Origin of the sequence: Sphingomonas carotinifaciens (assembly GCF_009789535.1) — a bacterium.
In the GTDB taxonomy this organism is placed as follows: Bacteria; Pseudomonadota; Alphaproteobacteria; order Sphingomonadales; family Sphingomonadaceae; genus Sphingomonas; species Sphingomonas carotinifaciens.
Genome location: NZ_WSUT01000005.1, coordinates 1233287 through 1290493, shown reverse-complemented (window position 1 = coordinate 1290493; position 57207 = coordinate 1233287). Strand labels below are relative to the sequence as shown.

The window sequence follows — 57207 nt, the reverse complement described above, 5'->3', positions numbered from 1 at the left end:
GTCATCTCGGGCGGCACCGGCTCGGGCAAGACGACGATGCTCAACGCCCTGTCCAAGATGATCGACCCGGGCGAGCGCGTGCTGACCATCGAGGACGCGGCCGAGCTTCGCCTGCAACAGCCGCATTGGCTGCCGCTCGAAACCCGCCCCGCAAACCTTGAAGGTCAGGGCGAAATCTCGATCCGCGACCTCGTCAAGAACGCGCTGCGCATGCGTCCCGACCGCATCATCCTGGGCGAAATTCGCGGCGCGGAATGTTTCGACATGCTCGCCGCGATGAACACCGGTCACGACGGGTCGATGTGCACGCTCCACTCCAACTCCCCGCGCGAGGCGCTGGCGCGTATGGAGAACATGGTGATGATGTCCGACATCAAGGTGCCCAAGGAGGCGATCAGCCGCCAGATCGCCGATTCGGTCGACCTCATCATCCAGGTGAAGCGCCTTCGCGACGGCAGCCGCCGCGTCACCAACATCACCGAGGTGATCGGCATGGAAGGCCCGGTGATCGTCACGCAGGAGCTGTTCAAGTTCGAATATCTGGACGAGTCGGCCGAAGGAAAGATCATCGGCGAATATCGCTCCATGGGCCTGCGCCCCTATACGCTCGACAAGGCCAAGCAGTTCGGCTTCGACCAGGCGTTCCTAGAGGCGTGTCTCTAAAGGGCACGGCGGCGCCACTGGCGCGTCGCCGGCGCTTGCTCTAGGGCCGGCGGCACGATGCGCCGCCTGCTGGTCCTGGCTCCCCTGTTGATCGCCCCGTTGGTGGTGGCGACGACCCATGCCGGGCAACAGGCGTCCCCGCCCAGCGTCGTGGCCGAGGCCACGCGCGATCCCGGCACGGGCCGGCTGGCGGACGACACCGAAAATCGCTGGGTGCCCTTCACCCTGACGCCGGGCAACCAGATCCACTTCACAATGACCCTGGACGGGCGACCGGTGTCGGCGATCCTCGACACCGGGGTCAGCTTCACCGTGCTGGCGCGCACCTCCAAGGCGGTGGTGCAGAAACGCCTGCGCAGCGGTGGCAGCGCGACCGCGATCGGCGGCGCGGTGGCGGTCGGCTGGATGCCGACGCGTCGCGTCGAACTGGGCGGCCTGACCCGCACCGGCGGCGGCGTCACCGTGGCGGACCTGCCCGCTATCGCGACGGGCGATGCCGAACCCGTCGACCTGCTGGTCGGGCGCGACCTGACCGCGCTTTACGCGCTCGACATCGATTATGCGGGCAAGCGCTTCCGCCTCCTCCCTTCCGGACGAATGCCTTTCGCCGGCGCGGTCGCCCCACTCACCATCTCGGCGCAGCGGCGCGTGTATGAAAGCGCGATCCGGCTGGGTGCTGGCCGGCTGGCGCCGGTCATCGTCGACACCGGCGACGGATCGTCGGTCACCGTCACCCGCGCCGGCTGGACCGCGGCCAGGCTCGATCGCCTGCCCGCCACCAGCACGATCGGTTTCGGGCTGGGCGGCGCCAGCGTCAACGATCTGGCGATCGTCCCGCACCTGACGCTGGGCACGCTCGACGCGCAGAATGTGGAGGTGCGGATCGAGCCGCCGGGCGGCTTCAGCCAGTCGATCGGCGTCGCCGGGCGCATCGGCTCGGGCTTTCTCGGGCGGTACCGCGTGCTGCTCGATCCCTATGCCGGGCGCATGGTGCTGAAGGGTGACGGCACGCAGACCACCCCGCTGCGCTCGACCAGTGGCCTGCTCGTCGGCGTCGCGCCGGATCGCCTGCGTGTGCTGCACGTCATGCGCGGCAGCCCGGCCGAGGCCGCCGGCTGGCGCACCGACGACCTGATCTGCGCGATCGACGGCCAGCCGGTGACGCGGGATTATGCGACCAGCCCGCTTGCCCGATGGTCGGTGGCGGCGCCCGGCACGGTGGTGCGCCTGTCCGACTGCGAGGGGCGCACCCGCGCCCTCACCCTGCGCCGCTTCTACTGAGGCGTCTCCCGGTGAAGCGCGCCCGCGACCTCCTGTTGTTGTTGCTCGCCGCCGTCGCGCTGCGCGGCTGGGACATCGGCAACCCGGTAATCCATGTCGACGAGCAATATTATCTGCTGGTCGGGACTCGGCTGCTGAACGGTGCGGTGCCCTATCTCGACATCTGGGATCGCAAGCCGATCGGGCTGTTCCTGCTCTATGCGCTGTTCGCCGCCGCCCTCGGCAAGGGGATCGTCGCCTATCAACTGGCCGCACTCGTCGCCGCCTGGGGAACCGCGGCGCTGGTGTATCTGGCGGCGGGCCGGATCGGGGTGCGGCGGCGCGGTGCGCTGGCGGCGGGCGCAGTCTATCTGATCGCGCTGATGCTGCTCGGCGGGCGCGGTGGCCAGTCGCCCGTCTTCTACAACCTGCCCATGGCCGCCGCCGGCTGGCTGACGCTGGGCCTGCCCGCGCTCGCCGCGCAAGGGCAACGCACCCGCATCCTGTGGAACGGCGCCATCGCCTGCCTGCTGGCGGGCATCGCGATCCAGATGAAATACACCCCCGCGATCGAAGGTGCGTTGTTCGGCATCGCGCATCTCTGGTTCCTCCGCCGCGCACAGGCCCGCTGGCCCGCTATCGCCGCCGCCGCGCTGTTCTGGGCGCTGATTGGTCTTCTCCCCAGCCTCGCCGCGCTCGGCTGGTATTGGGCGCATGGCTGGCTTCAGCCTTTCTGGTTCGCCAACATCACCTCGATTGCGCTCCGCGCGCCCTATCCACCCGACCAGCTGGCGATGCGGCTGCTCGGCATCGCCGCGCAGCTCGCCCCGGTCATCGTCTCCGCCGCGATCGCCTGGCGCCGCCGCCCGCGGGAGGGCGTCCGGGCGAGCGCGAACCTGCTCGCCTGGGGCTGGCTCGCCGCCGCCACCGCCGGCTTTTTCGCGATCGGCACGTTTTTCGACCATTATGCGCTGCCGCTGCTCGCCCCCCTGACGCTCGTCGCCGGCCGCTGCTGGGGCCGCTCGACCCGCGCGCTCGTCGCCACGCTCGGCCTCGGCCTGACGATCCTGTCGGTGGAGGCGCTGACCGCGCATGACGATGCACCCGGTGCCTACCGCACCGCACGGATCGTCGCGGCGAACAGCGGCACCGGCTGCCCCTATGTGTTCATCGGCGACACCATCACCTATCAACTGGCCGACACCTGCCTGCCGACGCCCTATGCCTTTCCCAACCTGCTCGCCTACACCACCGAGCAGGGGGCGACCGGCATCGACGAAGCCGCCGAAGTCCGCCGCATTCTGGCAAGCCGCCCGCCGGTCATCGTCACCTCCGACCGGCGGATGCGGATCTGGAACCCCGGCAGCCTCGCCGCGCTGAAGGCGACGCTGACCCGCGATTACCGCGCGGTGTTCCGCACCCGCCGGGCAAGCTGGCACACCATCGTCTTCCTGCGCCGCGACCTGCCCTACCGCGATCCGCGCTGATCGGATCTAGCGCCGCTTCCCCCACTCCCGCGCCACCGTATAGCCCAGATATCCGGTGCCGAAGAGCGCGTAGAGCGGCTCCGGGATCGCCGCCAGATACGCCGCCATGCCGCGGATCATCGCCTGCGCCATCGCCGGGCGCAGCCCCGCGACGATGCTCATCGGCAGGCTCCACAACAGGAACACGTACATCACGTACAGGAATGCCGGCCGCGCCTGCGCCGTCCAGCGGTCGACCGGCTCGGCGGGTTCGTCGCCCGCCGTCATGCCCGCACCCCCACCCGGTGCGCCAGCCAGCCATACAGGAACGCCTCGTTCGCCGGCCGCCGCTCGGCCAAGGTGATATAGCGTTCGCCGCGCAGCGCCTCGATTGCTTTGACCAGCACCGCCTCGCCGTCACGCCCCCGCCGCACCAGATACGCATCCAGCGCGGTCAGCGTGGCATCGCCGATCCGCCCGTCGCGCGCCACCTCCGGATAATCCGCCGCGCCCCGGTTCAGCGCGTTCAGCGCGCGCTGAAGAAAGCCGATCGGAACGCGCGGTCCCATGTTCACGCCCCCGTCGAACAGTTCGGCCGCCAGCACCGGCGCGCGCCGCGCGACCCGGTCGATCCCCGGCCCCTTCCAGTAGCGGGTCCGGTAGATGTCCTCCGCCACGCTGCGCGGCAGTTGCCGGATCGCCCCGGTATAGCCCCTGGCCCGCGCCACCGCCTCGGTAATCCCGAAGCGCGTTGGCCCGCCCCGGTCGGCGGGATGGTCGACATAGCCCCCTTCGCGCGCGACCACGCCTGCAATCAGCCCATCGATATCCGTCATGCCCGTCTCCCCTGGGCAGCAACGAACCATATCGGTTCGCTGTAGGACAGCGATTTCGGCGAGAGGCCGCTATTTTGTTGGAAACGCCTTCAGCGCGCCGGCAGCACCGTCTGCGCCAGAGCCAGCGTGCCGAGCGGCCCCGCCTGGTCGCCCAGTTGCGCGTGAACGATCCGGTTCGCCACCTGCGCGGCATCGACGAAGGGCAGATACCCGGCTAGTTTCGCCACCACCCGCTGCTGCACCATCGGCAACAGATGCTGCTGCCCCATGCCGACGCCGCCGCCGACCACGATCCGCCCGCACGCCAGCGTCAGGAACAACCCGACGAAGCTTTCCGCCAGCGCATCCGCGACAAAGGTCCATGCGGGGTCGTGCGCGTCCAGCTCCTGCGCCGGCCGCCCGGCCCGCGCCGCGATCGCCGGACCGGACACCAGCCCCTCCAGGCAATCGCCATGAAACGGGCAAACCCCGGTAAAGCCGTCGCCCGGCATGCGCCGCACGCGGACATGCCCTGCCTCGGGATGCATCCGCCCCGACACCGGATGGCCGCCCGACACGATGCCCATGCCGACGCCGGTGCCGACGGTGACATAGACATGATCGCCCAGCCCCTTGGCCGCGCCCCAGAATCCTTCCGCCAGCGCCGCGCCGGTCACGTCGGTATGGATCGCGATCCGCTCGCCAAAGCCTTCCGCCAGCGCGCCGCGCACATCCGCTCCGGCCCAGCCGGGCTTGGGCGTCGCCAGCATTCGCCCGTAATCGGCGCCATGGGCGTCCAGCGCGATCGGCCCGAAACTGCCGATGCCCAGCGCTTCGGGCGCATAGGCGTCACGCCATTCGGCCAGCTTGGCGGCCAGCACCCCCAGCGTGGTGGCCGGATCGGTGGTGGGGAAACGTTCGGACACCAGGATCTCGCGTCCCCGGCCGATCAGCACGATCGACTTGGTGCCACCCAGCTCGACGCCGGCGACGATGCGATCGGCAGCTTCGGTCATTATTTTCTCCCAACCCCCATGATGTAATCGATTGTTGCGGTGCGCGGTACGACGGAGCGGGTCAAGGGGCTGCACGCTCCGCGCCGATCGCATCGATCCAGTCCGGCAGTTCGGCCAGCCTCGTCAGTTCGCGGAACCGCGGATGGTCGCTCGGCGCGCGCCCCTGTTCGTGCACCCACGCCCCCGGCTGCGGCACGAACGCCGCCCAGGCGCCCGCCTCCAGCGCGGGCAGCACGTCCGATCGCATCGAATCGCCCGCCATCACCGCGCAGGCCGGATCGATACCGTGGCGTGCGAACAGCCGACGGAACGTGTCCGGCGTCTTGTCGCTGACGATCTCGATCCCCGCGAAACGGTCGCCCAGTCCCGAGGCCGCCAGCTTGGCCTCCTGGTGCAGCAGGTCGCCCTTGGTCACCAGGATCAGCCGCCCCCGCTCCGCCAGCCGGTCCAGCGTGTCTTCGATCCCGTCCAGCAGTTCCACCGGATGCGCCAGCAGCCGCCGGCCCGCCGCCAGTATCTCGCCGATCGCCCGGACCGGCAGGCGGTCGCCCGCCAGTTCGATCGCGGTTTCCACCATCGACAGGGTGAAGCCCTTCGCGCCGTAGCCATAGACGGACAGGTTGCGCATCTCGCACGCGTCCATCGCGGCCCGCGTCACCTGCGCATCGGCAAAGGGCTTGAGCAGCGCGAGCAGCGCCGCCTGCGCTTCTTCGAAGTGGCGCATATTGTGCCACAACGTGTCGTCGGCATCCAGGCAGATGAGATCGATTGGCATGGCGCGGCCGTTAGATCAGAACGGCACGCCGGTCCATCGCAGGTCCGGTGGCGGTCACGGCTTCACCGTCACCATCACCACGCCGTGCGCCGGCACCTTGGCGGCGAAGCGCCCCGTCTTGCGGCCCAGCGAACGATGCGCCCACAGGTCGCGCACCTCGGCCCGCACCGCCTTGGTCAACCCGATCTCCGGCCAGTCGACCGCCATGTCCGCTGCCTGTTCCGAACGATTGAACAGGATCACCGCGCGGCTGCCATCCGCCAGCGGGCGTGCCCACACCTCCAGGTCGCCGTCGTCGCGCACCCGCCTGCCCTGTTGCCCGAGCGCATCCTGATCCACCGCGATCACCTCCCGGTTGAGCAGGATCGCACGCGTGTCCGCGCTCATCCCCACGATATCGTTCCCCGCGATCAGCGGCGCCGCCATCATCGCCCACAAGCTGAAATGCGCCCGATATTCCGTGTCGCTCATCCCGCCATTGCCGACCTCCAGCATGTCGGGATCGTTCCAGTGGCCGGGGCCGGCATGCGGGTAGAGCGGCTCGTTCAGGTCGATGATGTCGAGCAGGCCGATCGACCATTTCTCCCGGCCCTTCCAGGCATCACGGATATCGGCGGACGTCCGCCAAAGATTGCCGATCTTCTTGCCCCATTCCCATGGGCGGTTGTTGCCCCATTCGCAGATCGCCAGCACTACCGGCCGGCCGGTCGCCTTCAACGCGTCCGACATCAGCGCATAGGCTTCCTCGGCATTGCGCGTGCCGGTCGAGCACCAGTCATATTTCAGGTAATCGACGCCCCAGCGGGCATAGGTCAGCGCGTCCTGATATTCATGGCCCTGGCTGCCCGGCTTGCCGCCGCAGGTCTTGGCGCCCGCGTCCGAATAGATGCCGAACTTCAAACCCTTGGAATGAACATAGTCGGCCAGCGCCTTCAGGCCGGAGGGGAATTTCTCCGCGTTGGCGGTGATGAAGCCGTTCGCGTCGCGCTCGCCGTGCCAGCAATCGTCGATGACGATGTAGCGATAGCCCGCCTCCGCCATGCCATTGCTCGCAATCGCATCCGCCATCGCCCGCACCGTCGCCTCGTCGATACGGCACCCGAACTTGTTCCAGCTATTCCACCCCATCGGCGGCGTCAGCGCCAACCCGTTCGCCTTGCGATTGGGGTCGAGCGACGGCCGCAACGTATTGGGATCGAGGAACTGGTCCTGTGCCGCGGCCGCACCACCGGTCATCAGCAACAGGGCCGCCATCGCATTCTTAAAGCAATTTGCCATTATTATCCCCTCCGCTGCGTGGTTTAGGCAGAGCAGCGACGGGACACAAGGGTGGCAAAGTAGCCCGGCCGCATCATCCGTCAGGACGCTGCGGCCGGATCTGTGGCTTTGGATCGAATTCGATCAGGCGTGCTCGCCCCCACCTTGCGCGGCTTTCAGCGTCTTTTCCCTCTCCCGCCGGGAGCGGCGCAGCCGCGGAAGGGTGAGGGTGACCGAAGGCGATCGAATTCCACTCTAGAGGAAGGGGCGTCCGCCGGTCACGGCGATGGTGGCCCCAGTGATGTAGCTCGCTTCGTCGGTCGCCAGCATCACATAGGGCGGCGCCAGTTCGGCGGGCTGCGCCGCGCGGCCCAGCGGCGTGTTCTCGCCGAATGTCTTCACCGCCTCGGGCGGCATGGTAGAGGGGATCAGCGGCGTCCACACCGGCCCCGGCGCGACCGCGTTCACCCGGATCTTCCGCTCGGCCAGCATCTGCGCCAGGCCGGCAGTGAAATTGTGGATCGCGCCCTTGGTGGTGGCATAGGCGAGCAGCTGCTGGCTCGGCTGGTCGGCGTTGATCGAGGTCGTGTTGATGATCGACGCGCCCTCGCCCATGTGCGCGACCGCCGCCTTGGACAGGTAGAACATCGCATGGATGTTGGTGGCAAAGGTCTGCTGCCATTCCTCGTCGGGAATGTCCTCGATCGCCTGAAAGCTGCGCTGGTGCGCGGCATTGTTGACCAGGATGTCGACCCGGCCGAACGCCTCCACCGCCTTGTCGATCACCGCGCGCGCCTGTGCCGGATCGCTGATGTCGCCGGGTACCAGCACCGCCTGCCGACCGGCTTCCTCGACCAGCCGCTTCGTCTCGGCCGCATCGTCATCCTCGTTCAGGTACGAGATCAGCACGTCGGCCCCTTCGCGCGCATAGGCGATGGCGACCGCGCGACCGATACCGCTGTCGCCGCCGGTGATCACCGCCTTCTTGCCCTCCAGACGTCCGCTGCCCTTGTAGCTGGTTTCGCCATGGTCGGGGCGCGGGTCCATCGCATCGGTACGGCCGGGGATCGACTGCTGCTGTTCGGGATAAGGCGGCTGGGGACGGTCGGTCATGGGCAAGCTCCTGTATCTGCTCCCCTCCCCAATGGGTTGCGGCGCTCGACGTTCCCGCTCGCGAACCTGGGTTAACGACTTTTCCCCGGCCCGATGCCGTCATTCGAGACTTGCGCGGCCAAGCAATGAAATTACAACGGTTGGAAAGAGGCCCAACAGCCCACCGAAGCGAAGGAGAGTATCATGCGCGTGATCGACCATGTAATCGCCGGTGCCGGCAGCGGCACCGCGGCGACCCGCCACGGCGAGGTGTTCGACCCCAATAGCGGCCAGGTCCAGGCGCGTGTGCCGCTGGGCACCGCCGCCGATCTCGACCGCGCCGTCGCCGCCGCTCTTGCCGCGCAGCCCGGCTGGGCGGCCACCAATCCGCAGCGCCGCGCACGCGTGATGTTCCGCTTCAAGGAACTGGTCGAGCGCGAGATGGAGGCGCTGGCCCATCTGCTCTCCGCCGAACACGGCAAGGTCATCGCCGATTCGAAGGGCGACATCCAGCGTGGGCTGGAGGTGATCGAATTCGCCTGCGGCATCCCGCACGTCCTGAAGGGCGAATATACCCAGGGCGCCGGCCCCGGCATCGACGTCTATTCCATGCGCCAGCCACTGGGCATCGGTGCCGGCATCACCCCGTTCAACTTTCCCGGCATGATTCCGATGTGGATGTTCGGCGTCGCCATCGCGTGCGGCAATGCCTTCATCCTGAAGCCGTCGGAGCGCGACCCGTCCGTTCCCGTCCGCCTCGCCGAACTGATGCTGGAGGCCGGCGCGCCCGAGGGCATCCTGCAGGTCGTCCACGGCGACAAGGAAATGGTCGACGCGATCCTCGACCACCCCGCCATCTCCGCCGTCAGCTTCGTTGGCTCCTCCGACATCGCGCACTATGTCTATCGCCGCGGCGTCGAGGCGGGCAAGCGCGTGCAGGCGATGGGCGGCGCCAAGAACCACGGCATCGTCATGCCCGATGCCGATCTCGATCAGGTCGTCGCCGATCTGGCGGGCGCCGCCTTCGGCTCGGCGGGCGAACGCTGCATGGCGCTTCCCGTCGTCGTACCCGTCGGCGAGCGCACCGCGGACGCACTGCGCGAGAAGCTGATCCCGGCGATCGGGGCGCTCCGGGTGGGCGTTTCTATGGATGCCGACGCGCATTACGGCCCCGTCGTCAACGCGGCGCACAAGGCGCGTGTCGAAGGCTGGATCGCCAAGGGCGTGGAAGAGGGCGCAGAGCTCGTCGTCGATGGCCGCGGCTTCTCGCTCCAGGGCCATGAACAGGGCTTCTTCATCGGCCCCTCGCTGTTCGACCATGTCACGCCCGCGATGGACAGCTACCGCGAGGAAATCTTCGGTCCCGTCCTCCAGATCGTCCGCGCGCCCGATTTCGAAACCGCGCTCCGCCTGCCGAGCGAACATCAATACGGCAACGGCGTCGCCATCTTCACCCGCAACGGCCATGCCGCGCGCGAATTCGCAGCGCGGGTCAATGTCGGCATGGTCGGCATCAACGTGCCGATCCCCGTGCCGGTCGCCTATCACAGCTTCGGCGGCTGGAAACGCTCCGCCTTTGGCGACGTCAACCAGCATGGGATGGAAGGCGTCCGCTTCTGGACCAAGGTGAAGACGGTGACGCAACGCTGGCCCGACGGCTCCGCGCTGTCCACCGGCAGCGAGGATGGCGGTTCGTCGCGCGTGCAGGACGCGTTCGTCATTCCGACCATGGGATGACGCCGATCCCTCCAGCGCCCACCCCCCGGTAACCATCCGATCGCCCGAACAGGACCGCCATGACCGACCAGTTCCAGTTGACCGACGAGCAGCGCGAGATCCAGGACCTCGCCCGCCGCTTCACCGCCGACCGCATCACCCCCTTTGCCGCCGAATGGGATGAGAAACACATCTTCCCGCGCGACACGATCAAGGCGGCCGCCGAGCTGGGCTTCGCCGCCATCTACGTATCGGAAGAGTCGGGCGGCATCGCGCTCGGCCGGCTGGAGGCGGCGCTGATCATGGAGGCGATGGCCTATGGCTGCCCCTCTACCTCGGCCTTTATCTCGATCCACAACATGGCCTCCTGGATGATCGACCGCTACGGCGACCCCGATCTGAAGGCGCGCTACCTGCCCGATCTGGTCACCATGGATCGGCTCGCCAGCTATTGCCTGACCGAACCCGGATCAGGTTCGGACGCGGCCGCGCTCAAGACCCGCGCGGTGCGCGACGGCGACGATTATATCGTCACCGGCTCCAAGCAGTTCATCTCCGGCGGCGGCGAGAACGAGGTCTATGTCACCATGGTCCGCACCGGTGAGGAAGGCCCCAAGGGCATCTCCTGCCTGGTGATCGACAAGGACATGCCCGGCGTCTCGTTCGGCGCGAACGAACGCAAGCTCGGTTGGCATTCGCAGCCGACGCGCCAGGTGACGTTCGATCAGGTTCGCGTGCCCGTCGCCAACCGCGTCGGCGCGGAGGGCGAAGGCTTTCGCATCGCGATGACGGGCCTCGACGGCGGCCGCCTCAACATCGGCGCCTGTTCGCTGGGCGGTGCGCAGCGCTGCCTGGACGAAGCGATCACCTATGTGAAGGATCGCAAGCAGTTCAACAAGGCCATCGCCGATTTCCAGGCGACGCAGTTCACGCTGGCCGACATGGCGACCGAACTGGAGGCGTCACGCGCGCTGCTCTATCTCGCCGCCGCGAAGGTTACCGCCGACGCACCCGACAAGACCCGCTTCGCCGCCATGGCCAAGCGCCTGGCGACCGACACCGGCTCCGCGGTCGTCGATCGCGCGCTGCAACTGCATGGCGGCTACGGCTATCTGATGGATTATCCGATCGAGCGCTTCTGGCGCGACCTGCGCGTCCATTCGATCCTGGAGGGCACGAACCAGGTCATGCGCATGATCGTCGGGCGGGACCTGTTGCGATAGAACGTCCAATGCCCTCTCCCCCACGGAGAGAGGGCAAATCGCACCAAAACATGTCTACACGAAAAAGGCCGCGGCTCCCTCCGGAACCGCGGCCTTTCTCCCATCAAAGCCGAACCGCTTACGCCCCCAAGGGACTCGGCGAACCGAACGGCCCGCTGGGCCGCCGCGTCTTCGGGATCGACGTCCCCGCCTTGGCGATCGTCACCTTCTTCGTCGAAGGATCGGGACGATCCAGATCGTCACCCGCGATCAGCGTCTTGATCTCGTCGCCCGACAACGTCTCATATTCGAGCAGCGCCCCCGCCAGCAGGTGAAGCTGGTCGACATGGTCGGTCAGCACCTGCTTGGCTTTGGCCAGACCGCCCTCGACGATGGCGCGAATCTCGTCATCGATCAGTTGCTGCGTCTGGTTCGACATCCGCACCGGTTGCGACGACGAATATCCCAGGAAGGATTCGCCCTCGGGCTGCGAATATTCGACCGGACCGACCTTGTCCGACATGCCCCATTTGGTGACCATGTCGCGCGCCAGACCGGTGGCATACTGGATGTCGCCAGACGCGCCGGAGGACACCTTATCATAGCCGAAGATGATCTCTTCGGCGACACGGCCGCCCATCGACACCGCCAGGTTCGCGTACATCTTGTCGCGGTGATAGCTGTACGAGTCGCGTTCCGGCAGGCGCATCACCATGCCCAGCGCGCGGCCGCGCGGGATGATCGTCGCCTTGTGGATCGGGTCGGAGGCAGGCTCGTGCAATGCCACGATCGCGTGACCGGCCTCATGATAGGCGGTCATCCGCTTCTCATCGTCGGTCATCACCATCGAACGCCGCTCGGCGCCCATCATCACCTTGTCCTTGGCTTCCTCGAACTCGGCCATGGCGACAAGCCGCTTGGACTTGCGCGCCGCCATCAGCGCCGCCTCGTTGACGAGGTTGGCGAGATCGGCGCCCGAAAAGCCCGGCGTGCCGCGTGCGATCGTGCGCGCATCGACGTCGGGCGCCAGCGGCACCTTCTTCATATGCACTTCGAGGATCTTGACGCGACCATCGATATCCGGGCGCGGCACCACGACCTGGCGGTCGAAACGACCGGGACGCAGCAGCGCGGGGTCCAGCACGTCGGGACGGTTGGTCGCCGCGATGATGATGATGCCCTCGTTCGCCTCGAAACCGTCCATCTCGACCAGCAACTGGTTCAGCGTCTGCTCGCGCTCGTCATTGCCATTGCCGAGGCCGGCACCACGATGACGGCCGACCGCATCGATTTCGTCGATGAAGACGATGCACGGCGCGGACTTCTTGGCCTGCTCGAACATGTCACGGACGCGGCTCGCGCCGACGCCGACGAACATCTCCACGAAGTCCGAACCCGAGATGGTGAAGAACGGCACGCCCGCCTCCCCCGCGATGGCGCGGGCGAGCAGCGTCTTGCCGGTACCCGGCGAGCCGACCAGCAGCGCCCCCTTCGGGATCTTGCCGCCGAGGCGTGCAAACTTCGACGGGTCCTTCAGGAACTCGACGATCTCCTGCAACTCCTCGCGCGCCTCGTCGATGCCGGCAACGTCGTCGAAGGTGACCTTGCCTTCCTTCTGCGTCAGCATGCGCGCACGGCTCTTGCCGAAGCCCATCGCACCGCTGGCACCGCCGCCCTTCTGCATCTGGCGCAGCACGAAAAAGGCGATGCCCAGGAAAAGCAGGAACGGCAGCGCGTTGTAGATCATCAGCATCCACACCGAGGGACCCTCATCCACCTTGGCGGTGAAGGTCACGCCCTTTTCGCGCAGGCGCGGGATGAGCTGCGAATCCTGCACCGGCGTCGTTCGGAACGCCTCGCCGGACGACAGCGTGCCGGTGATCGATTCGCGCGAGATCACGGCGTCCTTCACCGTGCCCTCGTCCACCTTGTCCAGGAAGGTCGAATATTCGATCTGGTTGCCACGCGCGGTCGCGGTCCGGCCGTCGAACATCGTCACGAACAGGGCCAGGGCCAGCAGAATGCCCACCCAGACCAGCAGGCTTTTCATCCAGGGATTGCCCCCACCATCATTGCCGGGGCCAGGCTGCTTGTCGTGGTCGCTCATCGGTGCGTGATACCTTTCCGACTGCCAAGATAGGCGCGGCCCGGTTAATGGCAATGGAACAACCCCGATCAATGTGATCGCCGGGCGCATAAGGGCGTCGAACGGCCCGAAATGCCGGCGTTTGCGCCCTGGTCAGCCGGTCCGCCGCGGCGGCGCGGGGCGGAATCGCCACATGTCCCCCCGCGCACTGCCGATCACGCCCGCCTGCGTCGCCCGCCGCCCCTCGGCCAGACCGTCGAGCAACGCCTCGATCTGCGCCGATTCGCTCCACGGCGGCGTCGTGATGCCCGCCGCCTCGCGCACCGTGCCGATCGCCCGCCGCACCAGCCGCCGCGTCACCTCACGCGGCAATCCCGCCGCCAGCAGCCGCACATTGTCCCCATCCACCTGCGCCCGCTCGCCCCAGAACCATTCCACGGTCGCGCGGATGTCGCCGTCCGCCTCCGCCAGCAACGCCGCGGCGCGCGCCAGATGCGGCGGGTCCAGCCACTCGTTGCGGTCCAACAACTGGCGAAAGCGGGTCCGGTCGTGTCGCGGATCGGCATTGGCGGGATCGTCCACGAACGGCGCCTCGGCCCGGCGGACGATCGCGCGCAGCTCGGCACGCCGCCATTCCAGCAGGGGCCGCACCACCGCGATCCCGGCGATCACCGTCCGCGCGCGCACCCCGGACAGGCCCGACAGCCCCGATCCGCGCGCCGCGCGCATCAGAAACGTCTCCGCCTGATCGTCGACATGATGCGCGGTCGCGATCGCCTCGGCACCGATCGCCCGCGCATGCTCGGCCAGGAGCGCATAGCGCGCGCTGCGGGCCCGTGCCTGGATGCTGGAGCCGGCGATCGGCTCCGCCGGGACCAGCGTGGCGTGGGGCACGCCCAGCGTTTCGCACAGCCTGGCCACCATCGCCGCCTCCGCCGCCGCTTCGGGGCGCAGGCGATGGTCCACCGTCGCCGCCCTGATCCGCCCCGGCATCGCCGCCGCCGCCAGCAGCAGCATCGCCATGCTGTCCGGACCACCGGATACCGCCAGCAGCACGGTGGCCGGCTGATGATTCAGCGCGGCGGTCAGGTCGGCCGCGAAGCGCGCTTCCTGCGCGGCGGCCGTGGCATCGGGGGACATGGATCGACTCGGGGATCTACTGGAGGAGAAACGCAAAACGGGTGCGCCCCGTGGCGCACCCGCTTTCGTTTCGCAAGTCCGTGTCGCCGGGCATCAGTAGCGGGGCGGCACGCCCTGCTTGCTCATGCGGCGGCGGTCATAGGCCTTCTTTGCCGCATATCCGCCGCCCAGCACCAGACCCAGCGGACCCAGCCGGCGCATGCCCCCGGCGACGATCGCGCCCAGTGCCGCACCCTTCAGCCCGCCTGCGCCGTCACGCCGGCTCATCTCGCGCCCGACCAGCGCGCCAACAATCTTACCGATCATGCCACTTCTCCAAAAACCTTGTCCTTCAGTTCACCGGCACCGCGCAGCACGGTCCAGCCGACCGCGTAGGTGATGGCGATGGGCACCACGACCTTCAGCACATTGGCGGTGATCGCGCCGATCAGCGCCCCGTCCGCGGCGCTGTCGTCGCCGCTCATGCTGTCGATCGCTCCGCCGACCAGCGCGCCTATCGTTGTTGCACCCATGTGAACGATCTCCTTTGTGCAAAGATGTTCGGGCCGGCCGATGGTTCCCGCGCCTAACGCCCGATCATCGCCTCCGGGCGGACGACACGGTCGAAGGTCGCCTCGTCGACCAGCCCCAGTTCGAGTCCCGCCTGCTTCAGCGTCTGGCCCTGCTGGTGCGCATGCTTGGCGATCTTGGCGGCATTGTCGTACCCGATCTCGGGCGCCAGCGCGGTGACCAGCATCAGCGAACGATCGACCAGTTCGCCGATCCGGTCGCGATTGGCCGTCATCCCCTCCACCGTCCGCTCGGCAAAGCTTTCCATCGCCACGCTGAGCAACGCGATCGAGCGCAGCACCGCCGCCCCGATCAGCGGCTTGAAGACGTTCAGCTCCATATGCCCCTGCAGGCCACCGATGGTGACGGCGGTGTTGTTGCCCATCACCTGCGCGGCGACCATCGTCATCATCTCGGCCTGGGTCGGGTTGACCTTGCCCGGCATGATCGAGCTGCCGGGCTCGTTGGCCGGCAATTCCAGTTCGCCGAGACCAGAGCGCGGCCCCGACCCCAGCAGCCGGATATCGTTGGCGATCTTGGTCAGCGCCACCGCCAGCACGTTCAGCGTGCCGTGCAGGTCGACCAGCCCGTCATTCGATGCCAGCGCCTCGAACTTGTTGGGCGCGGTGACGAACGGCAGGCCGGTCAGTCCGGCGATCTCCGCGGCCACCGCCTCGGCGAACCCGGCCGGCGCGTTCAGCCCGGTGCCGACCGCGGTGCCCCCTTGCGCCAGCGGCATGATGTTGCGCTCCAGCGTGCCGGCGATCCGGTCGCGCGCATTGGCGAGTTGCTGAACATAGCCGGAGAATTCCTGGCCCAGCGTCAGCGGCGTCGCATCCTGCAAATGGGTTCGCCCGATCTTGACCAGATCGTCCCATTCCGCCGCCTTGGCCGCCAGCGCGTCGTGCAGCCGGTCGAGCGCCGGATAAAGCTGCCCCGTCACCGCCAGCGCGGCGGCGACATGCAGGGCGGTCGGAAAGGTATCGTTGGAGGATTGGCCGCGATTCACATCGTCATTGGGATGCACCGGGCTCTTGCCGCCGCGCGTGCCGCTCAGCACCTCGTTGGCGCGGCCCGCGATCACCTCGTTGGCGTTCATGTTGGACTGGGTGCCGGACCCCGTCTGCCAGATGACGAGCGGAAACTGGTCGTCCAGCTTGCCCGCCACCACCTCGGCCGCCGCCGACTCAATCGCCTCGGCCTTTGCCGCGTCCAGGCCATGCCTGCGGTTCACCCGCGCCGCCGCCTGCTTCACGATGGCGAGCGCCCGGACGATCTCCACCGGCATCCGCTCGCGCGGGCCGAAGGGGAAGTTTTCCAGGCTGCGTTCGGTCTGCGCGCCCCAATAGGCGTCGGCGGGAACGTCGATCGGGCCGATCGAATCGGTTTCGGTGCGGGTCTGGCTCATGCCACGGGCTACGCGGCTGACCCCGAAGGGTTCCCGTCTAAAGCCCTCTCCCCACCGGGGAGAGGGTTGGGTGAGGGGATGCCAAGCAGCGCAACACTGCTTGCCCCCCTTACTTATCGATCACTTCTTCCGCTTAAAGTCCACCGCGACGACGTTGCTGCCATCCTCGACCGGCGTGGCGACGGGGCCGTCATTTTCCGCCTCGTCATGCGGCTCGGGACCGTCGTTTGGCCCCTCGGTCGCCTGGAAGCGCAGCTCGAAATTCACCGCCGGATCATGGAAGCCGGTGATCGCTGAATAGGGAATGTTCAGCTTCGACGGCACCTGGTTGAAGCTCAGCCCCACCGAGAAGCGCGAGTCGTCGACCAGCAGGTCCCAGTAGCGATTCTGCAGCACGATCGTCATCTCGTCCGGGAACCGGTCGATCAGCCGCTGGGGAATATCCACCCCCGGTGCCTGCGTCTTGAAGGTGATGTAGAAATGGTGGTCGCCGGGCAATCCGCCGGCCGCCGCCACGGACCCAAGCACGCGGCCCACCACGGCGCGCAGCGCCTCCTGCACGATTTCATCGTACGGAATCAGGCTGTCTGGCAATCCATCGGTCATGCCCCTTGGACTAGCGGGGTTTGGTGGCGGGTCAAGATTGCTTGGGCCCAAGATTGCATGGAACGCGCCGTAGGGTATGGGGCTGGCATGCGCACCGCCACCGTCCACCGCGCCACCGCGGAAACCGCCATCGACGTGACCGTCAACCTCGACGGGACAGGCTGCTATGCCAACGAAACCGGCATCGGCTTTCTCGACCACATGCTCGACCAGCTTGCCCGCCATTCGCTGATCGACCTGGAGGTGAAGGTCGCGGGCGACCTGCATATCGATGGCCACCACACCACCGAGGATGCCGGGCTGGCGATCGGACAGGCCTTCGCCAAGGCGCTGGGCGACAAGCGCGGCATCCGCCGCTACGGCGAGGCCTTGTCGCCGATGGACGAGACGCTGACCCGCATCGCGCTCGACATTTCCGGGCGGCCCTGGCTCGTCTGGAACGCGACGTTCACCGTTCAGTCGCTCGGCACGCTGCAGACCGAGATGATCGAGCATTTCTTTCACAGCTTCGCGCAGGAGGCGGGCATCACCCTCCACGTCGATCTGCTGCATGGTCACAACAACCACCACATCGCCGAAAGCCTGTTCAAGGGCCTGGCGCGGGCGCTGCGCATGGCGGTGGAGATCGACCCGCGCAAGGCGGACGCCGTCCCCTCGACCAAGGGCGTGCTGTGACGCTGGCGCTGATCGATATCGAATCGGGCAACCTGCATTCGGTGGAAAACGCGCTGCGTGCCGCCGGCGCGACCGATATCGTCATCACCGCCGACCCGGACGTGGTGGCAAGGGCGGACCGCATCGTCCTGCCCGGTGTCGGCGCGTTCGGGGCATGTGCGGCCAATCTGCGCCGGGTCGACGGACTGGAGGAAGCCCTGCGCACCGCCGCGCTGGACCGCGCCCGCCCGTTCCTCGGCGTCTGCGTCGGCATGCAGTTGCTGGCCGACGCCGGCGAGGAAATGGGCACGCATCGCGGGCTCGGCTGGGTTCCCGGCCGCGTCCGGCGGCTGGAGCCCGGCACGATGGCGGCCAAGGTGCCGCACATGGGCTGGAACGACGTGGTGCCGACCACCGGCCACCCGCTCATCGTGCCCGGCGAGGCCTATTTCCTGCACAGCTATGCCTTTGAGGGCGAGCATGTCCTCGCCACCACCGACCATGCCGGTCCGGTCACCGCCGCGATCGGCCGCGACACGGTGATCGGCGTGCAGTTTCACCCCGAGAAGAGCCAGCGCTACGGCATCGATCTTCTTTCCCGTTTCCTGGAGTGGCAACCGTGAGCCTGATCGTCTTTCCCGCCATCGATCTGAAGGGTGGCCAGGTCGTCCGCCTCGCCGAAGGCGACATGGACCGTGCCACCGTCTATGGCGACGATCCCGCGCACCAGGCCGAATTGTTCGCGACAAGCGGCGCGCAGCATCTCCATGTCGTCGATCTCGACGGCGCCTTTGCCGGCAGGTCGGTGAACGGCGACGCGGTGCGCGGCATCGTGTCGCGTTTTCCGGGCCATGTGCAACTGGGCGGCGGCATCCGCACGCCCGAAAGCGTGGAGCAATGGTTCGATCTCGGCGTGTCGCGCGTCGTGATCGGTACCGCCGCACTCGAAAACCCCGATTTCGTCCGCGACATGGCACGCGCCTTCCCCGGCGGCATCGTCGTCGCGGTCGATGCCAGGGACGGCATGGTCGCGACCAAGGGCTGGGCGGACGTCTCCACCGTCACTGCCACTGACCTTGCCCGCCGGTTCGAGGATGCCGGCGTCGCCGCTTTGCTCTTCACCGATGTCGGCCGCGACGGGTTGCTCAAGGGCTGCAATGTCGAGGCGACGGTCGATCTCGCGCGCAGCGTCGACATCCCCGTCATCGCCAGCGGCGGCGTCGCGGGGATCGGCGACATCCACATGCTCGCCGTCCATCACCGCGATGGGGTGGAAGGCGTCATCACCGGCCGCGCGCTCTACGACGGCCGGCTCGACCTCGCCGCGGCGATCAGCGTGGCGAACGCGGCATGACGGTTCGCGCACGCGTCATCCCCTGTCTCGACGTGGCGAACGGCCGCGTCGTCAAGGGCGTCAACTTCGTCGACCTGATCGATGCCGGCGATCCCGTCGAGCAGGCACGCGCCTATGACGCCGCCGGTGCGGACGAACTCTGCTTCCTCGACATCACCGCCAGCCACGAGGCACGCGGCACCATCCTCGACGTGGTACGCCGCACCGCCGCGGTCTGCTTCATGCCGCTGACCGTGGGCGGGGGCGTCCGCTCCGCCGACGATGCCCGCGCGCTGCTGCTGGCGGGCGCGGACAAGGTCGCGGTCAATTCCGCCGCCGTCACCCGTCCCGAAATCGTCGCCGACATTGCCGAACGCTTCGGCAGCCAGTGCTGCGTCGCCTCGATCGACGCGCGGCGGACGGGGGACGGCTGGGAGGTGTTCACCCATGGCGGCCGGCGCGCGACCGGGATCGATGCGGTCCAACACGCGCTGCGCCTCGCCGATCTCGGTGCCGGCGAACTGCTCGTCACCTCGATGGACCGCGACGGTACCCGCGGCGGCTACGACCTCGACCTGATCCGCGCCATCGCCGACCGCACCAGCGTCCCCGTCGTCGCCTCGGGCGGGGTCGGCACGCTGGACGATCTGGTCGCTGGCGTCCGCGACGGCCACGCCTCGGCAGTCCTCGCCGCCTCGATCTTCCATTTCGGCGAGGCCACCGTCGCCGACGCCCACCGCGCGCTTGCCGCCGCCGGCGTACCGGTCCGGACGCACTGAATGGTATCCACGGCGCAGGCTCCGGTCCACCCACCCAGAACGCACCCCGAACTCTCCGACCTCGCGCTCTTCGCCTGCGCCGTCGCCGCGATCTGGTTCGTCCGCCGCCGCCTGCGTGGACGCCGCCGGGATTGACCGCGCCCGCCGCAGCCGCCACCACGGCCGCCATGGACGCCTTCCACCGCCTCGAAGCCACCATCCGCGACCGGCGCACCGCCGACCCCGCCACCTCCTACGTCGCCAGCCTCTTCGCCAAGGGCCGCCCCAAGATCGCGCAGAAGCTGGGCGAGGAGGCGGTGGAAACCGTGATCGCCGCCATGGCACAACCCGACAAGCTCGTCTCCGAAGCGGCCGACCTGATGTTCCACCTGTGCGTGCTGCTCGCCGACGCCGGCCTCGACCTGGACGATGTCCGCGCTGAACTCGACCGCCGCGAAGGATTGTCCGGCCATGCCGAAAAGGCCGCGCGTACCAAGGGAGCCTGACCGATGCCGATCGATGCCACCCAGCCCTATGATGACGGGAACATCTTTGCGAGGATCCTGCGAAACGAGATCCCGTCCAGCCGCGTGTACGAGGATGAATGGGCCGTCGCCTTTCACGACATCGCACCCGTCGCCCCGCAGCACATCCTGGTCATCCCGCGCGGCGCTTACGTCTCGTGGGACGATTTCACCGCCCGCGGTTCCGACGCGGAGATCGCCGGCTTCGTTCGCGCGGTCGGCCATGTCGCGCGCGAGGCCGGGCTGGTGGCGCCCGGCTACCGCCTGCTGGTCAATATCGGCGGCGATGCCGGGCAAGAAGTGCCGCATCTTCACGTACATATCTTCGGCGGCCGGCCACTCGGGCCCATGCTGGCGCGATAGGGATTGCGCGCAATAAAATTGCAGCTAACCTACGATCCCATCCAAGACCACGGGCGCACACGGTGCCCGGCTCCCCGGGGGGATTTAAGTACATGATTTTTGGGCGCGTTAAGCCTTTGGACGCCATTTTGGCGACCGCCGAGAAGCGAGGCCTCGAACGCACGCTCGGCGCCTTCCAGCTCACCATGCTGGGCATCGGTGCAGTGATCGGCACCGGCATCTTCGTTCTGACGTCGGAGGCCGCGCAAAAGGCCGGCCCCGGCATGATGATCTCGTTCGTCATCGCCGGGTTCGTCTGCGCGGTGGCCGCGCTCTGCTATTCCGAACTCGCCTCGATGGTCCCGGTCGCCGGGTCCGCCTATACCTATACCTATGCCGTGATGGGCGAACTGCTCGCCTGGATGGTCGGTTGGGCGCTGATCCTGGAATATGCGGTCGGCGCCTCGGCGGTGGCGGTCGGCTGGTCCGGTTATGTCGTCGGGCAGTTGCGCAACCTGCTGGGCATCGACATTCCGATGGAATGGGTGAACGGCCCGTCCGCGGGCGGCTATGTCAACCTGCCGGCGATGATCATCACCGTTCTCGTGACCTGGCTGCTGGTCGTCGGCACCACGGAGAGCGCCCGCGTCAACGCGGTGCTGGTCGCGATCAAGGTGGCCGCCCTCACGCTGTTCATCGTGCTGTCCATCCCGATGATGAACGTCGAGAATTTCCAGCCCTTCATGCCCACCGGCATGGTCGGCGTGGCGGGGGCCGCGGCCTCGATCTTCTTTGCCTATGTCGGCTTCGACGCGGTCTCGACCGCCGCGGAGGAAACCAAGAACCCGCAGCGCAACGTGCCGATCGGCCTGATCGCATCGCTGCTCTTCTGCACCATCTTCTATATCCTGGTGTCGGCCGGCGCGATCGGATCGCCGCTGGGTGCGCAGCCGGTGCGCGACGCGGCCGGAACGCTGCTCGCCCCCGGTTCGTCCGAGATCGCCGCCCGTTGCCAGGCGCTGGTCGCAGGCGGTGCACTGGAGCCCCTGCCCTGCTCGCGCGAGGCGTTGGCCCATGTGCTGCGCACCTTCGGCTGGGTGAAGATCGGCAACCTGATCGGCCTTGCCGCCACGCTGGCGCTGCCCTCGGTCGTGCTGATGATGATGTTCGGCCAGACCCGCGTGTTCTTCACCATGGCGCGTGACGGCTTGCTGCCCGACAAGCTCGCCTCGGTACATCCGCGCTACAAGACGCCGCACGTCGTGACGGTCGTCACCGGCATCGCCGCCACCATCGCCGCCGCCTTCCTGCCGGTGGGCAAGCTGGCCGATTATTCCAATTCGGGCACGCTGTTCGCCTTCTTCATGGTGGCGATCTCGGTGCTGGTGCTGCGCAAGGTCGACCCGACCCGCCATCGCCCCTTCCGCACCCCCGCCATCTGGATCGTCGCCCCGCTTGCGATCGTCGGCTGTCTGTACCTGTATTTCTCGCTGCCGCTGATCGCGATCCTGGTGCTGCCGGTATGGGGCGCGCTGGGGCTGCTCATCTATTTCGGCTACAGCCGCCGCCGCAGCTATGTCGGCCGCGGGATCATCGACGTGGTGGACGACCCCGCGATGCAGCCGGAGATCGCCAAGCCGCTCGACTGACGGCTAGTCCGATCGACGCAAAAAAGGGGCCGGGGGAGCGATCCTCCGGCCCCTTTTTCGTGGGACCATCCCCGATCAGGTCAACATAACTAAAAGGGCCGGAGGATCGCTTCCCCGGCCCTTCGATCATGTCCCGATCGTCTCGCAGGCGTTACCGCGCGATACCGCCCGCCGCCAGCACCGCCAGCGTCACCAGCTCGCTGGCCGTGGAGGTCATCGGCGCGATCTGCACCGGCTTTTCCATGCCGATCAGCATCGGGCCGATCATGTCGTCGCCGCCCAGTTCGCGCAGCAGCTTGGCCGAGATGTTGGCCGATTGCAGCCCCGGCATGATGAGGACGTTCGCCGGCCCCGACAGCCGCGCAAAGGGGAAGTTCTTCATCTGCTTCGGGTTCAGCGCCACGTCCGGCGCCATCTCGCCCTCATATTCGAAGCTGACCTGTCGGCGGTCGAGCGCCGCCACGCCTGCCCGGACATTGTCGATCCACTGGCCATGCGGGTTGCCGAAGGTCGAGTAGCTGAGGAACGCCACCCGCGGCTCATGCCCCATGCGGCGCGCCACCGCCGCGGTGCGCTCGGCGATATCGGCCAGTTCCTCGCCCGACGGCCGCTCGTTCACCGTGGTGTCGGCGATGAACACCGTGTGGCTCTGCCCGACCAGCAGGTGGATGCCGAACGGCACCTTGCCGTCCACCGGATCGATCACCCGGCGCACGTCGCGGAAGGTCTTGGCATAGGTGCGGGTGACGCCGGTGATCATCGCATCGGCATGGCCGAGCTGGAGCAGCGTCGCGGCAAAGGTGTTGCGGTCCTGGTTGATCAGCCGCTCGGCATCGCGGCGCAGATAGCCGCGGCGCTGCAGCCGCTCGTACAGGAAGTCGACCATCTCCTGCACCAGGGTCGAGGTGCGGCTGTTATGCACCTCATATTCCTCGGGCTTCGACACGCCGAGCGCCGCCAGCCGGTCATGGACATCGTCGCGTCCGACCAGCACCGGGATACCATAGCCGCCTTCCTTGAACGCGATGGCGGCGCGCAGGACCACCTCTTCCTCGCCCTCGGCGAACAGCACGCGCTTGGGATGCGCCCGTGCGCCCTCATAGGCCATGGTCAGTACCGACGTCGTCGGGTTCAGGCGCGCGCGCAGCTTCTGGCGATACGCCGCCATGTCCAGGATCGGCCGCGTCGCCACGCCCGAATCCATCGCCGCCTTGGCGACCGCGGAGGGCACCAGTTCCATCAGCCGCGGATCGAACGGCGCCGGGATGATATATTCGGGGCCAAAGCTGTGCTGCGTGCCGTAAGCCAGCGCCACTTCCTCCGGCACGCGCTGGCGCGCCAGTTCCGCGATGGCATTGGCGGCGGCGATCTTCATCTCGTCGTTGATGCCCGTCGCGCGCACGTCCAGCGCGCCGCGGAAGATGAAGGGGAAGCCGATGACGTTGTTGACCTGGTTCGGATAATCCGACCGGCCGGTCGCCACGATCGCGTCGGGCCGGGCCGCCTTGGCCAGTTCGGGGCGGATTTCCGGCTCCGGATTGGCCATCGCGAAGATGATCGGCGACTTGGCCATGTCCTTGACCATTTCGGGCTTCAGCGCGCCCGCGGCCGACAGCCCCAGGAACACGTCGGCGCCGTGCAGCGCCTCGGTCAGGGTGCGGCGATCGGTGACCGCGGCATGCGCCGACTGCCACTGGTTGATGTCGTCGCGCCCCTGATAGATCACGCCCGTGCGGTCGCACATGATGACGTTGTTCTGGCGAACGCCCATCGCCTTCATCAATTCGGTGCAGGCGATCGCGGCGGCGCCCGCGCCGTTCACGACGACCTTCACGTCCTCCAGCTTCCGGTTGGTCAGCAGGCAGGCGTTGATCAGGCCGGCGGCGCAGATGATCGCGGTGCCGTGCTGGTCGTCGTGGAAGACCGGGATGTTCATCCGCTCGCGCAGCGTCTGCTCGATGATGAAGCATTCCGGCGCCTTGATGTCCTCAAGATTGATGCCGCCGAAGCTCGGCTCCATCAGCTCGATCGCATCGATCAGGCGATCGACGTCCTCGGTCTTCAGCTCGATGTCGATCGAGTCGACATCGGCGAAGCGCTTGAAGAGCACCGCCTTGCCCTCCATCACCGGCTTGGAGGCGAGCGCGCCCAGATTACCGAGACCCAGGATCGCCGTGCCGTTGGAGATCACCGCGACCAGATTGCCCTTGGCGGTATAGTCATAGGCGGTGGCGGGATCGTCGGCGATCGCCTTCACCGGCACGGCCACGCCCGGCGAATAGGCCAGCGCCAGGTCGCGCTGCGTCGCCATCGGCTTGGATGCGATGATCTCGATCTTGCCCGGCCGCCCCTCGGAGTGGAACAGCAGTGCTTCGCGCTCGGAAAACTGGTCGGTGGGTTCTTCGGACATGGGCGACCTTCGTATGCGGATAACGGGACGCTACGGCTCTTGAAGCTTTCGCCCCCCGCTTTCAAGGCCGTTGCCCGCGCGCGGTGCAACCCCTAACCGGTGGCCATGTCCGCTCCCACCCCGATGATGGCCCAGTATCTCGCGCTCAAGGCGGAGGCCGAGGATTGCCTGCTCTTCTACCGCATGGGCGACTTTTTCGAACTTTTCTTTGAAGATGCGCGGGTTGCAAGCGGCGTGCTGGACATCGCCCTCACCAGCCGCGGCGAGCATGCGGGTGAGAAGATCCCGATGTGCGGCGTGCCCGTCCATGCCGCCACCGCCTATCTGCAACGCCTGATCAAGGCGGGGCACCGCGTCGCCATCGCCGAACAGACCGAAACCCCGGCCGAGGCCAAGGCACGCGGCGGATCAAAGGCACTGGTCGCGCGCGGCATCGTCCGCGTCGTCACCGCCGGCACGCTGACCGAGGAGGCGCTGCTGGATGCCCGCACCGACAATTGGTGCGTCGCCATCGGTGAAGCGGGCGGCGAGGTCGCGCTGGCCGCCGCCGATGTCTCCACCGGCCGCTTCCTGGTGATCGACGCCAGCGCCGATGCGATCGGCGCCGAGCTTGCCCGCCTTGCGCCTGCCGAGACGATCGCCAGCGAGACGGGCGATTATACCCAGGCCGCCACCGGCCTGCGCCCCAGGGCGGATTTCGACAGCGCGAGCGGCGAGGCACGACTGAAGCGTCTGTTCGGCGTCGCCACGCTGGATGGCTTCGGCCAGTTCGGCCGCGCCGCGCTCGCCGCCGCCGGCGGGCTCGTCGCCTATCTCGACCACACCGCCAAGGGCGCGCTCCCCTTCCTCCGCCCGCCCGTGCTGGTGCAGGCGGCGGGGACGATGGCGATCGACGCCGCGACGCGCGACAGCCTGGAACTCACCTGCACCACCGGCGGCCAGCGCAAGGGCTCTCTGCTCGACACCGTGGATCGCACCGCGACCGGCGCCGGCGCCCGTGCGCTTGGCGGCGATATCGGTGCGCCGCTGATGGATCGTGCCGCGGTCGAGGCGCGGCTGGATCTGGTGCAATTCTTCCATGACGATCCGGCGCTGCGCGAAACCCTGCGCGGCGCCCTGCGCGCGCTACCCGATATCGGCCGCGCCCTCGGCCGTCTCGTCGCCCGTCGCGGCTCCCCACGCGACCTCGGCCAGCTTCGCGACGGTCTGGACGGCGCATGGCGGCTCGCCGACCGACTCGGCGGGGGGCCGGCGCTGCTTGAGCAGATCGTGCCGCAGTTGCGCGGCCATGGCGCACTGATCGACCTGCTGACCCGCGCGCTCGTTCCCACCCCCCCGATCGAGGCATCGGAAGGGGGCTATATCGCGGCCGGCTACGACGCCGCGCTGGACGATCTGCGTGACACCGGTGCCGGCGGCCGCCGCGCGATCGCGGCGCTGGAGGCGGAGTTCCGCATCCAGACCGGCATCACCGCGCTCAAGATCCGCCACAACGGCGTGCTGGGCTATCATGTCGAGGTGCCGGCGCGCGCCGCCGATTCGCTCATGAAGCCCGATTCGGGCTTCACCCACCGCCAGACGCTGGCGGGCGTCGTCCGCTTCAACACGCCCGCGCTGCACGAAGTCGCCGCCAAGGTGTCGCAGGCCGGCGCGCACGCGCTCGCTGCCGAGGCCGCGCATCTGGAGGAGCTGATCGCCCAGGCGCTCGCCGCGCGCGACCGGATCGCGGCCACCGCCGATGCGCTTGCCCGGCTGGACGTGGCGAGCGCACTGGCCGAGCGCGCGGCGGAGGGCGGCTGGGTCCGCCCCGAACTGGTCGATCATGCCTGTTTCGAGGTGACGGGCGGCCGCCATCCGGTGGTCGAGGCCGCGGTCGCGCGCTCGGGCGAGCGTTTCGTCGCCAATGACTGCCAGTTGTCGGAAGGGTCGCGGCTATGGCTGGTCACCGGGCCGAACATGGGCGGCAAATCCACCTTTCTGCGCCAGAATGCTCTGATCGCGGTGCTGGCGCAGGCGGGCAGCTACGTTCCCGCCACCCGCGCGCGCATCGGGCTGGTCGATCGCCTGTTCAGCCGCGTCGGCGCGTCGGACAATCTCGCGCGCGGCCGCTCGACCTTCATGGTCGAGATGGTGGAAACCGCCGCGATCCTGGCACAGGCGACGCCGCGCAGCCTGGTCATCCTGGACGAGGTCGGCCGCGGCACCTCCACCTATGACGGGCTCGCCATCGCCTGGGCGGTGGTGGAGGCGATCCACGAGGATAATCGCTGCCGCTGCCTGTTCGCGACCCATTACCATGAACTGACCCGGCTGGCGGAGCGCTGCGAGGCGCTCAGTCTCCATCATGTCCGCGCGCGCGAATGGAAGGGCGAACTGGTGCTGCTGCACGAGGTCGCCACCGGCCCCGCCGACCGCAGCTACGGCCTCGCCGTCGCCCGCCTCGCCGGCATGCCCCCCGCCACCATCGCCCGCGCCAAGTCCGTCCTTGCCCGGCTCGAGGCCGGCCGCGCCCGGACCGGCGGGCTCGCCGCCGGCCTCGACGACCTCCCCCTCTTCGCTGCCGTCGCCCAGGCCGAGGAAGAACAATGCGACGCCATCCGCAGCGCGGTGGAGGCGATCGACGTCGACAGCCTGTCCCCGCGCGAGGCGCTCGACGCGCTCTACCGGCTGAAGGCGCTGGCACGGGACGGATAAGGAACCGCACCCGACCACCTGCGTAGAGGGGCAAACCCTTCACCCAGAGGCACATTTCCCCATGTCCGACACCCCCGTCTGGTTCATCACCGGCTGTTCCACCGGCTTCGGCCGTGCGCTGGCGGAACGCGTGCTCGCACGCGGATGGCGCGTCGTCGCCACCGCACGCGACCGCGCCCGCGTCGCCGATCTGTCGGGCGATGGCGACGCCCTGCTCGCCCTCGATCTCGATGTCACCGACGCCGGCCAGATCGCCGCCGCGGTGGACGCGGCGAAAACGCGCTTCGGCCGCATCGACGTGCTGGTGAACAATGCCGGCTATGGCTACCAGGCCGCGATCGAGGAGGGCGTGGAGGAGGAGATCCGCGCCCAGTTCGACGCCAACGTCTTCGGCCTGTTCGCTCTCACCCGCGCCGTCCTGCCCCTGATGCGCCACGCCGGCCGCGGCCACATCCTCAACATCACCTCCGTCGCCGGCCTAGCCGGCTTCCCCGCCTCCGGCTACTACGCCGCCAGCAAACACGCGGTGGAGGGCTGGTCCGATTCGCTCGCCGCCGAAGTCGCGCCGCTCGGCCTCCACGTCACCTGCGTCGAGCCCGGCCCGTTCCGCACCGACTGGGCCGGCCGCTCGCTGCGCCAGACGCCGAACCGCATCGCCGCCTATGCCGAGACGGCCGGTGCCCGCATGAAAAGCACCAGCGACATCAGCGGTCAGCAGGCCGGCGACCCGGTCCGCGCCGCCGACGCGATGATCGCGCTCACCGAACGCGCCGACCCGCCCCGCCACCTCGTCCTCGGCCGCTGGGGCCACGATGCGGTCGTCCAGCGCCTGCGCGAGCGGCTGGCCGAGATCGAGTCGCTGCGTGACGAAGCACTGGCCACCGACTTCCCCGACGGCGGCTGACGCCTGGCACAACGCGGCTCAACTTGTTCGCGCCAAGCGGCTATGGCCTGATCCATGTCGAGCCGCTTCGAAACACTGTCCCACCGCCGCGCCATCGTCGATCGCCGGGCGCTGGCCGACCGGATTGCCGCGCTGGGGCCCCTGCACGGGGCCGAGGGGCGCAAGCGGATGACGCCGGTGCTGAAGGAGGCGCTGGAGGCTGGGCGGGCGGAGGTGTCGCGGCGCCTGATCGCCTATCCGTCGCGCGGGCTGGAGGCGGCGGCTGGGCAGGCCTATCTGGTCGACCAGATCTTGCGCGTGCTGTTCGATGCGACGACGCAGGGTCTTTATCCGCTCCACAACCCCACCGCCGCCGAACGGCTGACCCTGATCGCGGTCGGCGGCTATGGCCGGGGCGAGATGGCGCCGCACTCGGACGTGGATATCGGCTTCCTCACCCCGTGGAAGCAGACCCCGCATGCCGAGCAGGTCATCGAATCGATGCTCTATTCGCTCTGGGACCTGGGGCTGAAGGTCGGCCATTCCAGCCGCTCGGTGGACGAGATGATCCGCCAGGCGCGCAGCGACATCACGGTTCGCACCGCCCTGCTCGAATCACGGCTGATCTGCGGCGACGCGGGGCTGTACGAAGAGGCCTGCCGCCGCTTCAAGGCGGAGATCCAGAAGGACACCCACCGCCAGTTCATCGCCGACAAGCTGGCCGAGCGCGATGCGCGCCACCGCAAGATGGGCGACACGCGCTACGTGGTCGAACCCAATGTGAAGGAGGGCAAGGGCGGCCTGCGCGACCTCCATGCGCTGTTCTGGATCGGCAAATACGTCCATGACGTGCAGCGCGCGACCGATCTGGTCGATGCCGGGCTGTTCACGCGGCAGGAATATCGCCAGTTCCACCGTGCCGACAATTTCCTGTGGGCGGTGCGCTGCCACCTGCACGACATCACCGGCCGCGCCGAGGACCGGCTGACCTTCGACGTGCAGCGCCAGATCGCCGAGCGGATGCGCTATGCCGATCGCCCCGGTAAGCCGCGCGTCGAGCGCTTCATGCAATTCTACTTCCTGCAGGCCAAGACGGTGGGCGCGCTGACCGGCGTCTTCCTGGCGCATCTGGACGAGCGGTTCGCGGCGCGCGGCCACCGCTTCGGCCTTCCCACCATCCGCCGCCGCCCCCGCCGCCTGAACGGCTTCGTCCTCGACCGCGGCCGGCTCGCCCTGCCGCATGACGGCTTCTTCGCCGAGGACCCGGTGCGCCTGATCGAGGTCTTCCAGCTTGCCGACCGTTACGAACTGGAGGTGCATCCGCTGGCGATGCGCGCCGCCGCGCGCGACGCCAAGCTGGCCGACGAGATCCGCAACGACCCCCGCGCCAATGCGCTGTTCCTCGACGTGCTGACGTCCCCGCGCGATCCCGAACTGGTGCTGCGCTGGATGAACGAGGCGGGGGTGTTCGGCCGCTTCGTGCCCGATTTCGGCCGCGTCGTCGCGCAGATGCAGTTCGACATGTACCATCATTATACGGTGGACGAGCACACGATCCGCGCCATCGGCCTGTTGTCGCGGATCGAGCGCGGCCGGCTGCGCGAGGATCATCCGCTCGCCAGCACGGTGGCCGAACAGATCCTGTCGCGCCGCGTGCTGTTCGTCGCGGTGCTGCTCCACGACATCGCCAAGGGGCGCGGCGGCGACCATTCGATCCTGGGTGCAGGGGTCGCCCAGCGGCTGTGCCCGCGCCTGGGGCTGAGCGCGGCTGAGACGGAGACGGTCGCCTGGCTGGTTCGCTGGCACCTGCTGATGTCCGCCACCGCGTTCAAGCGGGACCTGTCGGACTTCAAGACGATCCTCGACTTTTGCGAAACCGTGCAAAGCCCGGAGCGGCTACGCCTGCTGCTCGTGCTGACCGTGGTCGACATCCGCGCCGTAGGCCCCGGCACCTGGAACAGCTGGAAGCGGCAATTGCTGTCCGACCTGTACGAGGCCGCCGAGGAGGTACTGCGCCTCGGTCACAAGCAGCGCGGGCGCGGCGAGCGCATCGCCGCCAAGCAGGCGCGGCTGGCCGACGCGCTCGGCTGGACGCAGGAAAATTTCCACGGCCATGTCCGGCGCCTGCCCGAGGCCTATTGGATCGCCGAGCCCGACGACGTGCTGGCGATCAACGCGCGGCAGATGGCCAAGGCCGGCGACGCGCAGCTGTCGATCGAGGCCGCGGTCGATCCCGATCGCGGCGCGACCCTGGTGTCGATCTACGCCGCCGACCATCCTGGCCTGTTCTACCGCATCGCCGGCGCAATCCACGTCGCGGGCGGCAACGTCATCGATGCGCGCATCCATACGACGCGCGACGGCATGGCGATCGACAATTTCCTGGTGCAGGATCCGCTGGGCCGCCCCTTCGACGATCCGGGGCAACTGGCCCGCCTGAACCGCGCGATCGAGGATGCGCTGGCCAATCGCGGCAAGCTGGCCGACCGGCTGGTCGCCAAGCCCGCTCCCCGCCCCCGCGCCGAGGCGTTCGACCTGCAACCCAATGTCCTGATCGACAATCGCGCGTCGAACCGCTTCACCGTGGTGGAGGTCCATGCCCGCGACCGGCCGGCGCTGCTCAACCGGCTGGCCCATGCGCTGTTCCAGTCCAAGGTCACGATCCATTCCGCGCACGTCGCCACCTATGGCGAGCGCGCGGTGGACGTATTCTACCTCACCGACCTGACCGGCGACCGCATCGTCGCACCCGCGCGCCTCAAGACGCTGGAAAAACGCCTGCTGGGTGCCGCCACCGGCGAGACCATGGAACTGGCGGCGTAACTCACGCCCCCTCCCCAGCGGAGGGGCATCAGGTAGACAGCGCCTTGTGCTGGTTAGTCCATGCCGGGGGCATGGACGACCTGATGCTGGAGGGGCCTCGCGGCACGGCCGCGGGGAGAGTGATGGGTCCTCAGACAGCGCAGCTTGGCACCGCCAGAACAAGCATGGGCGCTCTAATCCCTCTCCCCGCCGGGGAGAGGGAGGGGCCCGCCGCGCAAGCGGTGGGAGGGTGAGGGGCAGACCAACAGTGCTGCACTGCTTGGCAACCCCTCACCTTTCCCCCTGCCTTGCGGCAGCGCCCCCCCCAAAGGGGAGAGGGCATTTCCGCCCTACTTACATTTGGCCGCCGAACGTCCCGCCTCGACCTGCCCCTTCATCGCCGCCGACAGCTTGGCGCCGTATACGTCCGACAGCTCGTCATAGACCTTGCACGCATCCGCCGGCTTGTTCAGCTTGGTCAGCGCCTGCCCCAGATACAGCAGGCTGTCGGGCGCCCGCTCGCCATCGGGAAATTTCTTGTAATTCTCGTAAAAGGCCATGGAGGCGAGGCTGGGTTTACCCGCATCAAGATAGGACCGGCCAAGCAGGTTCTGCGCATAGCTGGCGCGCTTGCTCTTCGGATAGGTCGCGACGACCTTTTTCAGCTGCGCTTCGGCCTCCGGATATTTCTTCGCGCTCCACAGGCGGTATCCGTAAAGATACTCGTCCTCTGCCGCGTCGCCGGTCGAGGGCTTCTCCACCCCCGCCACCGCAGCGGGCGCCGCGGTCGCAGCCGCAGCCGCAGCCGCAGCCGGCTTGGCGCTCGTGCTGCCGCCGGCCGCGCGGGCCGGCGGCGGCGACACCGCAGCGCCCTCCAGCGGCGCGCTTTCGCCCGCCGGCGCGATCGGTGCCGGCCCGCCCTCTACCAGCTTCAGGCGATTGTCCGTGGCGCGCTTATACGCCTCGAACTGTTCCTGAAGCTGGCGCACGCGAAAGCCGTTCTGCTCGATCTGCCCAGTCAGCGACGCCAGCTGCTCTTCCAGCGAGGTCACGCGCGACGAAAGATCGGCGACCGCGCTGGTCGCGGGCACGCCGGCGGCCGTCTGCGGCGCCTGCGACGCGGTGATGTCGGGTTGCAGATACTGGCCCGCCCCGTTCGGGAACACCTTGCGCTGGACAGCGCGCATTTCGCTTTCCAGCTTGGTCACACGGCCCTCCACGCCTTGCGCGGATACCGCCGTGGGCAGGAACAGCGCGGCGGCAACGCCGGTCATCAACAGGTTACGCATCGATCACACCCCCCGGTGCAAGCAGGATTTTCATGAACATCGACCATAACTGCAACGCCCAAGCTGTCGCCAGCCTTAAAGCGGTTGCCGGCGCACGCTATTCCGGGATGGCCGCCGCGTTCAGTGGCCTCGGCGGCGCCGGCTCGGCGGCGGGCGCCGGAGCCGCGGCCGGGATCGGCGTCCCGGCCAGCCGTGCGCCGACGGCGGCGGCATCGACCCGCACATCCTTGATCGGGCGCGATCCGTCGCCCAGCGGCGGCGTCGCCTTACCGTTCAGCATGATGGTCAGCTTGTCGGGGCGACCGACGTTGATCTTGGGCTCGCGCGCGGTGGTCGGCACGTCGAACCGTTCGCCCGCCTTCATCGTGCGCAGGAACAGCGTCTCGTTGTTGGCGTCATAGACGCGCAGCCACACCTCGTCATTGGCGACCAGCGTCACCTGCCCGGTCGTGACGGCCGGCACCGGCTGCGTCACCGTCCTGGGTGCGGCGGCCGGGGTCGGCGCGGCGATTTCGGGTGCCTCCGGCGCCGTCGCGGTGCGGTTGTGGAACAGCTCGGTGCCGAACCACAGCGCCACCAGCACGAGGACCGCGAGCGCCACGCCGACGCCGAGGATCGCCAGGCCGCGCGGCGGCACGCGGGCCGGGTCGGCGATGTCGTGGGGTACATAGTCGCTCTGGCGGCGGCCGATCCGGTCCACCTCGGCACGCACCGAATGGGCGATCGCCACCTCGTCCGCGCCGACCGCGCGGGCATAGGCCTTGGCAAAGCCCATCGCATAGGTGGCCGATGGCAGGCTCTGGTAATCCGATGCCTCGATCGCCGCCAGATGGCGGTTGGGAATGCGGGTACGTGCGCCGACATCCGCGAGGGACAGCCCTTGCGCCTCGCGGGCGGCGCGCAGAACGTCTCCGGCGCGCGCGGGTGCCGCGGGCGCGGCGTCATGGCCCGGATTGACCTCGTCCATTCTCAACTCCGAAGCGACCGCGGCCCACCCTGCCGGTCACCCCCGTCTTTCCCAAAGGGTTGTAAGCCTGTCAACGCGCCCTCTGCCCTGGCATCAGGCCAATTCCACGCCGTTCGTCGCAGCCCAGGCACCAAGCACCCCGCGCATGTCGCGCGGCGGATGCGCCAGCAGCCGGTCCATCTCGGCGGCAATAGCGGTGCGGTCGAGCGAGCGAACCATCGCCTTGACCGGCCCGACCGCCGCCGGGGTGATCGACAGCCGGTCGATGCCGACCCCGATCAGCGCCATCGCCTCCAGCGGCCGTCCGCCCATCTCGCCGCATACCGCGACCGGCACGCCGGCTGCACGGGCCGGCTCCACCACCCGGCGCAGGAAGCGCAGGATGGAGGGCGACAGCCAGTCATACCGTTCCGCCAGCTTGGGGTTCGCACGGTCGGCGGCGAACAGGAACTGGGTCAGGTCGTTGGTGCCGATCGACAGGAAATCGACCTGCGGCAGGATCAGGTCCAGCTGCTCGGCCAGCGCCGGCACCTCCAGCATCGCGCCATAGCGTATCTCGTTCGGCATCCGCTTGCCGCGTCCCGACAGGAACAACCGCTGCGCCTCGAACAGCGCGCGTGCCTCGTCGAACTCCCATGCCTCGGACACCATCGGGAACATCACGTTCAGCGTGCGCCCGCCCGCCGCCTCCAGCAGCGCACGCGCCTGCGCCTTCATCAGGCCGTCGCGTTCCAGCGCGAGGCGCAGCGCGCGCCAGCCCATCGCCGGATTCTCCTCGTCGCCCGCCTCGATGTTGAGATAGGGCAGCGCCTTGTCGCCGCCGATATCGATCGTGCGGAACACCACCGGGCGCTCGCCCGCCGCTTCCAGCACTTCGCGGTACAGCCGCTGTTGCCGCTCGCGCTGCGGCAGCGAGGCGGAGACGAGAAACTGGAATTCGGTCCGGAACAGGCCGATCCCGTCCGCACCGGTGATGTCCAGCGCCGCGGCATCGTCGCGCAGGCCGGCATTGACCATCACCGTCACCCGGTGGCCGTCTTTCGTCTCCGGCGCCACGTCGCGCAGCGCGGCATAGGCGGCGCGGCGCTTCTGACGGAGCGTCAGCTTGGCATCGAACGCTTCCTCCATCGCCGCGGAGGGCCGGACGAAGACGTTGTTCTCGATCGTGTCGAGCAGCAGCCGGTCGCCCTCGGCGATCAGCCGGCGGGTGTCGCGCACCCGGCCCAGCACCGGCACGCCCATCGCGCGCGCGACGATGATGACGTGCGCGGTCAGCGATCCTTCCTCCAGCACCACGCCCTTCAGGCGGCGCTTGTCATATTCCAGCAGCTCGGCCGGCCCCAGGTTGCGCGCGATCAGGATCGTGTCCTGGCGCAGACCCAGTTGCGCCGCCGTCCCCATCTGACCCGACACGATGCGCAGCAGCCGGTTCGACAGGTCCTCCAGATCGTGCATCCGGTCGGCGAGCAGCGGATCGTCGATCTGGCGCATGCGCTGGCGGGTGCGCTGCTGCACCCGCTCGATCGCCGCCTCCGCGGTCAGACCGCTGTCGATCGCCTCGTTGATCCGTCGCGCCCACCCCTCGTCGTACGCGAACATCTTGTAGGTATCGATCACCTCCTCATGCTCGCCGCCGACACCGAACTCGGCCTCGCGCGCCATGCGGTCGATCTGTTCGCGCATCTTGTCGAACGCGGCATAGACGCGGTGCCGCTCGGCATCGGTGTCCTCGGCCACGGTATGCTCGATGGTGATGCGCGGCTGGTGGAAGACGGCAAAGCCCGAACCCATGCCGTCGACCAGCTTCTGGCCCATCAGCCGCTGCGACGCGGTGCTCTGCGGACGCCCGGCGCCCTGCCCGCCCTCGTCGATCAGCCCGGCATTGGAGATCAGCTCGGACAGCACCATCGCCACCGTCTGCAACGCTTCGATCTCGACATCCTGATACCGGCGCGGCTCGCTGTGCTGCACCGCCAGCACGCCCACCGCCCGCTCGCGCCGGATGATCGGCACGCCGGCGAAACTGTGGAAACGGTCCTCGCCCGTCTCTGGCTTGTAGGCGAAATCGGGGTGGCTGGCGGCTTCGTCCAGGTTCAGCACCTCGACATCTTCGGCGATCGTGCCGACCAGCCCTTCCCCCATCGCCAGCTTGGTGACGTGCACCGCCTCCTGCGCCAGCCCGCGCGTCGCGAACAGCTCCAGCACGCCCTCGCGCAGCAGGTAGATCGAACACACCTCGCTCCCGATCGCCTCACCGATGATCTGGACGACTTGGTTCAGCTTGGATTGCGCGGGCGCCCGCGACGCCATCACGTCGTGCAGGCGGACCAGGATTTCGCGGGCGGAGGCAGCGGCCGATAGGGGCATGGGCCAAGGGCTAACAGATCACTGCCTTGGGTGCCATGCAACATTATGACGCAGGGCACGAAGCTGGAGTGCCTGTCCCGATTATCCGCCCAGGTCGAACAGGCCGTCCTGGCTGCCGACCGGCGGATTGAGGCCCAGATGCTTCCATCCCCCGGCATTCAGCACGCGCCCGCGCGCGGTGCGCGCGACCAGGCCGAGCTGGATCAGATAGGGCTCGATCACTTCCTCGATCGTGTCGCGCGGTTCGCTCAGGCCAGCCGCCAGCGTCTCCACGCCGACCGGGCCGCCGCGATAGACGTCGGCGATCATCATCAGATAGCGGCGATCCATCGCGTCCAGCCCCAGCGCATCGACCTCCAGCCGGTTCAGCGCCTGATCGGCGGCGCGGGCATCGACCACGTCATGCCCCGCCACCGTCGCGAAGTCGCGCACCCGGCGCAGCAGCCGGCCGGCGATGCGCGGCGTGCCCCGCGACCGGCGCGCGACTTCGGTCGCGCCGTCCTCCGCAATGGCCAGGTCGAGCAGCCGCGCCGCGCGCGTCACCACGCGGGTCAGTTCCTCGACCGTATAGAATTGCAGTCGCACCGGAATGCCGAACCGGTCACGCAGCGGCGTGGTCAGCAATCCCTGCCGCGTGGTGGCGCCGACCAGCGTGAAGCGCGGCAGGTCGATGCGGACCGAACGGGCCGACGGCCCCTCGCCGATCATCAGGTCCAGCGCGCGGTCCTCCATCGCCGGATACAGCACCTCCTCCACCGCGGGCTGGAGCCGGTGGATCTCGTCGATGAACAGCACGTCGCCGTCTTCCAGATTGGTGAGCAGCGCCGCCAGATCGCCCGACTTGGCGATCACCGGGCCGGAGGTGGCGCGAAAGCCCACCCCCATCTCGCGTGCGATGATCTGCGCCAGCGTCGTCTTGCCCAGCCCCGGCGGACCGAAGAACAGCACATGGTCCAGCGCGTCGCCCCGCGACCGGGCCGCCTGGATGAAGACGCGCAGATTGTCGCGCGCGGCCTGCTGGCCGACGAATTCGTCGAGATGCTTGGGGCGCAGCGCGGCGTCGACATCCTCGGGACGGCGGCTCGCGGACAAAAGGCGGTCGGTGTCGGTCACCTTTCGTTCCGTAGCGGGCGAGCGGGGGCGCTGTCGAGTGGAACCGCGCCACTAGTCATCCCGTTCCGCCCCCATGGCCAGTGATCCCCACAGCATCGGCGATATTCTCGACGCCCTGGATGAACTTGCGGACAAGCAGGACCGGGTTTCGCTCGGCGACGTGATCGAGGCTTTCGGCAACCGGTCCTATGGCCCCTTCCTGCTGTTGCCCGCGCTGGTCGACATATCACCGGTCGGGTCGATCCCCGGCCTGCCGACCGTCCTCGCCTGCGTGATCCTGTTGACCGCGGTGCAGATGGTGCTGGGGCGCAAGCATCTCTGGCTACCCGGCTTCCTGCGCAACCGCTCCGTCAAGGCCGAGACGGTCCGGAAAACCACGAAAAAGGCGCGCAAGCCCGCCGGCTGGGCGGACCGCTGGTTCCATGGTCGCCTGCCGGCACTCACCAAAGGGCCGTTCGTGCGGGTCGCGGCGGTGGCGTGCATCCTGCTCGCCTGTACGGTGCCGCCGCTGGAATTGCTGCCGCTGGCGACCACCGCGCCGATGGCGGCGATCGCCACCTTCGGCCTGGCATTGATGGTCCGCGACGGGCTGGTGATGATCGTCGCGATCGTGCTGGCCGGCGTCGCGGTCGCGATCGGCGCCGGCCTGCTGGGGTCGAAGATCGGCGGCTGAGCTTCAGGCTTCCGCGCGATCCTCGCCGTACTTCTCCAGTTCGTCGCCGGTCAGCCGGGTGACGTGCAGCACGTTGGTCGACCCCGGCGTGCGGAACGGTACGCCAGCCATGATGATGACCTGATCGCCCGCAGCGGCGATGCCGTGACGCAGCGCCATGCGCTTCGACTTGGCGACCATTTCCTCGAACGATTCGACGTCGCGGGTGTGCACCGCATGACAGCCCCACAACAGGCCGAGCCGCCGTGCCGTCTCCGCCTGCGGGGTCAGCACCAGGATCGGCACCGGCGGCCGCTCGCGCGCCACGCGGCGTGCGGTCGATCCGCTGGTGGTGAAGCAGATGATCGCCTTGGCCGAGGTGGTGCGCGCGATGCTCTTGGCCGCTTCCGCCATCGCGTCCGCAGTGGTGGGGTCGGGCTTCATCACGGTGAAGTGCACGCGGTCGCCATGCGCCGGGTCGCCTTCGACCGACACGCCGATCGCGTTCATCATCGCAACCGATTCGACCGGCCACGAACCCGCCGCCGATTCAGCGGACAGCATGATCGCATCGGCACCGTCATAGATGGCGGTGGCGACGTCCGACACTTCCGCGCGGGTCGGCGACGGGCTCTGGATCATCGATTCCAGCATTTGCGTGGCGACCACCACCGGGCGCCCCATGCGGCGCGCCACCTCCACGATGCGCTTCTGCAGCGGCGGCACCGCCTGCGGCGGCAATTCGACGCCCAGGTCGCCGCGTGCCACCATCACGCCGTCGCACTGCTCGACGATCTCGTCCAGCCGGTCGATCGCCGCCGGCTTCTCGATCTTGGCAAGGAGCGCCGCCTTGCCCTTGATCAGCCCGCGCGCCTCCATCAGGTCCTCGGGCCGCTGCACAAAGGACAGGGCGATCCAGTCGACCCCCTGCTCCACCGCGAACGCCAGGTCGGAGCGATCCTTGGGCGTCAGCGCCGCCATCGGCAGCACCACGTCGGGCACGTTCAGCCCCTTGTTGTTCGACAGCGCGCCGCCGACCTCGACCAGGGTGACGATGCGATCCGCATCATGGTCCGCGACGCGCAGCACCAGCTTGCCATCGTCCAGCAACAGGCGCGCACCCGGCTCGATCGCGGCAAAGATCTCCTTGTGCGGCAGTTCGACACGCGTCGCGTCGCCCGGCGTCGGGTCGCGGTCGAGCACAAAGGTGCTGCCCGTCTCCAGCACGGTGCGCCCGCCCTCGAACTTGCCGACGCGCAGCTTGGGACCCTGAAGATCGGCCAGGATCGTGGTCGGCCGGTTGAACCGCGCCTCCATGCCGCGGATCGCCTGGATGAGCGGCACCTTGGACGCCTGGTCGCCATGGCTCATGTTGATCCGGAACGCGTCCGCGCCCGCCTGGAACAGCGTGGCGATCATTTCGGGATCGCTGCTGGCGGGTCCCAGCGTGGCCAGCACGCGGACTTTGCGGGATCGGGGGGCGAGGGCCTTGGTCATGTAGCGCTTATCCTGCGAACTTTGCCCGCACGGCTCTAACCTCTATTACGCGCCGATCAACCTTGGAGCTTGTAAAATGGACCGTCTCGACACGCTGGACGACGCCGCCGCCGCCGCGGCCTTCCGCCGGCTGGTGCGCCACCTGCGCCACCGCACCGATGCGCAGAATGTCGACCTGATGGGTCTGGCCGGCTTCTGCCGCAACTGCCTGTCCGACTGGGTGGGCGAGGCCGGCGGGCTGGACAAGGACGCCGCGCGCGAGACGATCTACGGCATGCCCTATGACCGGTGGAAGGCCGAGCATCAGGCCGACGCATCGCCGGAACAGCTTGCCCGCATGAAGGAAAGCGTCGCAAGGAACGCGCACTGACGACAGTTGAGCGGCGCGCACAAAACGCCTAGACGCGCCGCCGCACCCGACATCGGGAATCTTCAACGCCGCCCCGTCCGCGCGGGCGAGGGCCGCGGCATCAAAGGGAAAGCGAATCACCATGGCGGACGCGGAATTCGAAGGCTCGGGCCAGGTTGCGGCAGACGAGCTGCGGCTGCTGATCGAGCGCGCCGAGCGGCTGGAAGAAGAGAAGAAGGGCATCGCCGACGATATCAAGGACGTGTTCGGCGAGGCCAAGGCCCGCGGCTACGACCCGAAGGCGATCAAGAAGATCATGTCGATCCGCAAGAAGAAGCGCGAGGAATATCAGGAGGAAGAGGCCATCCTGGAGGTCTATATGCAGGCGCTCGGGATGCTTTGATTCCTTCTAGCCCTCTCCCCTTTTTGGGAGAGGGTTGGGTGAGGGGCAGACCAGCAGTGCAGCACTGCTTGGCTGCCCCTCACCCTCCCATCGGCTTTGCCGACGGGTCCCTCCCTCTCCCCGGCGGGGAGAGGGAAGTTCACGCCCCCGCTATCAGGCCGCCTCCGCCGCCTGCGTCGTCCACCCGAGCCGCGGGATCGTGATCGACCGCTTGCCGGTCAGGTCGGTACGGCACACGAACAGGTCGCGGCTCTCGATATAGCCGATCAGGCGCCGCACCCGACCCAGCGAACTGGTGCCATAGGTCTGCGCGATCTGCGTATCGGGCGGACACGGCTCCCCCGCCCGCGCCGCGCGCGCCACCAGCAGGAACGCGCCCAGCATATCGTCGGGTAGCGCACTCGCCAGCGCCAGCGCATCCTGCCAGTCGGGGTCGCTCACATCGAAAATGCCGGCGCGCGCGCAGGACAGGCGCCGCGCGAACCCGTTCAAATCCAGCGGCGGGCGCGCCAGTCCCGCCATGCGGCACCGCACCTGGAAATCCTGGAACAGCACGGACGCCGGACGGAAGGTCGATTCGGCATCCTCGACGATCGCGCGCAGCACCGCGGCATAGATCGCCTCCACCTCCTCGCCGCTCATGTCGGGCACCGCCGGTGCGGCGGTGGTGGGCAAGGGCGGACGGCCCAGATCGGCCATCAACTCGTCGGCCGGCACCCGCCGCGGACGCGGGTCAAAGGTCATCGGCAGTTGCGGCGCCTCCTCCACGGGGGCGAACAACAGGTCCTGCAAATCGGGTGGCGGCGCATCGGGCAGGGGCGTCAGCTTGGGACTGCCCGAACGTGCCGAGGTTTCCACCGCACCGATCTTCACCGTGATCGGCCGCCGCGACACCGCCGGGCCCAGCGCCAGGAAGGTGCCGCGCGCCAGATCACGAATCGCATCCGCCTGCCGCCGCTCCATGCCCAGCAGGTCGGCGGCGCGCGCCATGTCGATGTCGAGGAAGGTGCGTCCCATCAGGAAGTTGGACGCCTCCGCCGCGACGTTCTTGGCCAGTTTCGCCAATCGCTGCGTCGCGATCACGCCGGCCAGCCCGCGCTTGCGCCCGCGGCACATCAGGTTGGTCATCGCCGACAGCGAGGCCCGGCGCACCTCCTCCGTCACCTCGCCGCCGGTGGTGGGCGCAAACAACTGCGCCTCGTCCACCACGACCAGCGCGGGGTACCAATGCTCGCGCGGCGCATCGAACAGCGCGTTCAGGAAGGCGGCGGCGCAGCGCATCTGCCCCTCGATCTCCAGCCCCTCCAGGCTCAGCACGACGGACGCGCGGTGCTCGCGGATACGGCTGCCGAACTTCGCCACCTCGCGCTCGGCATAATCGCCCGCTTCGATCACGACATGGCCATAGGCCTTGGACAGGGTGACGAAATCCCCTTCCGGATCGATCACCACCTGCTGCACCTGCCCCGCCGATTTTTCGAGCAGGCGGCGCAGCAGATGCGACTTGCCCGAACCCGAATTGCCCTGCACCAGCAGGCGGGTCGCCAGCAATTCTTCCAGATCGATCGGGACGGACGCACCGCGTTCGTCCGTTCCCATGTCCACGCGTACCGTCATGGCCGCGGGCCATGCCGCATGGGCACGGCCCCAAACAAGACTTGTATTTCGCGCAGGTGGCAAAACCGTCCCCGGCCCGCTAAGTGCGCTGCATCACTCAATGAGGCACCGATGGCAGGCCACAGCAAATTCAAGAACATCATGCACCGCAAGGGCGCGCAGGACAAAAAGCGCTCGGGCATGTTCTCCAAGCTTTCCCGCGAGATCACCGTGGCGGCCAAGATGGGCCTGCCCGATCCCGACATGAACCCGCGCCTGCGCGCCGCGGTCAACGCGGCCAAGGCGCAGTCGATGCCCAAGGACAATATCCAGCGCGCGATCGACAAGGCATCGAAGGGCGATACGGAGAATTACGAGGAAATCCGCTACGAGGGTTTCGGCCCCGGCGGCGTGTCGCTCATCATCGAGGCGCTGACCGACAATCGCAACCGCACCGCCACCAACGTGCGCACCGCGGTGTCGAAGAATGGCGGCAATCTGGGCACCGCAGGCTCGGTCAGCCACGGCTTCGACCGGGTCGGCCTCATCACCTATCCGGCCAGCGCCGGCGACGCTGAAAAGGTGTTCGAGGCGGCCTTGGAAGCGGGTGCCGAGGACGTGACCTCCACCGAGGACGGCCACGAGATCTGGACCGAACAGGGCGCGCTGCACGAAGTCAGCAAGGCGCTGGAGCCGGTGCTGGGCGAGGCCGAGGGCGCCAAGCTCGCCTGGCGGCCGCAGACGATGGTGTCGGTCGAGGAAGGCGATGCTGCGACTTTGTTCAAGCTGATCGACGCGCTCGACGACGACGACGACGTGCAGACCGTCTGGGGCAATTACGAAGTCTCGGACGAGGTCATGGAGAAGCTGGGTTGATCCAGCCGGCATGATCCTGCTCGGTCTCGATCCCGGTCTCGGCACCACCGGCTGGGGTGTCATCGCGGCGGAGGGCAATCGGCTGCGCCATGTCGGCAACGGCCAGATCAAGACCGAGCCGTCCATGCCCCTGCCCCGCCGCCTGACCTATCTCCACGCCGCGCTGGCCGAAATGATCCGGGTCGAACGCCCGGACGGCGCGGCGGTGGAGGAAGTGCTGGGCAATTCCAATGCCCAGTCCACGCTGAAACTGGGTCAGGCACGCGGCATCGTCCTGCTGTCCGCGGCCCAGGCCGGGCTGATCGTCGGCGAATATCACCCCAGCATCGTCAAGAAGGCGGTGGTCGGCACCGGCGGCGCGGACAAGAAACAGATCCAGGCGATGGTCGGCCACCTGCTGCCCGGCGTAAAACTGACCGGCCCCGACGCCGCCGACGCGCTGGCGGTGGCGATCACCCACGCCCACCACCTCGCCAGCGCACGTGCACAAATGCGACGGACAGGCATTTCGGCGTAACCTTCCGGGGTAGCGGGATATTCGTTCACGCGAAGCCGCGAAGAAGATTTCTCACGCGGAGACGCGGAGAAGAAGTGCAGGTTCGTGCAGAGGACGCAGAGGGACAGCGTCCGTCGCGACTGAAGCACCCGCTGTCGATCGGAAGACACGCCCGATCGGTGATGCAGGCCGAGCCTACGGCTCAAGAACCAATCCCTGCGCGCGCTGCGCCTCCGCCCGCAAAACCCCCTTCTTCTCCGCGTCTCCACGTCTCCGCGTGAATCCTCTTCCTTCTTCGCGTCTTCGCGTCTTCGCGTGAACCATCACAGGCCATAACCAAGCGATGCCCCCGCGGAACGGAAGGGAAGCCGCGAAGCCGCGAAGAAGATGTTTCACGCGGAGACGCGGAGACGCGGAGAAGAAGTGCAGGTTCGCGCAAAGGACGCAGAGGGACAGCGTCCGGCGCGACCGAGGCACCCGTTTCCGATCGGAAGACGTGCACGATCGGTGATGAAGGCCGAGCCTACGGCTCAAGAACCAATCTCTGCGCGATCTGCGCCTCCACGCGCAAAACCCTCTTCTTCTCCGCGTCTCCGCGTGAATCCCCTTCCTTCTTCGCGTCTTCGCGTCTTCGCGTGAACCATTCCCTGACCACGAGGAGCGCATCGCCCCCCCGTGACAGCGTGCCGGGTTTGTTCTAGCGATCACTCCCATGATCGCGCATCTCAAGGGACGATTGGACGCAACCGGCACCGACCATGCGGTGATCGATGTCGGCGGCGTCGGCTATCTGGTCGGCGCCTCGGCGCGCACGCTGGCAGCGATCGGCCCGGTGGGCGAGGCCGCGATGCTGCACACCGAAATGCTGGTGTCCGAGGATTCGATCCGGCTGGTCGGCTTCTCCTCCTCGGCCGAGCGGGACTGGTTCCGGCTGCTGACCGGCGTGCAGGGCGTGGGCGCGCGCGTCGCACTCGCCATCCTGTCCGCGCTCGACCCGTCCGAGATCGCCCGCGCCGTCGCCAGCGGCGACAAGGCGATGATCGCGCGCGCCAACGGCGTCGGGCCGAAACTCGCGCAGCGCATCGTGATGGAATTGAAGGACAAGACCGGCGGCATCATCCTCGGCCCCGCCGCCGCGTCGCAGGTGATCCCGGTCGGTGCCGGCGCCGATGCGGTGTCCGCGCTGCTCAACCTCGGCTTCCGCCCCGCCGAGGCGAGTGCCGCGGTCGCGGCCGCCGAGGAGGATCTGGGCGAAACCGCGACGCTCGACGCGCTGGTCCGCCTCGCGCTGCGCAAGGCGGCGAAATAGGGCCGCGAAACAGGCCGGCGGCATAGCGCGGCTTGCCCCGCCCCCATCACCTCCGCTAAGGGCGCGAACAATCGCAAGGACCCGGTGAGACTCCGGGTGGCTCTTCCGGCCGCCGATCCGCCGGACAACCTGCCCATGCCCTATCCGTCGCGCCCATATCCGGCGCCATGGGCCCCGTTGCAGATTTCCTCATGACCGATTTTCTTTCCCGCACCCGCGCCGAATGGTTCGTCGGCGCGCCGCAGGCCGGCCGCGACGTCCTTGCCGGCGTCGTCGTCGCCCTCGCCCTGATCCCGGAGGCGATCGGTTTTTCGATCATCGCCGGTGTCGATCCCAGCGTCGGCCTTTATGCCTCGGTGGCGATCGCCATCGTCATCTCGCTGCTCGGTGGGCGCCCCGGCATGATCTCGGCCTCGACCGCGGCGGTGGCCGTGGTGGTGACGCCACTCGTCCGCGATCACGGCGTCGACTACCTCTTCGCCGCGACGATCCTGATGGGCCTCATCCAGATCGTCGCGGGGCTGGCCCGGCTCGACCTTCTGATGCAGTTCGTCTCCCGCTCGGTCATCACCGGCTTCGTCAACGCGCTCGCCATTCTGGTCTTCATGGGCCAGTTGCCGCAACTCGTAGGCGTGACGTGGCACAGCTATGCGATGGTCGCCGCCGGCCTCTTCATCGTCTACCTCTTTCCACGCGTGACGAAGGCGGTACCCGCCCCGCTGGTGACCGTCCTGTCGCTCGCCGCGGTCAGCATCGCGCTGGGCCTGCCGGTGCGCACGGTGGGCGACATGGGCAACATCCCGCACGGCCTGCCGAGCTTCACCCTGCCCCGGGTGCCGCTCACGCTGGAGACGCTGCGCATCATCCTGCCCTTCTCGCTCACCATGGCGGCGGTCGGCCTGCTGGAGGCGCTGCTGACCGCGCAGATCGTCGACGACATGACCGAGACCGACAGCGACAAGCGCCGCGAATGCATGGGCCAGGGCGGCGCCAACATCGCCTCGGCGCTGGCCGGCGGCATGGGTGGCTGCGCGGTGATCGGCCAGACGGTCATCAACGTCACCTCGGGCGGTCGCACCCGGCTATCGACCTTCGCGGCGGGCGCGGTGCTGCTCTTCATGCTTGCCGTCCTCGGCCCCTGGGTCGGTCGCATCCCGATGCCGGCGCTGGTCGCGGTGATGATCATGGTCGCGATCGGCACCTTCAGCTGGAACTCGATCACCAACATCCGCCACCATCCCTGGACCTCCAGCGTCGTCATGGTCGCGACCGTCATCACCGTCGTCGCGACCCACAACCTGGCACAGGGCGTACTCGTCGGCGTGCTGCTCTCCGGCGTCTTCTTCGCCGGCAAGGTCCAGCGCATGTTCGCGGTCGTCCGCGACGTGCAGGGCGACCGCGCGACCTACCGCGTGTCGGGCCAGATCTTCTTCGCCTCGGTCGATCGCTTCACCCGCGCCTTCCGCACCGACGAGCCTGCGACCGCCGTGGTGATCGACGTCTCCGCCGCGCACTTCTGGGACATTTCCGGCGTCGGTGCGCTCGACAAGATCGTCACCCGCCTGCGCGGTGGCGGCCGGACGGTCGAGGTGATCGGCTACAATGCCGCCAGTGCCGACCTGATCGACCGCTATGCGCTGCACGACAAGACGGGTGTGGAAACCGGCGCCGTCCCGCACTGATCGCCCATGAGAAGGGCCGCGGGAGATCGCTCTCCCGCGGCCCCTTGCCGGTTCCGGACGTGGTGCCGATCAGACGTGGATCGGCTTGCCCCGCACCGCCATCGCGGCTTCCTTCAAGGCTTCCGAATGCGTCGGATGGGCATGACAGGTATAGGCGATGTCCTCCGACGTCGCACCGAACTCCATCGCCTGCGCCGCCTGGGCGATCATCGTCCCCGCCAGGCTGGAGACGATCCACACGCCCAGCACCCGGTCCGTCTTGGCGTCGGCAATGACCTTCACGAAGCCATCCGTGTCGCGGTTCGTCTTGGCGCGGCTGTTCGCCATGAAGGGGAACTTGCCGACCTTTACCTCGCCCTTCTCCTTGGCCGCTTCCTCGGACAGCCCAACGCCCGCAATCTCGGGCATCGTATAGACCACACTCGGAATCACGTCGTGGTTCACGATGCCGGTCTGGCCTGCGATGTTCTCGGCCACCGCGACGCCCTCGTCCTCGGCCTTGTGCGCCAGCATCAGGCCCGGCGCGACGTCGCCGATCGCCCAGACGCCGTCGACATTGGTCGCGAAGTCATGATCGATCTCGACCTGGCCACGGTTGTTGAGCTTCACGCCCGCCGCTTCGAGGTTCAGGCCGTCGGTGTTCGGCTTGCGGCCGATCGCGACCAGCACCGCATCCGCGGTCAGCGTTTCCGCCGCACCGCCATTCGCCGGCTCCAGCGACACTGTCGCCGTTTCGCCCTCGACCGTGACGCCGGTCACCTTGGTGCCGGTCTTCAACTCGAAGCCCTGCTTCTTGAACAGCTTGGCCGATTCCTTGCGGACTTCGCCATCGAAGCCGGGCAGGATCTGGTCGAGATATTCGACCACGGTCACCTTGGCACCCAGACGACGCCAGACCGAGCCCAGTTCCAGCCCGATCACGCCGCCGCCGATCACCACCAGATGCTCGGGCACCTTGGGCAGCGCCAGCGCGCCGGTGGAATCCACCACCACCTTCTGGTCGATCTCGACGCCGGGCAGCGGGGTAACCGACGAGCCCGTCGCGATCACGATGTCGCGCGCGGTAACCGTTTGCTCGCCGACGGTTACGGTGCTGGCGTCGGTGAAGCTCGCCTTGCCCTTCAGCCAGGTGACCTTGTTCTTCTTGAACAGGTACTCGATACCGCCGGTCAGCTCGCCGACCGCCTTCTTCTTCTCCGCATGCATCTGCTCGAGGTTCAGCTTCGCGCCCTCCACCTCGATCCCGAACTTCGCAAACGCGCCGTGGCTCGCTTCCTCGAACAGTTCGGAGGCATGGAGCAACGCCTTGGACGGGATACAGCCGACATTGAGGCAGGTGCCGCCCAGCGTCTCGCGCGATTCGGCACATGCGGTCTTCAGGCCCAACTGCGCCGCGCGGATCGCCGCGACATAGCCGCCGGGGCCCGCGCCGATCACCAGGACGTCATAGTCGTACTCAGCCATTTGTCTCTCCCGTTCCCCGGCTTTCGGGGTCCAGCCTTACGGGATCCGTCCCGCTGCGGTCGATATGTGAACGGACCCCCGCCGAAACGAGGGCCCGGCAAGGGTCGTTCTTAGAGGTCGATCAGGACGCGCGTCGGATCCTCGATCGCGTTCTTCAGCGCGACCAGGAAGGTCACCGCCTCGCGGCCGTCGATCAGGCGGTGGTCGTAGCTGAGCGCGAGATACATCATCGGGCGCACCACGACCTGGCCGTCACGCACCACGGGACGCTCCTCGATACGGTGGAGGCCCAGCACCGCCGACTGCGGCGGGTTGATGATCGGGGTCGACATCAGCGAGCCGAACACGCCGCCGTTCGAGATGGTGAAGGTACCGCCCTTCATCTCGTCCATCTTCAGCGTGCCGTCCTTCGCGCGCTTGCCGAAGTCGCCGATCGTCTTCTCGATGCCTGCGACCGTCAGATTCTGCGCGTCGCGGATCACCGGCACGACCAAGCCGTTCGGGGCCGACACCGCAACCGAGATGTCCGCATAATCGTGATACACGATCTCGTCGCCCTCGATCGAGGCGTTGACGGCCGGGATATCCTTCAGCGCCATCGTCGCGGCCTTCACGAAGAAGCCCATGAAGCCCAGGCGCACGCCGTGCTTCTTCTCGAACAGATCCTTGTACTTGGCGCGCGCCTCGATCACCGCGGTCATGTCGACGTCGTTGAACGTCGTCAGCATCGCGGCGCTGTTCTGCGCTTCCTTCAGGCGCTTGGCGATCGTCTGGCGGAGGCGGGTCATCTTGACGCGCTCTTCCTTGCGCTCACCCGTTGCAGCCGACGCCTGCGGTGCGGCAGCGGCCGGAGCGGCAGCGGCCTGCGGCTTGTTCTGCGCAGCGGCAGCCACGTCTTCCTTGGTGATGCGGCCGTCCTTGCCGGTACCCTTGATGGTCGAGGGGTCGAGACCATGTTCCAGGATCGCGCGGCGAACTGACGGCGACAGCGCGGCAGGCGAGTCGCCCGCGGGCTCGCTATCCGCCGATGCGCTCGGCGCAGGCGCCGATGCCGGGGTGGCGGTCACCGCAGGCTCCTTGGCCTCCGTCTTCGCAGGGGCCGAGCCACCGGCATCGACGGTGGCGATCAGCGCACCGACCTGCACCGTGTCGCCCACCTTCACCGCATGGTCGCCCATCACGCCCGCCACCGGCGAGGGCACCTCGACCGACACCTTGTCGGTCTCCAGGCTCGCGATCGGCTCGTCGACGGCGACCGCGTCGCCGGGCTGCTTCAGCCATTCACCCAGGGTCGCTTCGGTGATCGATTCGCCGAGCGTCGGCACCAGAACTTCAGTCGCCATTGTTTCTATCCTTCTGCCCCGGCGCGGCCGGGGGCCCAGTTGCGCAACGATCCCCGGTCAGGTGCTGCGCGGTTCATCTGCTTGCCCGACCGGGCGGCGATCAGCTCGACGGTCCCTGCGTGGGGCGCGAGGCGGTGGTGCCCTCCTCGCCGCGCGTGCGACGGATCTCGTCGCGCACATTGTGGCCCAGCGCATCGGCGACCAGCGCCCCCTGCTCGGCGGTGTGCCGCTTCATCAGGCCCGTGGCGGGCGATGCGGCCGGGGTACGGCCGGCATAGCGTGCCCGCTTCACCGACGATCCGGCTGCCGCCAGCGACTCTTCGATCAGCGGCTCGACGAAGAACCAGTAGCCGTTGTTCTTCGGCTCTTCCTGCGCCCACACCACGTCCTGCAGGTTCGGCATGCGCTTCACCCGTTCCGCCAGCGCGTCGCCGGGGAAGGGATAAAGCTGCTCGACACGTACGATCTGCGTGGTTTCGTCGCCCGCCGCATCGCGCGCCTCCAGCAGGTCATACGCCACCTTGCCGGTGCACAGCACCAGCCGCGTCGTCGCCTCGTCGGCCGCGCCATTGGGGTCGGACAGGATACGCCGGAAATGGCTGTCGGACTGGAAGTCCTCCGCCTTCGACACCGCCAGCTTGTGGCGCAGCAGGGACTTTGGCGTGAAGAGCACCAGCGGCTTGCGAAAGTTGCGGTGCATCTGCCGGCGCAGCAGGTGGAAGTAATTAGCCGGCGTGGTCACGTTCGCTACCTGGATGTTGTCGCCCGCGCATGCCTGCAGGAACCGCTCGGGCCGTGCCGAGCTATGCTCCGGCCCCTGTCCCTCGTAACCGTGCGGCAGCAGCATCACTAGGCCGTTGGCGCGCAGCCACTTGGCCTCGCCGGAGGTGATGAACTGGTCGATCATGATCTGCGCGCCGTTGACGAAGTCGCCGAACTGCGCCTCCCACAGCACCAGCGTCTTCGGGTCGGCCAGCGCATAGCCATATTCGAAGCCGAGAACGCCATATTCGGACAGCGGCGAATCGAGCACCTCGAACCGGCCATGCTCCACCGTCTGGAGCGGCACATATTTGTGCTCGTCGGTCTGGTCGACCCACACCGCATGGCGCTGCGAGAAGGTACCGCGACCCGAATCCTGTCCCGACAGGCGCACACCATAGCCTTCCGACAGCAGCGAGCCGAAGGCCAGCGCCTCACCCGTCGCCCAGTCGAAATTCTCGCCCGTGCTGAACATCTGCCGCTTGGCATCCAGCACGCGGGCCAGCGTCTTGTGGATCTGGATGCTGTCCGGAACCGTGGTCAGCGTGCGGCCGATCGCGTCGAACAGCTTCTTGTCCAGCCCCGTCTCGACGTTGCGGCGACCCTGGTCACCCTCGCGCGGCGCCGACAGGCCAGACCAGCGCCCGGCGAACCAGTCCGCCTTGTTGGGCTTGTACGCCGCCCCCGCCTCGAACTCGCCTTCGAGCAGCGTCGTATACTGCTTGACGTTCTCGTCCAGCCACGCCTGGTCGATCACGCCCTCGCCAATCAGGCGCTTGGCGTAGATGTCGCTGACGCCTGGATGCTGGCGGATTTCCTTGTACATCAGCGGCTGGGTGAAGCCCGGCTCGTCGCCCTCGTTGTGACCGAAGCGGCGATAGCACCACATGTCGATCACGATGTCGCGGTGGAACTTCTGGCGGAATTCCATCGCCATCTTGGTGGCAAAGGTCACCGCCTCGGGATCGTCGCCGTTCACATGGAAGACGGGCGCCTGCACCCCCTTCGCCACGTCCGACGGATAGGGCGAGGAGCGTGCGAATTGCGGGCTGGTGGTGAAGCCCACCTGGTTGTTGATGATGAAGTGGACGCAGCCGCCGGTGTTGTAGCCGCGGATGCCGGAGAAGCCGAGGCATTCCCAGACGATTCCCTGCCCCGCGAACGCCGCGTCGCCGTGGATCAGCACGGGCAGCGAGGCGCTGTGATCCTTCAGGTCGCTGGCGATCGTCTGGATCGCGCGGGTCTTGCCCAGCACGACAGGGTTCACCGCCTCCAGATGCGATGGGTTGGCGACCAGCGACATGTGCACCTTGTGCCCGTCGAACTCGCGGTCGGTGGAGGTGCCCAGGTGATACTTCACGTCGCCCGAACCGCCGATGTCATCGGGGTTGGCCGAGCCGCCGGCGAACTCGTGGAAGATCACGCGCAGCGGCTTGCCCATCACATTGGCCAGCACGTTCAGGCGGCCGCGATGCGCCATGCCGAACACGATCTCGCGCACGCCGTACTGGCCACCATATTTGATGACCGATTCCAGCGCGGGGATCATGCTCTCGCCGCCATCCAGGCCGAAGCGCTTGGTGCCGACATATTTCTTGCCGAGGAACTTTTCCCACTGCTCGGCCTCGACCACCTTGTTCAGGATGGCTTTCTTGCCGTCGGTGGTGAATTCGATCGCCTTGTTCTGGCCTTCCATCCGCTCCTGCAGGAAGCGGCGCTCCTCGACATCGACGATGTGCATATATTCCAGGCCGACATTGCCGCAGTAATTCTTGCGCAGCGTGTCGACCAGTTCGCGAACGGTCGCCCATTCGAAGCCCATCGTGCCGCCAAGATAGATCTTGCGGTCGAGGTCGGCGTCGGTGAAGCCATAATATTCGGTCTTCAGATCCTCGGGCATCTCGCGCTTGGCGAGGCCCAGCGGATCAAGGTTGGCGGCCAGGTGGCCGCGCACCCGGTAGGTGCGGATCAGCAGCTGCGCGCGGATCGCGTCACCGGCCGCCTTGACGATGTCGTCGGTGGAGGGCGCCGCCGCCGCCGGTGCGGCCGGCGCTGCCTTGCCGCCACGCGCGGGCTTGGGCGCGGGCTCCATCTGCGTGGGATCGAGCCCTGCGGTCAGGTCGTCGGTGGTGGTCAGCGGCCACCGCTTGTTGCTCCAGCTCGGAGCCCCGACACCCTGCTCCAGCCCTTCGAAAAAGCTGCGCCAGCCGCCGTCGACCGACGACTGGTCGGCCTGGTACTTGGCATAAAGCGCCTCAATGAACGCCGGGCTGACGCCGGTGGCGATGTCGCTGAATTCCTGACCTTCGTAGCCCATCGTCATTGTCCTTCTGCCCCTCCCGATCGCGAGGGGGTGATGAGGGCGACAGGTTCCGCGACACCCGCGCCCTTAGGGCCGCCTCCCCGGCGGGGGAGGCGATCACCTTACTTGTTCAGCACCGACAGCAGCGTCGAGCCGAGTTCCGAGGGGCTGGCCGCGACCTTGATCCCGGCCTCTTCCATCGCCGCGATCTTGCTCTCGGCATCGCCCTTGCCGCCCGACACGATCGCGCCGGCATGGCCCATGCGACGGCCTGGAGGGGCGGTGCGACCCGCGATGAAGCCGGCCATCGGCTTGCTCCGACCGCGCTTGGCCTCGTCCTTCAGGAACTGCGCGGCCTGCTCCTCGGCATCGCCGCCGATCTCGCCGATCATGATGATCGACTGCGTCGCCTCGTCGGCGAGGAACAGCTCCAGCACGTCGATGAAGTTCGTGCCGTTGACGGGATCGCCGCCGATGCCGACCGCGGTCGTCTGGCCCAGGCCTGCATTCGAGGTCTGGAACACCGCCTCATAGGTCAGCGTGCCGGAGCGCGACACGACGCCGACCGAACCCTGCTTGAAGATCGAACCGGGCATGATGCCGATCTTGCACTCGCCCGGCGTCAGCACGCCGGGGCAGTTCGGGCCGATCAGGCGCGACTTCGAACCCGACAGGGCGCGCTTCACGCGCACCATGTCCAGCACCGGAATGCCTTCGGTGATCGTCACGATCAGCGGGATCTCGGCGTCGATCGCCTCCAGGATCGAGTCCGCGGCGAAGGGCGGCGGTACGTAGATCACGCTGGCATCGGCACCGGTCTTCGACTTGGCTTCGGCGACCGTGTTGAACACCGGCAGGTCGAGGTGCGTCGTGCCGCCCTTGCCCGGCGTGACGCCGCCGACCATCTGCGTGCCGTAGGCCAGCGCCTGCTGCGTGTGGAACGTGCCGGTTTCACCCGTCATGCCCTGGGTGATGACCTTGGTATTCTTGTTGACGAGGATGCTCATGGGGGCTCCCGTTGGACGTTGCCCCCTTGTTCAAGGGGCTAAAGATGCCCGCGCGTCGACCATCCGCGCGCGGGCGTTGAAATCAGGCCAGCGTGCCGTCGATGCCCTTGCACGCGACCAGCAGTTCCTTGACCGCATCGACCGAGACCTGAAGATTGCCCTTCGCCTCGTCCGACAGCTTGACCTCGACCACCTTCTCGACGCCGTTCGCGCCGATCACCACCGGCACGCCGACATACAGGTCGTCGATGCCGTACTGGCCGGTCAGGTGCGCGGCCGCCGGCAGGATGCGCTTCTGGTCGTACAGATAGGCTTCCGCCATCGCGATGCCGCTGGTCGCGGGCGCGTAATAGGCAGACCCGGTCTTCAGCAGCGCGACGATCTCGCCGCCGCCGCCACGGGTGCGCTTGATGATCTCGTCGACCTTCTCCTTGGTGGAGAAGCCCATCTCGATCAGGTCGCTGACCGGGATGCCGCTGACCGTCGAATATTCCAGCACGGGCACCATGGTGTCGCCGTGCCCGCCCAGCACGAAGGTGTTCACGTCCTTCACCGACACGCCGAACTCGTCGGCAAGGAAGTGGCTGAAGCGTGCCGAGTCGAGCACGCCCGCCATGCCCACGACCTTGTTGTGCGGCAGGCCGGAGAATTCGCGCAGCGCCCACACCATCGCGTCGAGCGGATTGGTGATGCAGATCACGAACGCATCGGGCGCATTCGCGGCGATCCCCTCGCCAACCGCCTTCATCACCTTCAGGTTGATGCCGAGCAGATCGTCGCGGCTCATGCCGGGCTTGCGGGCGACACCGGCGGTGACGATGATGACATCGGCCCCCGCGATGTCCGCATAATCGTTCGAACCCTTGATGTTCGCGTCGAAGCCCTCGACCGGGCCGCACTGCGACAGGTCCAGCGCCTTGCCCTGGGGAACGCCTTCGACCACGTCGAACAGCACGATGTCACCGAGACCCTTGAGGGCTGCGAGGTGCGCGAGCGTGCCGCCGATATTGCCGGCGCCGATCAGCGCGATCTTCTTGCGGGCCATTCCAATCCTTCTCCGTGATGGACGTGCGTGATTGGTCATGCGGACTACGCCGATTGCCGGCATGCCGCAACCGCTAAAGCACGCGGTTTTGCATTTTAATTGCAACTGGTTCGCAAGAGCAATAGAGCGCCGGAGGCGGCAGTGCTACTGGTTTCGACAGGCTCCCTGACTGGCTGGTCCGAGCGGGTGCGCGGCAGGCTCGCTACCGCGTCTCCTCGTCTGCGCCGTGACCCTTGGCCAGATACTCTTCCGAGCGCATTTCCTCCAACCGGCTGATCGTACGCTCGAACTCGAAGCGTCCATCCCCGGTTTCGTAAAGATCGGCGGGCTGCGCATCCGCTGCGGCAAGCAGCTTCACCTTGTGCTCGTACAGCGCGTCGATCAGCGCCACGAAGCGCGCCGCCTCGTTGCGATTCTCCGGCCCCAGCTTCGGGATGCCGACCAGGATCACCGTATGGAACCGCCGCGCGATCGCCAGATAGTCCGCCGCGCCCCGCGCCTCGCCGCACAGCCGCTTGAACGAGAACACCGCCACGCCCTTCAGCGCCTTGGGCACCCTGAGCGTCCGGTTGCCCTGCACGGGCAGCTCTTCCGAGGGTACGTGGGCGGCATCCTCCACCGGATAGTCGGTCAGCCGGAAGAAGGCGGCGGACAGTTGTGCGGTCGCCTCCGCCCCGTTCGGCACCAGCCAGGTATCCACCTGCCCCAGCCGGTCGCGCCGGTAATCGGTCGGGCCGTTCAGCGCGATCACGTCCATCCGCCCTTCGATCAGCGCGATGAAGGGAAGGAAATGCTCGCGGTTCAGACCATTCTTGTAGAGGTCGGCCGGCCGGCGGTTGGAGGTGGTGACCACCGTCACCCCCGCCTCGATCAGTGCGGTGAACAGGCGCGACAGGATCATCGCGTCCGGGCTGTTCGTCACCATCATCTCGTCGAACGCCAGCAGCCGCGTTTCCTCGGCCAGGGCCGCGGCAACCGGCGCGATCGGCTCGCCGACCTGCTTGGCCCGCTCCCGGCCGATGCGCCCATGCACTTCCAGCATGAACTCGGCGAAATGCACCCGTCGTTTCCGCTCGACCGCGACATGGTCGAAGAACAGGTCCATCAACATCGATTTGCCGCGCCCGACGCCGCCCCACATATAGACGCCGCGCGGGGCCTGTCCGCCACGACCGGTCAGCCGCGCAAGGAAGCCTCCGCGCGGCGGCCTTTCCAATTGGGTTGCCAGGGCATCCAGTCTGGCGGCGGCAGCGGCCTGTTCGGGATCGGGGCGAAGCTCGCCCGCGCCGACCAGGGCTTGATAGGCGGAAAGTACGTCAGGCATGGGGAAACGGTCGCTTCTTCTCCCCTCCCCGTCAGGGGAGGGGTACGGGGTGGGGCAGTCCCGCAAATGCCGCACCGGCGGACATGGCCCACCCCACCCTCTTCAGCAGAGGGGTAGTCGCAAGCGGATCAGACGATCCGCTCGGCTTCCATCTTCTTGATCTCGGCGATCGCCTTGGCGGGGTTCAGACCCTTGGGGCAGACGTTCGCGCAGTTCATGATCGTGTGGCAACGATACAGGCGGAACGGGTCCTCCAGCTCGTCCAGACGCTCGCCGTTCATCTCGTCACGGCTGTCCGCCAGCCAGCGATAGGCCTGAAGCAGGATTGCCGGCCCCAGGAACTTGTCCGAATTCCACCAATAGCTCGGGCACGAGGTCGAGCAGCAGGCGCACAGGATGCACTCGTACAGACCATCGAGCTTCGCGCGATCGGCGGGCGACTGCAGCCGCTCCTTGCCCGCAGGCTCCGGCGTCACGGTCTGCAGCCAGGGCTGGATCGAGGCGTACTGCGCATAGAAATGCGTGAAGTCCGGCACCAGGTCCTTGACCACGTCCATGTGCGGCAGCGGGGTGATGCGCACCTCGCCCTTCACATCCTCGATCGCGGTGGTGCACGCCAGGCCGTTGCGCCCGTCGATGTTCATCGCGCAGGAACCGCAAATGCCCTCGCGGCACGAACGGCGGAAGGTCAGCGACGAATCCTGCTCGCCCTTCATCTTGATGAGCGCGTCCAGTACCATCGGGCCGCATTCGTCCAGATCGATCTCGAACGTGTCGTACCGCGGATTCTGGCCCGAATCGGGGTCGTAGCGATAGACCTTGAACTTCTTGATGCGGCCGGTGGTGGTCGCCTTGTGCGTTTCGCCCTTCTTGATGACGCTGTTCTTGGGCAGGGCAAATTCAGCCATGGGTTCGATGTCCGCTGATGGGCCGACCAGATCGCCGGCAAGGATCGTGCCTGCCCGATACATGACCGGCGCGCAGCCCGCAAATGTCTTGACAGCGAAAAATATGCCGATCGCGACTGGCGGGCGCCCGGCAACCGCAGACGCCCGCCCGATCGTCAGATCACGTCGAGCACCAGGCCCAGGTCGCGTGCTTCCTCGGCATCGATATACCAGTTCGCCACCGCCTTTTCGCGGATCGTCTCGAAATCCACCCGCGATCCGGCGACGATCGCGCGAAATCCCTCTTCTTGGATCATGATCGAGTGCTCGATCTCGTTGAGCTTGGCCCTCAAAACCGCGGGCAGCGTGGTCAGCGGCCCCTTCAGGTCGACCGCGGCGTTCATCTGCCGCTCGTGCAGCATAAGCCGGGTGTTGCGGGTCAGGAAGCGCTTGTCCACCGGGAAGGCGGACATGAAGGTCGCGCCCGCCGAATACACCGCCACCTTGCCCAGGAACAGCGTCTCGCGCCCCGTATAGTCGCGCAGCAGGCGGATCGAGTCGCCCATCGCCCGCGCCATTTCCGGGTCGCCGCCCAGCGTGGTGATCGACACGACCAGCGGCCCCTCGCCGGCCGAGGCGGCGGCGAGTTGCTGCTTGAACGTCGCGTACATCGCGTCGTCGACGGGTCCGTGCAGTTGGATCTGCGGGACGGCGAGAGCCGGATAGTTCACGGCGTTATTCGGGTGCTGGTCCATGGCGCGAGCGAACAAGCGATCGGGGTCATCAGTTCCACGTCGGAGGCGCGCATCGGACCTGTACGATCGGGCACGCGCGAGGTCATCCAAAGACCCATGGCGCGCAAGCCTTTGATGGACCAGCTTATCGGCATCGCGATGGACACGATCGCGCACCTCCGGCAACCGGAAAGAAGCGGCCTCGATCAGCACTCTTCGGCGGTAAAGGCCGGCGCCGCCCCCGGCGGCACGCGCGCGGGATGCTCGAAGAACAGGTCAGCGGTCAGCCGGTGGCGATCACCATATACTTGCCGCAGCACGTCCGAAAGCGCGGGATCATATCGGCGCAGGTCCGCGTCCGACAATACCGTCACCGCACCGAAGCGCGCCACCATGTTGGAGTTAAACCAGTATTGGGTGCCCTCCGCCCAATATTTATGCACCGTGGTCGATCCATATTCGCCCTTCCACAGCCCCGCCGCCATCGCCGCGGCATAGGCCCGCTCCACCCGCTGATACAGCAGCGGGTCCACCTGCTCGACCGCATTGAGGATGGCGTGGCTGAATTCGTGAACGAAGATATTCTCGCCATAATAAGACGTGCCCGGGATCGCGAGCAGGTTTTCCGTCGCACCGGAGGTCA

The 57207-nt window shown here is 67.7% G+C and carries 50 protein-coding genes and 1 other annotated feature (2 of these 51 only partly in view); of the genes, 22 read left to right on the top strand and 28 right to left on the bottom strand.

Going from position 1 to position 57207, the window contains the following annotated elements; all coding sequences use genetic code 11:
* The 3 genes in view from GQR91_RS08055 to GQR91_RS08045 are tightly spaced (at most 57 nt apart) and all read left to right on the top strand, a layout consistent with a single transcriptional unit that may run on beyond the window.
* Positions 1-663, top strand: the 3' end of a protein-coding gene (locus GQR91_RS08055; RefSeq protein ID WP_174236631.1) for a TadA family conjugal transfer-associated ATPase. Its footprint begins 891 nt before the window's first position; the window shows 663 of its 1554 coding nt (coding positions 892-1554); its start codon lies beyond the left edge, outside the window; the stop codon is at positions 661-663.
* 57 nt (positions 664-720) lie between these two features.
* On the top strand, positions 721-1944 hold the full coding sequence (locus GQR91_RS08050) for an aspartyl protease family protein (protein ID WP_149682156.1): 1224 nt from the start codon (positions 721-723) through the stop codon (positions 1942-1944).
* Positions 1945-1955: 11 nt separating this feature from the next.
* Positions 1956-3410: an ArnT family glycosyltransferase gene (locus GQR91_RS08045; RefSeq protein ID WP_149682157.1), complete on the top strand. Its 1455-nt coding sequence runs from the start codon at positions 1956-1958 to the stop codon at positions 3408-3410.
* Between the two features lie 6 nt (positions 3411-3416).
* Here the strand turns inward: GQR91_RS08045 and GQR91_RS08040 are convergent, their stop codons facing one another.
* The 6 genes from GQR91_RS08040 to GQR91_RS08015 all read right to left on the bottom strand — a co-directional run bounded on the left by GQR91_RS08040 (position 3417) and on the right by GQR91_RS08015 (position 8365).
* The gene (locus tag GQR91_RS08040; protein WP_149682158.1) at positions 3417-3677 is read right to left on the bottom strand and encodes a 3TM-type holin; all 261 of its coding nucleotides are present in this window, start codon (positions 3675-3677) and stop codon (positions 3417-3419) included.
* Positions 3674-4225 (bottom strand): glycoside hydrolase family 108 protein, encoded by a 552-nt coding sequence (locus GQR91_RS08035; protein WP_149682159.1) that lies wholly within the window; start codon positions 4223-4225, stop codon positions 3674-3676. The genes GQR91_RS08040 and GQR91_RS08035 overlap by 4 nt, the downstream gene beginning before the upstream one ends.
* Before the next feature lie 89 nt (positions 4226-4314).
* Positions 4315-5220 (bottom strand): ROK family protein, encoded by a 906-nt coding sequence (locus GQR91_RS08030; RefSeq protein WP_174236632.1) that lies wholly within the window; start codon positions 5218-5220, stop codon positions 4315-4317.
* Between the two features lie 61 nt (positions 5221-5281).
* Complete coding sequence (locus tag GQR91_RS08025) at positions 5282-5995, bottom strand: HAD family hydrolase (RefSeq protein WP_149682160.1); 714 nt, start codon at positions 5993-5995, stop codon at positions 5282-5284.
* 54 nt (positions 5996-6049) lie between these two features.
* Positions 6050-7273 carry a glycoside hydrolase family 27 protein gene (locus GQR91_RS08020; protein ID WP_211368586.1) on the bottom strand — a complete coding sequence of 408 codons (1224 nt, stop codon included), beginning with the start codon at positions 7271-7273 and terminating at the stop codon, positions 6050-6052.
* 234 nt (positions 7274-7507) lie between these two features.
* Complete coding sequence (locus GQR91_RS08015; RefSeq protein ID WP_112382066.1) at positions 7508-8365, bottom strand: glucose 1-dehydrogenase; 858 nt, start codon at positions 8363-8365, stop codon at positions 7508-7510.
* A gap of 183 nt (positions 8366-8548) precedes the next feature.
* Between GQR91_RS08015 and GQR91_RS08010 the strand changes: the two genes are divergently transcribed.
* Together GQR91_RS08010 and GQR91_RS08005 are read left to right on the top strand one after the other, a co-directional pair.
* Positions 8549-10081 (top strand): CoA-acylating methylmalonate-semialdehyde dehydrogenase, encoded by a 1533-nt coding sequence (locus GQR91_RS08010; RefSeq protein ID WP_149682161.1) that lies wholly within the window; start codon positions 8549-8551, stop codon positions 10079-10081.
* Positions 10082-10140: 59 nt separating this feature from the next.
* Complete coding sequence (locus GQR91_RS08005) at positions 10141-11283, top strand: acyl-CoA dehydrogenase family protein (protein ID WP_149682162.1); 1143 nt, start codon at positions 10141-10143, stop codon at positions 11281-11283.
* 118 nt (positions 11284-11401) lie between these two features.
* On the opposite strand, the gene ftsH is transcribed toward GQR91_RS08005, so the two are convergent.
* The 6 genes from ftsH to GQR91_RS07975 form a co-directional block, all read right to left on the bottom strand.
* Positions 11402-13369 (bottom strand): ATP-dependent zinc metalloprotease FtsH, encoded by a 1968-nt coding sequence (gene ftsH, locus GQR91_RS08000; protein WP_149682163.1) that lies wholly within the window; start codon positions 13367-13369, stop codon positions 11402-11404.
* Positions 13370-13501: 132 nt separating this feature from the next.
* Positions 13502-14488, bottom strand: coding sequence for a tRNA lysidine(34) synthetase TilS (gene tilS / locus GQR91_RS07995; RefSeq protein ID WP_149682164.1), 987 nt, complete (start codon positions 14486-14488; stop codon positions 13502-13504).
* A 93-nt stretch (positions 14489-14581) separates the two neighbouring features.
* The gene (locus GQR91_RS07990) at positions 14582-14794 is read right to left on the bottom strand and encodes a hypothetical protein (protein WP_149682165.1); all 213 of its coding nucleotides are present in this window, start codon (positions 14792-14794) and stop codon (positions 14582-14584) included.
* Positions 14791-15000, bottom strand: a complete 210-nt coding sequence (locus GQR91_RS07985; protein WP_149682166.1) for a hypothetical protein — start codon at positions 14998-15000, stop codon at positions 14791-14793. Before GQR91_RS07985 ends, GQR91_RS07990 begins: the two co-directional genes overlap by 4 nt.
* Before the next feature lie 53 nt (positions 15001-15053).
* Positions 15054-16445: a class II fumarate hydratase gene (fumC, locus tag GQR91_RS07980; RefSeq protein WP_149682167.1), complete on the bottom strand. Its 1392-nt coding sequence runs from the start codon at positions 16443-16445 to the stop codon at positions 15054-15056.
* A gap of 120 nt (positions 16446-16565) precedes the next feature.
* Complete coding sequence (locus GQR91_RS07975; RefSeq protein ID WP_112382058.1) at positions 16566-17051, bottom strand: SspB family protein; 486 nt, start codon at positions 17049-17051, stop codon at positions 16566-16568.
* Positions 17052-17138: 87 nt separating this feature from the next.
* Between GQR91_RS07975 and hisB the strand changes: the two genes are divergently transcribed.
* From hisB to GQR91_RS07940, 7 genes are all read left to right on the top strand, one after another.
* The gene (gene hisB / locus GQR91_RS07970; RefSeq protein ID WP_149682168.1) at positions 17139-17726 is read left to right on the top strand and encodes an imidazoleglycerol-phosphate dehydratase HisB; all 588 of its coding nucleotides are present in this window, start codon (positions 17139-17141) and stop codon (positions 17724-17726) included.
* Positions 17723-18328, top strand: coding sequence for an imidazole glycerol phosphate synthase subunit HisH (gene hisH / locus GQR91_RS07965; RefSeq protein WP_112382056.1), 606 nt, complete (start codon positions 17723-17725; stop codon positions 18326-18328). Before hisB ends, hisH begins: the two co-directional genes overlap by 4 nt.
* A complete protein-coding gene (hisA, locus tag GQR91_RS07960) occupies positions 18325-19059 on the top strand; it encodes a 1-(5-phosphoribosyl)-5-[(5-phosphoribosylamino)methylideneamino]imidazole-4-carboxamide isomerase (protein ID WP_149682169.1) in 735 nt (244 codons plus the stop codon). Before hisH ends, hisA begins: the two co-directional genes overlap by 4 nt.
* Positions 19056-19817, top strand: coding sequence for an imidazole glycerol phosphate synthase subunit HisF (hisF, locus tag GQR91_RS07955; RefSeq protein WP_149682170.1), 762 nt, complete (start codon positions 19056-19058; stop codon positions 19815-19817). Before hisA ends, hisF begins: the two co-directional genes overlap by 4 nt.
* Before the next feature lie 167 nt (positions 19818-19984).
* A complete protein-coding gene (locus GQR91_RS07950; RefSeq protein ID WP_149682370.1) occupies positions 19985-20302 on the top strand; it encodes a phosphoribosyl-ATP diphosphatase in 318 nt (105 codons plus the stop codon).
* Between the two features lie 3 nt (positions 20303-20305).
* Positions 20306-20683, top strand: a complete 378-nt coding sequence (locus tag GQR91_RS07945) for a histidine triad nucleotide-binding protein (RefSeq protein ID WP_149682171.1) — start codon at positions 20306-20308, stop codon at positions 20681-20683.
* A gap of 92 nt (positions 20684-20775) precedes the next feature.
* Positions 20776-22311 (top strand): amino acid permease, encoded by a 1536-nt coding sequence (locus tag GQR91_RS07940; protein ID WP_112382052.1) that lies wholly within the window; start codon positions 20776-20778, stop codon positions 22309-22311.
* Positions 22312-22462: 151 nt separating this feature from the next.
* Here the strand turns inward: GQR91_RS07940 and GQR91_RS07935 are convergent, their stop codons facing one another.
* On the bottom strand, positions 22463-24721 hold the full coding sequence (locus GQR91_RS07935) for an NADP-dependent malic enzyme (protein ID WP_149682172.1): 2259 nt from the start codon (positions 24719-24721) through the stop codon (positions 22463-22465).
* A gap of 123 nt (positions 24722-24844) precedes the next feature.
* Here GQR91_RS07935 and mutS point away from each other — a divergent pair, with 123 nt between their 5' ends.
* The 3 genes from mutS to GQR91_RS07920 all read left to right on the top strand — a co-directional run bounded on the left by mutS (position 24845) and on the right by GQR91_RS07920 (position 31121).
* The gene (mutS, locus tag GQR91_RS07930; RefSeq protein ID WP_149682371.1) at positions 24845-27415 is read left to right on the top strand and encodes a DNA mismatch repair protein MutS; all 2571 of its coding nucleotides are present in this window, start codon (positions 24845-24847) and stop codon (positions 27413-27415) included.
* 61 nt (positions 27416-27476) lie between these two features.
* Complete coding sequence (locus GQR91_RS07925) at positions 27477-28319, top strand: oxidoreductase (protein WP_149682173.1); 843 nt, start codon at positions 27477-27479, stop codon at positions 28317-28319.
* A 54-nt stretch (positions 28320-28373) separates the two neighbouring features.
* Entirely contained in the window at positions 28374-31121 is a 2748-nt protein-coding gene (locus GQR91_RS07920; RefSeq protein ID WP_149682174.1) for a [protein-PII] uridylyltransferase, read from the top strand.
* Between the two features lie 329 nt (positions 31122-31450).
* Here the strand turns inward: GQR91_RS07920 and GQR91_RS07915 are convergent, their stop codons facing one another.
* From GQR91_RS07915 to ruvB, 4 genes are all read right to left on the bottom strand, one after another.
* Positions 31451-32389 (bottom strand): tetratricopeptide repeat protein, encoded by a 939-nt coding sequence (locus GQR91_RS07915; RefSeq protein ID WP_149682175.1) that lies wholly within the window; start codon positions 32387-32389, stop codon positions 31451-31453.
* Positions 32390-32486: 97 nt separating this feature from the next.
* Positions 32487-33356: a helix-turn-helix domain-containing protein gene (locus GQR91_RS07910; RefSeq protein ID WP_149682176.1), complete on the bottom strand. Its 870-nt coding sequence runs from the start codon at positions 33354-33356 to the stop codon at positions 32487-32489.
* A 93-nt stretch (positions 33357-33449) separates the two neighbouring features.
* Positions 33450-35723, bottom strand: a complete 2274-nt coding sequence (gene ptsP, locus GQR91_RS07905) for a phosphoenolpyruvate--protein phosphotransferase (protein WP_149682177.1) — start codon at positions 35721-35723, stop codon at positions 33450-33452.
* A gap of 81 nt (positions 35724-35804) precedes the next feature.
* Complete coding sequence (gene ruvB / locus GQR91_RS07900) at positions 35805-36836, bottom strand: Holliday junction branch migration DNA helicase RuvB (RefSeq protein ID WP_149682178.1); 1032 nt, start codon at positions 36834-36836, stop codon at positions 35805-35807.
* Between the two features lie 73 nt (positions 36837-36909).
* Between ruvB and GQR91_RS07895 the strand changes: the two genes are divergently transcribed.
* Positions 36910-37509, top strand: a complete 600-nt coding sequence (locus GQR91_RS07895; protein WP_149682179.1) for an exopolysaccharide biosynthesis protein — start codon at positions 36910-36912, stop codon at positions 37507-37509.
* 3 nt (positions 37510-37512) lie between these two features.
* Here GQR91_RS07895 and pyk read toward each other — a convergent pair whose 3' ends face one another.
* The gene (gene pyk / locus GQR91_RS07890) at positions 37513-38985 is read right to left on the bottom strand and encodes a pyruvate kinase (RefSeq protein ID WP_149682180.1); all 1473 of its coding nucleotides are present in this window, start codon (positions 38983-38985) and stop codon (positions 37513-37515) included.
* A 76-nt stretch (positions 38986-39061) separates the two neighbouring features.
* Here pyk and GQR91_RS07885 point away from each other — a divergent pair, with 76 nt between their 5' ends.
* Both GQR91_RS07885 and GQR91_RS07880 read left to right on the top strand, forming a co-directional pair.
* Positions 39062-39355 (top strand): DUF1244 domain-containing protein, encoded by a 294-nt coding sequence (locus GQR91_RS07885; protein ID WP_112382041.1) that lies wholly within the window; start codon positions 39062-39064, stop codon positions 39353-39355.
* 121 nt (positions 39356-39476) lie between these two features.
* Complete coding sequence (locus tag GQR91_RS07880) at positions 39477-39737, top strand: DUF2312 domain-containing protein (RefSeq protein ID WP_112382040.1); 261 nt, start codon at positions 39477-39479, stop codon at positions 39735-39737.
* A gap of 153 nt (positions 39738-39890) precedes the next feature.
* Here GQR91_RS07880 and GQR91_RS07875 read toward each other — a convergent pair whose 3' ends face one another.
* Positions 39891-41354 (bottom strand): helicase HerA domain-containing protein, encoded by a 1464-nt coding sequence (locus tag GQR91_RS07875; protein WP_112382039.1) that lies wholly within the window; start codon positions 41352-41354, stop codon positions 39891-39893.
* A gap of 111 nt (positions 41355-41465) precedes the next feature.
* On the opposite strand from GQR91_RS07875, the gene GQR91_RS07870 reads away from it, so the two are divergent.
* From GQR91_RS07870 to GQR91_RS07855, 4 genes are all read left to right on the top strand, one after another.
* Positions 41466-42209 (top strand): YebC/PmpR family DNA-binding transcriptional regulator, encoded by a 744-nt coding sequence (locus tag GQR91_RS07870; RefSeq protein WP_149682181.1) that lies wholly within the window; start codon positions 41466-41468, stop codon positions 42207-42209.
* Between the two features lie 10 nt (positions 42210-42219).
* A complete protein-coding gene (gene ruvC / locus GQR91_RS07865; protein WP_149682182.1) occupies positions 42220-42726 on the top strand; it encodes a crossover junction endodeoxyribonuclease RuvC in 507 nt (168 codons plus the stop codon).
* Positions 42727-43417: 691 nt separating this feature from the next.
* On the top strand, positions 43418-44014 hold the full coding sequence (gene ruvA, locus GQR91_RS07860) for a Holliday junction branch migration protein RuvA (RefSeq protein ID WP_149682183.1): 597 nt from the start codon (positions 43418-43420) through the stop codon (positions 44012-44014).
* Between the two features lie 74 nt (positions 44015-44088).
* Positions 44089-44144 (top strand) — a sequence feature (sul1 is cis-regulatory element that is thought to sense ions involved in sulfur or methionine metabolism; They are found in Alphaproteobacteria).
* A 61-nt stretch (positions 44145-44205) separates the two neighbouring features.
* Positions 44206-45696, top strand: a complete 1491-nt coding sequence (locus tag GQR91_RS07855; RefSeq protein WP_149682184.1) for a SulP family inorganic anion transporter — start codon at positions 44206-44208, stop codon at positions 45694-45696.
* A gap of 69 nt (positions 45697-45765) precedes the next feature.
* Here GQR91_RS07855 and lpdA read toward each other — a convergent pair whose 3' ends face one another.
* The 9 genes from lpdA to GQR91_RS07810 all read right to left on the bottom strand — a co-directional run.
* On the bottom strand, positions 45766-47160 hold the full coding sequence (lpdA, locus tag GQR91_RS07850) for a dihydrolipoyl dehydrogenase (protein WP_149682185.1): 1395 nt from the start codon (positions 47158-47160) through the stop codon (positions 45766-45768).
* Between the two features lie 110 nt (positions 47161-47270).
* The gene (odhB, locus tag GQR91_RS07845) at positions 47271-48503 is read right to left on the bottom strand and encodes a 2-oxoglutarate dehydrogenase complex dihydrolipoyllysine-residue succinyltransferase (protein ID WP_112382033.1); all 1233 of its coding nucleotides are present in this window, start codon (positions 48501-48503) and stop codon (positions 47271-47273) included.
* Between the two features lie 100 nt (positions 48504-48603).
* Entirely contained in the window at positions 48604-51582 is a 2979-nt protein-coding gene (locus GQR91_RS07840) for a 2-oxoglutarate dehydrogenase E1 component (protein WP_174236633.1), read from the bottom strand.
* A gap of 107 nt (positions 51583-51689) precedes the next feature.
* Positions 51690-52574, bottom strand: coding sequence for a succinate--CoA ligase subunit alpha (gene sucD, locus GQR91_RS07835; RefSeq protein WP_112382031.1), 885 nt, complete (start codon positions 52572-52574; stop codon positions 51690-51692).
* Positions 52575-52656: 82 nt separating this feature from the next.
* Positions 52657-53619, bottom strand: a complete 963-nt coding sequence (gene mdh / locus GQR91_RS07830) for a malate dehydrogenase (RefSeq protein ID WP_112382030.1) — start codon at positions 53617-53619, stop codon at positions 52657-52659.
* A gap of 202 nt (positions 53620-53821) precedes the next feature.
* Positions 53822-54943 (bottom strand): cell division protein ZapE, encoded by a 1122-nt coding sequence (gene zapE / locus GQR91_RS07825; RefSeq protein ID WP_149682187.1) that lies wholly within the window; start codon positions 54941-54943, stop codon positions 53822-53824.
* Between the two features lie 128 nt (positions 54944-55071).
* Complete coding sequence (locus GQR91_RS07820; RefSeq protein WP_149682188.1) at positions 55072-55851, bottom strand: succinate dehydrogenase iron-sulfur subunit; 780 nt, start codon at positions 55849-55851, stop codon at positions 55072-55074.
* A 155-nt stretch (positions 55852-56006) separates the two neighbouring features.
* A complete protein-coding gene (locus GQR91_RS07815; RefSeq protein WP_149682189.1) occupies positions 56007-56585 on the bottom strand; it encodes a ClpP family protease in 579 nt (192 codons plus the stop codon).
* Positions 56586-56770: 185 nt separating this feature from the next.
* Positions 56771-57207: the 3' portion of a glycoside hydrolase gene (locus GQR91_RS07810; protein ID WP_249042525.1), read on the bottom strand. Its footprint extends 202 nt past the window's final position; 437 of the gene's 639 nt are visible here — the last part of the coding sequence; its start codon lies beyond the right edge, outside the window — the gene reads right to left on this strand; it ends in the stop codon at positions 56771-56773.

Coding starts and splice junctions, on each gene's coding strand:
- GQR91_RS08050 (WP_149682156.1), top strand. CDS start 721: ATGCGCCGCCTGCTGGTCCTGGCTCCCCTGTTGATCGCCCCGTTGGTG.
- GQR91_RS08040 (WP_149682158.1), bottom strand. CDS start 3,677: ATGACGGCGGGCGACGAACCCGCCGAGCCGGTCGACCGCTGGACGGCG.
- GQR91_RS08035 (WP_149682159.1), bottom strand. CDS start 4,225: ATGACGGATATCGATGGGCTGATTGCAGGCGTGGTCGCGCGCGAAGGG.
- GQR91_RS08030 (WP_174236632.1), bottom strand. CDS start 5,220: ATGACCGAAGCTGCCGATCGCATCGTCGCCGGCGTCGAGCTGGGTGGC.
- GQR91_RS08025 (WP_149682160.1), bottom strand. CDS start 5,995: ATGCCAATCGATCTCATCTGCCTGGATGCCGACGACACGTTGTGGCAC.
- GQR91_RS08020 (WP_211368586.1), bottom strand. CDS start 7,273: ATGGCAAATTGCTTTAAGAATGCGATGGCGGCCCTGTTGCTGATGACC.
- GQR91_RS08015 (WP_112382066.1), bottom strand. CDS start 8,365: ATGACCGACCGTCCCCAGCCGCCTTATCCCGAACAGCAGCAGTCGATC.
- GQR91_RS08010 (WP_149682161.1), top strand. CDS start 8,549: ATGCGCGTGATCGACCATGTAATCGCCGGTGCCGGCAGCGGCACCGCG.
- GQR91_RS08005 (WP_149682162.1), top strand. CDS start 10,141: ATGACCGACCAGTTCCAGTTGACCGACGAGCAGCGCGAGATCCAGGAC.
- ftsH (WP_149682163.1), bottom strand. CDS start 13,369: ATGAGCGACCACGACAAGCAGCCTGGCCCCGGCAATGATGGTGGGGGC.
- tilS (WP_149682164.1), bottom strand. CDS start 14,488: ATGTCCCCCGATGCCACGGCCGCCGCGCAGGAAGCGCGCTTCGCGGCC.
- GQR91_RS07990 (WP_149682165.1), bottom strand. CDS start 14,794: ATGATCGGTAAGATTGTTGGCGCGCTGGTCGGGCGCGAGATGAGCCGG.
- GQR91_RS07985 (WP_149682166.1), bottom strand. CDS start 15,000: ATGGGTGCAACAACGATAGGCGCGCTGGTCGGCGGAGCGATCGACAGC.
- fumC (WP_149682167.1), bottom strand. CDS start 16,445: ATGAGCCAGACCCGCACCGAAACCGATTCGATCGGCCCGATCGACGTT.
- GQR91_RS07975 (WP_112382058.1), bottom strand. CDS start 17,051: ATGACCGATGGATTGCCAGACAGCCTGATTCCGTACGATGAAATCGTG.
- hisB (WP_149682168.1), top strand. CDS start 17,139: ATGCGCACCGCCACCGTCCACCGCGCCACCGCGGAAACCGCCATCGAC.
- hisF (WP_149682170.1), top strand. CDS start 19,056: ATGACGGTTCGCGCACGCGTCATCCCCTGTCTCGACGTGGCGAACGGC.
- GQR91_RS07950 (WP_149682370.1), top strand. CDS start 19,985: ATGGACGCCTTCCACCGCCTCGAAGCCACCATCCGCGACCGGCGCACC.
- GQR91_RS07945 (WP_149682171.1), top strand. CDS start 20,306: ATGCCGATCGATGCCACCCAGCCCTATGATGACGGGAACATCTTTGCG.
- GQR91_RS07940 (WP_112382052.1), top strand. CDS start 20,776: ATGATTTTTGGGCGCGTTAAGCCTTTGGACGCCATTTTGGCGACCGCC.
- GQR91_RS07935 (WP_149682172.1), bottom strand. CDS start 24,721: ATGTCCGAAGAACCCACCGACCAGTTTTCCGAGCGCGAAGCACTGCTG.
- mutS (WP_149682371.1), top strand. CDS start 24,845: ATGATGGCCCAGTATCTCGCGCTCAAGGCGGAGGCCGAGGATTGCCTG.
- GQR91_RS07925 (WP_149682173.1), top strand. CDS start 27,477: ATGTCCGACACCCCCGTCTGGTTCATCACCGGCTGTTCCACCGGCTTC.
- GQR91_RS07920 (WP_149682174.1), top strand. CDS start 28,374: ATGTCGAGCCGCTTCGAAACACTGTCCCACCGCCGCGCCATCGTCGAT.
- GQR91_RS07915 (WP_149682175.1), bottom strand. CDS start 32,389: ATGCGTAACCTGTTGATGACCGGCGTTGCCGCCGCGCTGTTCCTGCCC.
- GQR91_RS07910 (WP_149682176.1), bottom strand. CDS start 33,356: ATGGACGAGGTCAATCCGGGCCATGACGCCGCGCCCGCGGCACCCGCG.
- ptsP (WP_149682177.1), bottom strand. CDS start 35,723: ATGCCCCTATCGGCCGCTGCCTCCGCCCGCGAAATCCTGGTCCGCCTG.
- GQR91_RS07895 (WP_149682179.1), top strand. CDS start 36,910: ATGGCCAGTGATCCCCACAGCATCGGCGATATTCTCGACGCCCTGGAT.
- pyk (WP_149682180.1), bottom strand. CDS start 38,985: ATGACCAAGGCCCTCGCCCCCCGATCCCGCAAAGTCCGCGTGCTGGCC.
- GQR91_RS07885 (WP_112382041.1), top strand. CDS start 39,062: ATGGACCGTCTCGACACGCTGGACGACGCCGCCGCCGCCGCGGCCTTC.
- GQR91_RS07880 (WP_112382040.1), top strand. CDS start 39,477: ATGGCGGACGCGGAATTCGAAGGCTCGGGCCAGGTTGCGGCAGACGAG.
- GQR91_RS07875 (WP_112382039.1), bottom strand. CDS start 41,354: ATGACGGTACGCGTGGACATGGGAACGGACGAACGCGGTGCGTCCGTC.
- GQR91_RS07870 (WP_149682181.1), top strand. CDS start 41,466: ATGGCAGGCCACAGCAAATTCAAGAACATCATGCACCGCAAGGGCGCG.
- ruvC (WP_149682182.1), top strand. CDS start 42,220: ATGATCCTGCTCGGTCTCGATCCCGGTCTCGGCACCACCGGCTGGGGT.
- ruvA (WP_149682183.1), top strand. CDS start 43,418: ATGATCGCGCATCTCAAGGGACGATTGGACGCAACCGGCACCGACCAT.
- GQR91_RS07855 (WP_149682184.1), top strand. CDS start 44,206: ATGACCGATTTTCTTTCCCGCACCCGCGCCGAATGGTTCGTCGGCGCG.
- lpdA (WP_149682185.1), bottom strand. CDS start 47,160: ATGGCTGAGTACGACTATGACGTCCTGGTGATCGGCGCGGGCCCCGGC.
- odhB (WP_112382033.1), bottom strand. CDS start 48,503: ATGGCGACTGAAGTTCTGGTGCCGACGCTCGGCGAATCGATCACCGAA.
- GQR91_RS07840 (WP_174236633.1), bottom strand. CDS start 51,582: ATGGGCTACGAAGGTCAGGAATTCAGCGACATCGCCACCGGCGTCAGC.
- sucD (WP_112382031.1), bottom strand. CDS start 52,574: ATGAGCATCCTCGTCAACAAGAATACCAAGGTCATCACCCAGGGCATG.
- mdh (WP_112382030.1), bottom strand. CDS start 53,619: ATGGCCCGCAAGAAGATCGCGCTGATCGGCGCCGGCAATATCGGCGGC.
- zapE (WP_149682187.1), bottom strand. CDS start 54,943: ATGCCTGACGTACTTTCCGCCTATCAAGCCCTGGTCGGCGCGGGCGAG.
- GQR91_RS07820 (WP_149682188.1), bottom strand. CDS start 55,851: ATGGCTGAATTTGCCCTGCCCAAGAACAGCGTCATCAAGAAGGGCGAA.
- GQR91_RS07815 (WP_149682189.1), bottom strand. CDS start 56,585: ATGGACCAGCACCCGAATAACGCCGTGAACTATCCGGCTCTCGCCGTC.